The organism is Streptomyces sp. NPDC048172, from assembly GCF_043202595.1.
Classification (GTDB): domain Bacteria; phylum Actinomycetota; class Actinomycetes; order Streptomycetales; family Streptomycetaceae; genus Streptomyces.
In genome coordinates, this window is sequence record NZ_JBIDAT010000009.1 from 340,683 (window position 1) to 395,461 (window position 54,779).

The 54,779-nt window shown below is 73.1% G+C and carries 56 protein-coding genes; 34 read left to right on the top strand and 22 right to left on the bottom strand.

The genetic code is table 11. The features are described from left to right. The first annotated feature begins 253 nt into the window (after nt 1-253). Genes ACGF3A_RS35510 through mmsB form a run of 4 tightly spaced genes read left to right on the top strand, consistent with a single transcriptional unit; the run spans nt 254 to nt 5,139 of the window. Nucleotides 254-1,231: a hypothetical protein gene (locus tag ACGF3A_RS35510; protein ID WP_393734585.1), complete on the top strand. Its 978-nt coding sequence runs from the start codon at nt 254-256 to the stop codon at nt 1,229-1,231. Next, nucleotides 1,228-2,343, top strand: coding sequence for a multiple monosaccharide ABC transporter substrate-binding protein (gene chvE / locus ACGF3A_RS35515; protein WP_393734586.1), 1,116 nt, complete (start codon nt 1,228-1,230; stop codon nt 2,341-2,343). Before ACGF3A_RS35510 ends, chvE begins: the two co-directional genes overlap by 4 nt. 17 nt (nt 2,344-2,360) lie before the next feature. Continuing rightward, nucleotides 2,361-3,896: a multiple monosaccharide ABC transporter ATP-binding protein gene (mmsA, locus tag ACGF3A_RS35520; protein ID WP_393734675.1), complete on the top strand. Its 1,536-nt coding sequence runs from the start codon at nt 2,361-2,363 to the stop codon at nt 3,894-3,896. Nucleotides 3,897-3,903: 7 nt separating this feature from the next. Continuing rightward, nucleotides 3,904-5,139 carry a multiple monosaccharide ABC transporter permease gene (gene mmsB / locus ACGF3A_RS35525; RefSeq protein WP_393734587.1) on the top strand — a complete coding sequence of 412 codons (1,236 nt, stop codon included), beginning with the start codon at nt 3,904-3,906 and terminating at the stop codon, nt 5,137-5,139. A 49-nt stretch (nt 5,140-5,188) separates the two neighbouring features. Here the strand turns inward: mmsB and ACGF3A_RS35530 are convergent, their stop codons facing one another. Genes ACGF3A_RS35530 through ACGF3A_RS35540 form a run of 3 tightly spaced genes read right to left on the bottom strand, consistent with a single transcriptional unit; the run spans nt 5,189 to nt 7,298 of the window. Then, on the bottom strand, nt 5,189-5,992 hold the full coding sequence (locus tag ACGF3A_RS35530) for a hypothetical protein (protein ID WP_393734588.1): 804 nt from the start codon (nt 5,990-5,992) through the stop codon (nt 5,189-5,191). Continuing rightward, on the bottom strand, nt 5,989-6,906 hold the full coding sequence (locus ACGF3A_RS35535) for an ABC transporter ATP-binding protein (RefSeq protein WP_393734589.1): 918 nt from the start codon (nt 6,904-6,906) through the stop codon (nt 5,989-5,991). The genes ACGF3A_RS35530 and ACGF3A_RS35535 overlap by 4 nt, the downstream gene beginning before the upstream one ends. Next, on the bottom strand, nt 6,903-7,298 hold the full coding sequence (locus tag ACGF3A_RS35540; RefSeq protein ID WP_393734590.1) for a GntR family transcriptional regulator: 396 nt from the start codon (nt 7,296-7,298) through the stop codon (nt 6,903-6,905). Before ACGF3A_RS35540 ends, ACGF3A_RS35535 begins: the two co-directional genes overlap by 4 nt. Nucleotides 7,299-7,589: 291 nt before the next feature. Here ACGF3A_RS35540 and ACGF3A_RS35545 point away from each other — a divergent pair, with 291 nt between their 5' ends. Further along, nucleotides 7,590-8,492: a glycoside hydrolase family 19 protein gene (locus tag ACGF3A_RS35545; RefSeq protein ID WP_393734676.1), complete on the top strand. Its 903-nt coding sequence runs from the start codon at nt 7,590-7,592 to the stop codon at nt 8,490-8,492. A 31-nt stretch (nt 8,493-8,523) separates the two neighbouring features. Here the strand turns inward: ACGF3A_RS35545 and ACGF3A_RS35550 are convergent, their stop codons facing one another. Together ACGF3A_RS35550 and ACGF3A_RS35555 are read right to left on the bottom strand one after the other, a co-directional pair. Next, nucleotides 8,524-8,979 carry a hypothetical protein gene (locus ACGF3A_RS35550; RefSeq protein WP_393734591.1) on the bottom strand — a complete coding sequence of 152 codons (456 nt, stop codon included), beginning with the start codon at nt 8,977-8,979 and terminating at the stop codon, nt 8,524-8,526. Continuing rightward, nucleotides 8,976-9,491, bottom strand: coding sequence for a hypothetical protein (locus tag ACGF3A_RS35555; protein WP_393734592.1), 516 nt, complete (start codon nt 9,489-9,491; stop codon nt 8,976-8,978). The genes ACGF3A_RS35550 and ACGF3A_RS35555 overlap by 4 nt, the downstream gene beginning before the upstream one ends. 163 nt (nt 9,492-9,654) lie before the next feature. Here ACGF3A_RS35555 and tdh point away from each other — a divergent pair, with 163 nt between their 5' ends. The 9 genes from tdh to ACGF3A_RS35600 all read left to right on the top strand — a co-directional run bounded on the left by tdh (nt 9,655) and on the right by ACGF3A_RS35600 (nt 20,206). Then, nucleotides 9,655-10,698 (top strand): L-threonine 3-dehydrogenase, encoded by a 1,044-nt coding sequence (gene tdh / locus ACGF3A_RS35560; protein WP_393734593.1) that lies wholly within the window; start codon nt 9,655-9,657, stop codon nt 10,696-10,698. A gap of 48 nt (nt 10,699-10,746) precedes the next feature. Continuing rightward, nucleotides 10,747-11,952 carry a glycine C-acetyltransferase gene (locus ACGF3A_RS35565; RefSeq protein WP_393734594.1) on the top strand — a complete coding sequence of 402 codons (1,206 nt, stop codon included), beginning with the start codon at nt 10,747-10,749 and terminating at the stop codon, nt 11,950-11,952. A gap of 43 nt (nt 11,953-11,995) precedes the next feature. After that, nucleotides 11,996-12,919: a LysR family transcriptional regulator gene (locus ACGF3A_RS35570; protein WP_393734595.1), complete on the top strand. Its 924-nt coding sequence runs from the start codon at nt 11,996-11,998 to the stop codon at nt 12,917-12,919. Between the two features lie 237 nt (nt 12,920-13,156). Next, on the top strand, nt 13,157-13,963 hold the full coding sequence (locus tag ACGF3A_RS35575; protein WP_393734596.1) for an endo alpha-1,4 polygalactosaminidase: 807 nt from the start codon (nt 13,157-13,159) through the stop codon (nt 13,961-13,963). 722 nt (nt 13,964-14,685) lie between these two features. Then, nucleotides 14,686-16,017 carry an ABC transporter substrate-binding protein gene (locus tag ACGF3A_RS35580; protein WP_393734597.1) on the top strand — a complete coding sequence of 444 codons (1,332 nt, stop codon included), beginning with the start codon at nt 14,686-14,688 and terminating at the stop codon, nt 16,015-16,017. A gap of 9 nt (nt 16,018-16,026) precedes the next feature. Then, nucleotides 16,027-16,998, top strand: coding sequence for a carbohydrate ABC transporter permease (locus tag ACGF3A_RS35585; protein ID WP_393734598.1), 972 nt, complete (start codon nt 16,027-16,029; stop codon nt 16,996-16,998). Continuing rightward, nucleotides 16,995-17,888 carry a carbohydrate ABC transporter permease gene (locus ACGF3A_RS35590; RefSeq protein WP_393734599.1) on the top strand — a complete coding sequence of 298 codons (894 nt, stop codon included), beginning with the start codon at nt 16,995-16,997 and terminating at the stop codon, nt 17,886-17,888. The genes ACGF3A_RS35585 and ACGF3A_RS35590 overlap by 4 nt, the downstream gene beginning before the upstream one ends. 3 nt (nt 17,889-17,891) lie before the next feature. Beyond that, nucleotides 17,892-18,869, top strand: coding sequence for a carbohydrate kinase family protein (locus ACGF3A_RS35595; RefSeq protein ID WP_393734600.1), 978 nt, complete (start codon nt 17,892-17,894; stop codon nt 18,867-18,869). Next, nucleotides 18,869-20,206, top strand: coding sequence for an alpha-glucosidase/alpha-galactosidase (locus ACGF3A_RS35600; RefSeq protein WP_393734601.1), 1,338 nt, complete (start codon nt 18,869-18,871; stop codon nt 20,204-20,206). The genes ACGF3A_RS35595 and ACGF3A_RS35600 overlap by 1 nt, the downstream gene beginning before the upstream one ends. A 244-nt stretch (nt 20,207-20,450) precedes the next feature. Here the strand turns inward: ACGF3A_RS35600 and ACGF3A_RS35605 are convergent, their stop codons facing one another. After that, nucleotides 20,451-21,038 carry a TetR family transcriptional regulator gene (locus ACGF3A_RS35605; protein WP_393734677.1) on the bottom strand — a complete coding sequence of 196 codons (588 nt, stop codon included), beginning with the start codon at nt 21,036-21,038 and terminating at the stop codon, nt 20,451-20,453. A 120-nt stretch (nt 21,039-21,158) separates the two neighbouring features. Between ACGF3A_RS35605 and ACGF3A_RS35610 the strand changes: the two genes are divergently transcribed. After that, nucleotides 21,159-22,109, top strand: a complete 951-nt coding sequence (locus ACGF3A_RS35610; protein WP_393734602.1) for an oxidoreductase — start codon at nt 21,159-21,161, stop codon at nt 22,107-22,109. Nucleotides 22,110-22,183: 74 nt separating this feature from the next. Continuing rightward, a complete protein-coding gene (locus ACGF3A_RS35615; RefSeq protein ID WP_393734603.1) occupies nt 22,184-23,218 on the top strand; it encodes a zinc-binding dehydrogenase in 1,035 nt (344 codons plus the stop codon). Here ACGF3A_RS35615 and ACGF3A_RS35620 read toward each other — a convergent pair. From ACGF3A_RS35620 to ACGF3A_RS35655, 8 genes are all read right to left on the bottom strand, one after another. Next, nucleotides 23,196-23,906: a bifunctional 4-hydroxy-2-oxoglutarate aldolase/2-dehydro-3-deoxy-phosphogluconate aldolase gene (locus tag ACGF3A_RS35620; protein ID WP_393734604.1), complete on the bottom strand. Its 711-nt coding sequence runs from the start codon at nt 23,904-23,906 to the stop codon at nt 23,196-23,198. The genes ACGF3A_RS35615 and ACGF3A_RS35620 overlap by 23 nt on opposite strands. Next, a complete protein-coding gene (locus tag ACGF3A_RS35625) occupies nt 23,903-24,184 on the bottom strand; it encodes an HPr family phosphocarrier protein (protein WP_393734605.1) in 282 nt (93 codons plus the stop codon). The genes ACGF3A_RS35620 and ACGF3A_RS35625 overlap by 4 nt, the downstream gene beginning before the upstream one ends. Then, nucleotides 24,181-25,374, bottom strand: coding sequence for a DgaE family pyridoxal phosphate-dependent ammonia lyase (locus tag ACGF3A_RS35630; RefSeq protein ID WP_393734606.1), 1,194 nt, complete (start codon nt 25,372-25,374; stop codon nt 24,181-24,183). The genes ACGF3A_RS35625 and ACGF3A_RS35630 overlap by 4 nt, the downstream gene beginning before the upstream one ends. 67 nt (nt 25,375-25,441) lie before the next feature. After that, the gene (locus ACGF3A_RS35635) at nt 25,442-26,167 is read right to left on the bottom strand and encodes a DUF4310 family protein (protein ID WP_393734607.1); all 726 of its coding nucleotides are present in this window, start codon (nt 26,165-26,167) and stop codon (nt 25,442-25,444) included. A 15-nt stretch (nt 26,168-26,182) separates the two neighbouring features. Continuing rightward, nucleotides 26,183-26,974 carry a DUF4311 domain-containing protein gene (locus tag ACGF3A_RS35640; protein ID WP_393734608.1) on the bottom strand — a complete coding sequence of 264 codons (792 nt, stop codon included), beginning with the start codon at nt 26,972-26,974 and terminating at the stop codon, nt 26,183-26,185. Nucleotides 26,975-26,981: 7 nt separating this feature from the next. Next, nucleotides 26,982-27,317 (bottom strand): DUF4312 family protein, encoded by a 336-nt coding sequence (locus ACGF3A_RS35645; RefSeq protein WP_393734609.1) that lies wholly within the window; start codon nt 27,315-27,317, stop codon nt 26,982-26,984. Next, nucleotides 27,314-28,156, bottom strand: a complete 843-nt coding sequence (locus ACGF3A_RS35650) for an SFCGS family glycine-rich protein (protein ID WP_393734610.1) — start codon at nt 28,154-28,156, stop codon at nt 27,314-27,316. The genes ACGF3A_RS35645 and ACGF3A_RS35650 overlap by 4 nt, the downstream gene beginning before the upstream one ends. A gap of 10 nt (nt 28,157-28,166) precedes the next feature. Then, complete coding sequence (locus ACGF3A_RS35655; protein WP_393734611.1) at nt 28,167-29,411, bottom strand: amidohydrolase/deacetylase family metallohydrolase; 1,245 nt, start codon at nt 29,409-29,411, stop codon at nt 28,167-28,169. Between the two features lie 143 nt (nt 29,412-29,554). Between ACGF3A_RS35655 and ACGF3A_RS35660 the strand changes: the two genes are divergently transcribed. Continuing rightward, the gene (locus ACGF3A_RS35660) at nt 29,555-30,301 is read left to right on the top strand and encodes an IclR family transcriptional regulator (protein ID WP_393734612.1); all 747 of its coding nucleotides are present in this window, start codon (nt 29,555-29,557) and stop codon (nt 30,299-30,301) included. 36 nt (nt 30,302-30,337) lie between these two features. On the opposite strand, the gene ACGF3A_RS35665 is transcribed toward ACGF3A_RS35660, so the two are convergent. Then, nucleotides 30,338-30,979 (bottom strand): hypothetical protein, encoded by a 642-nt coding sequence (locus tag ACGF3A_RS35665; protein WP_393734613.1) that lies wholly within the window; start codon nt 30,977-30,979, stop codon nt 30,338-30,340. A 101-nt stretch (nt 30,980-31,080) separates the two neighbouring features. On the opposite strand from ACGF3A_RS35665, the gene ACGF3A_RS35670 reads away from it, so the two are divergent. The 5 genes from ACGF3A_RS35670 to ACGF3A_RS35690 all read left to right on the top strand — a co-directional run bounded on the left by ACGF3A_RS35670 (nt 31,081) and on the right by ACGF3A_RS35690 (nt 35,401). Further along, nucleotides 31,081-31,515, top strand: coding sequence for a hypothetical protein (locus tag ACGF3A_RS35670; protein ID WP_393734614.1), 435 nt, complete (start codon nt 31,081-31,083; stop codon nt 31,513-31,515). A gap of 228 nt (nt 31,516-31,743) precedes the next feature. Next, entirely contained in the window at nt 31,744-32,064 is a 321-nt protein-coding gene (locus ACGF3A_RS35675) for a hypothetical protein (protein ID WP_393734615.1), read from the top strand. An 11-nt stretch (nt 32,065-32,075) separates the two neighbouring features. After that, nucleotides 32,076-33,458 (top strand): DUF2716 domain-containing protein, encoded by a 1,383-nt coding sequence (locus tag ACGF3A_RS35680; protein WP_393734616.1) that lies wholly within the window; start codon nt 32,076-32,078, stop codon nt 33,456-33,458. Between the two features lie 240 nt (nt 33,459-33,698). Next, nucleotides 33,699-34,628 (top strand): ABC transporter ATP-binding protein, encoded by a 930-nt coding sequence (locus ACGF3A_RS35685; RefSeq protein ID WP_393734617.1) that lies wholly within the window; start codon nt 33,699-33,701, stop codon nt 34,626-34,628. Further along, nucleotides 34,625-35,401 carry an ABC transporter permease subunit gene (locus ACGF3A_RS35690; protein WP_393734618.1) on the top strand — a complete coding sequence of 259 codons (777 nt, stop codon included), beginning with the start codon at nt 34,625-34,627 and terminating at the stop codon, nt 35,399-35,401. Before ACGF3A_RS35685 ends, ACGF3A_RS35690 begins: the two co-directional genes overlap by 4 nt. Here the strand turns inward: ACGF3A_RS35690 and ACGF3A_RS35695 are convergent. Further along, nucleotides 35,389-36,342, bottom strand: coding sequence for a hypothetical protein (locus ACGF3A_RS35695; RefSeq protein ID WP_393734619.1), 954 nt, complete (start codon nt 36,340-36,342; stop codon nt 35,389-35,391). The two genes, ACGF3A_RS35690 and ACGF3A_RS35695, sit on opposite strands and share 13 nt — an antisense overlap. A gap of 130 nt (nt 36,343-36,472) precedes the next feature. Beyond that, nucleotides 36,473-37,582, bottom strand: coding sequence for a LacI family DNA-binding transcriptional regulator (locus ACGF3A_RS35700; RefSeq protein WP_393734620.1), 1,110 nt, complete (start codon nt 37,580-37,582; stop codon nt 36,473-36,475). A 420-nt stretch (nt 37,583-38,002) separates the two neighbouring features. Here ACGF3A_RS35700 and ACGF3A_RS35705 point away from each other — a divergent pair, with 420 nt between their 5' ends. From ACGF3A_RS35705 to ACGF3A_RS35745, 9 genes are all read left to right on the top strand, one after another. After that, a complete protein-coding gene (locus tag ACGF3A_RS35705; protein WP_393734621.1) occupies nt 38,003-38,977 on the top strand; it encodes an ABC transporter substrate-binding protein in 975 nt (324 codons plus the stop codon). Further along, on the top strand, nt 38,974-39,864 hold the full coding sequence (locus ACGF3A_RS35710) for an ABC transporter permease (RefSeq protein ID WP_393734622.1): 891 nt from the start codon (nt 38,974-38,976) through the stop codon (nt 39,862-39,864). The genes ACGF3A_RS35705 and ACGF3A_RS35710 overlap by 4 nt, the downstream gene beginning before the upstream one ends. Beyond that, entirely contained in the window at nt 39,861-40,664 is an 804-nt protein-coding gene (locus ACGF3A_RS35715; RefSeq protein WP_393734623.1) for an ABC transporter ATP-binding protein, read from the top strand. The genes ACGF3A_RS35710 and ACGF3A_RS35715 overlap by 4 nt, the downstream gene beginning before the upstream one ends. Further along, nucleotides 40,661-41,464, top strand: coding sequence for an ABC transporter permease (locus ACGF3A_RS35720; protein ID WP_393734624.1), 804 nt, complete (start codon nt 40,661-40,663; stop codon nt 41,462-41,464). Before ACGF3A_RS35715 ends, ACGF3A_RS35720 begins: the two co-directional genes overlap by 4 nt. Then, complete coding sequence (locus tag ACGF3A_RS35725; RefSeq protein ID WP_393734625.1) at nt 41,461-42,531, top strand: amidohydrolase family protein; 1,071 nt, start codon at nt 41,461-41,463, stop codon at nt 42,529-42,531. Before ACGF3A_RS35720 ends, ACGF3A_RS35725 begins: the two co-directional genes overlap by 4 nt. 145 nt (nt 42,532-42,676) lie before the next feature. After that, nucleotides 42,677-43,642, top strand: coding sequence for a TIGR03557 family F420-dependent LLM class oxidoreductase (locus ACGF3A_RS35730; RefSeq protein WP_393734626.1), 966 nt, complete (start codon nt 42,677-42,679; stop codon nt 43,640-43,642). 27 nt (nt 43,643-43,669) lie between these two features. Next, a complete protein-coding gene (locus ACGF3A_RS35735) occupies nt 43,670-45,397 on the top strand; it encodes a sugar-binding protein (protein WP_393734627.1) in 1,728 nt (575 codons plus the stop codon). Between the two features lie 88 nt (nt 45,398-45,485). Beyond that, nucleotides 45,486-46,430 (top strand): alpha/beta hydrolase family protein, encoded by a 945-nt coding sequence (locus ACGF3A_RS35740; RefSeq protein WP_393734628.1) that lies wholly within the window; start codon nt 45,486-45,488, stop codon nt 46,428-46,430. 23 nt (nt 46,431-46,453) lie between these two features. Then, entirely contained in the window at nt 46,454-47,350 is an 897-nt protein-coding gene (locus tag ACGF3A_RS35745; RefSeq protein WP_393734629.1) for an LLM class flavin-dependent oxidoreductase, read from the top strand. Here the strand turns inward: ACGF3A_RS35745 and ACGF3A_RS35750 are convergent. From ACGF3A_RS35750 to ACGF3A_RS35765, 4 genes are all read right to left on the bottom strand, one after another. After that, complete coding sequence (locus ACGF3A_RS35750) at nt 47,316-47,660, bottom strand: hypothetical protein (RefSeq protein ID WP_393734630.1); 345 nt, start codon at nt 47,658-47,660, stop codon at nt 47,316-47,318. The genes ACGF3A_RS35745 and ACGF3A_RS35750 overlap by 35 nt on opposite strands. Continuing rightward, on the bottom strand, nt 47,657-48,859 hold the full coding sequence (locus ACGF3A_RS35755) for an LLM class flavin-dependent oxidoreductase (RefSeq protein ID WP_393734631.1): 1,203 nt from the start codon (nt 48,857-48,859) through the stop codon (nt 47,657-47,659). The genes ACGF3A_RS35750 and ACGF3A_RS35755 overlap by 4 nt, the downstream gene beginning before the upstream one ends. Before the next feature lie 61 nt (nt 48,860-48,920). Continuing rightward, entirely contained in the window at nt 48,921-49,478 is a 558-nt protein-coding gene (gene ssuE / locus ACGF3A_RS35760) for an NADPH-dependent FMN reductase (RefSeq protein WP_393734632.1), read from the bottom strand. 252 nt (nt 49,479-49,730) lie between these two features. Beyond that, entirely contained in the window at nt 49,731-49,808 is a 78-nt protein-coding gene (locus ACGF3A_RS35765) for a putative leader peptide (RefSeq protein ID WP_393734678.1), read from the bottom strand. 188 nt (nt 49,809-49,996) lie between these two features. Between ACGF3A_RS35765 and ACGF3A_RS35770 the strand changes: the two genes are divergently transcribed. Further along, a complete protein-coding gene (locus ACGF3A_RS35770) occupies nt 49,997-51,292 on the top strand; it encodes an SLC13 family permease (protein ID WP_393734633.1) in 1,296 nt (431 codons plus the stop codon). A 21-nt stretch (nt 51,293-51,313) separates the two neighbouring features. Here the strand turns inward: ACGF3A_RS35770 and ACGF3A_RS35775 are convergent, their stop codons facing one another. Further along, nucleotides 51,314-52,711, bottom strand: coding sequence for an FAD-binding oxidoreductase (locus tag ACGF3A_RS35775; RefSeq protein WP_393734634.1), 1,398 nt, complete (start codon nt 52,709-52,711; stop codon nt 51,314-51,316). A gap of 176 nt (nt 52,712-52,887) precedes the next feature. Between ACGF3A_RS35775 and ACGF3A_RS35780 the strand changes: the two genes are divergently transcribed. Together ACGF3A_RS35780 and add are read left to right on the top strand one after the other, a co-directional pair. Beyond that, nucleotides 52,888-53,535, top strand: a complete 648-nt coding sequence (locus ACGF3A_RS35780) for a TetR/AcrR family transcriptional regulator (protein ID WP_393734635.1) — start codon at nt 52,888-52,890, stop codon at nt 53,533-53,535. A gap of 105 nt (nt 53,536-53,640) precedes the next feature. Next, the gene (add, locus tag ACGF3A_RS35785) at nt 53,641-54,612 is read left to right on the top strand and encodes an adenosine deaminase (RefSeq protein ID WP_393734636.1); all 972 of its coding nucleotides are present in this window, start codon (nt 53,641-53,643) and stop codon (nt 54,610-54,612) included. Nucleotides 54,613-54,779 lie beyond the last annotated feature (167 nt).

Below are 54,779 nucleotides of genomic sequence, written 5' to 3' on the forward strand. Positions count from 1 at the left end.
CGCGCCCCGGGGGCCCCCCCCCCCCCCCCCCCCCCCCCCCCCCCCGGGGGGCCCCGCGGGGGGGGGGGGGGGGCGCCCGCCCCCCCCCCCCCCCCGCCCCCCCCCCGGGGGGGGGGGGGGGGGCGCGCCCCGCCCCCCCCCCCCCGGGCCCCGGGGGGGGGGGGGCACCGCCGCGACAAGCCACGACGCAGTCGCGGTCTGCGACACACCAGCCGGGGCAGCCCGTGCCCAGAACCACAGACGAAGGAGTCACATGACCGCACCCCCCACCGCCCCCCGTCGCCCCGGAGGCGACGCGCTCGACAGGATCGGGCATCCGGCCCCGCCCCTCGCAGAGGCGGACGCGTCGCCGCACACCTTCCCCGACGGCGGCACATGGCGCACGGAGATCCCCTCCGTCGAAGGGCCGGAGGCCCTCGGCGTCGTGCTGAAGGAGAGCGCGAGGCTCGGTCTCCCCGTGCACCGCATCAGTCAGGGCAGCGGCGTCTGGATGCTCACCGACGCCGAGATCACCGAGATGGTGGAGTCCTGCGCCGAACGCGACGTGGAGCTCTGCCTGTTCACCGGGCCGCGCGGCACCTGGGACATCGGCGGCTCGACCCGTACCGACTCCGGCGGCGCGGGGCTGCGTGCCCGGGGGCACGACGGGCTCGCCGGGTGCGTCGAGGACGCGCTGCGCGCGACCGCGCTCGGGGTGCGCTGCCTGCTCGTCGCCGACGAGGGCGTGCTGTGGACCCTGCACAGGCTCCGGGAAGCCGGAGAGCTGCCCGCCGGGACCACGCTGAAGCTCTCCGCGCTGACGGGGCCCGTCAACCCGGCCTCGTACGCCGTGTACGAACGGCTCGGCGCCGACTCGCTCAACGTGCCCTCGGACCTGACCCCGGCGCACCTCACCGAGATCCGCCGGGTCAGCAGCGCGCCGATGGACCTCTACGTCGAGGCGCCGGACGACCTCGGCGGCTACGTCCGGATGTACGAGACGGCCGAGCTGATCCGGCGCGGCGCGCCGCTGTATCTGAAGTTCGGCCTGAGCAAGTCCCCCGGCATCTACCCGTACGGCGCCCATCTGCGCGACCACACGCTCGCCACCGCGCGCGAGCGGGTGCGGCGCGGACGGCTCGTGCTCGATCTGCTCGCACGGCACGGCGCGGACGGCGGGATGTCGCCGCTGGGCTCGCGGCTGCCGGGCGCCCTCAGCCGTTTCCCCGTCCCGGAAGGGGACCCCGCATGATCACTGGGATACGTACGAAGCGCGCCGCGGCGGCGGTGGCGCTGGCCGCGCTGCTCACCGCTTCGGTCGCCGCCTGCGGGCAGGAGGCCAAGGGCGGCAGCCGCTACAAGCCCGACAAGGGCAAGGGCGGCACCGTGGGGCTCGCGATGCCGACCAAGTCCTCGGAACGGTGGATCGCCGACGGCAAGAACATGGCGAAGCAGTTCCAGAAGGCGGGCTACGAGACCGACCTCCAGTACGGCGACGACAAGGTGGAGAACCAGGTCGCCCAGTTGGAGAACATGATCGCGAAGGGCCACCGGCTGCTGGTCGTCGCCGCGATCGACGGCTCGGCGCTCACCGACGTGCTCCAGCGCGCCAAGGACGCGGGGATCCGCGTGATCTCGTACGACCGCCTCATCCTCGGCACGAAGAACGTCGACTACTACGCCTCGTTCGACAACGAGCGCGTCGGCGAGCTGCAGGGCCAGTACCTGATCGACAAGCTGAAGCTGGACGAGAACAAGGACGAGAAGTTCAACGTCGAGCTCTTCGCGGGCTCGCCGGACGACAACAACACCCAGTACTTCTGGAACGGCGCGATGAAGAAGCTGCGCCCGTACCTGAAGAAGGGGCAGCTCACCGTCCGCTCCAAGCAGACGAAGATGAGCCAGGCGACCACGCTGCGCTGGGACGGCGGCACCGCGCAGAAGCGGATGGACGACCTGATCAGCAAGAACTACGGCTCCGAGGACGTGGACGCCGTGCTCTCGCCGTACGACGGGATCTCCATCGGCATCCTCTCCGCGCTCAAGAGCGCCGGGTACGGCACCAAGTCCAAGCCGTACCCGATCGTGACGGGGCAGGACGCGGAGCTGGCCTCGGTCAAGTCGATCCTCGCGGGCAACCAGACGATGACCGTCTACAAGGACACCCGGAAGCTGGCCCGGCAGGCCGTGCAGATGGGCGACGCGGTGCTCACCGGCAAGAAGCCGGAGGTCAACGACACCAAGTCGTACGACAACAAGAAGAAGATCGTGCCCGCCTTCCTCCTCAAGCCGGTCAGCATCGACAAGTCCAACACGAAGCGGCTGATCGACGACGGCTACTACACGGAGGGGCAGCTCAAGTGACGGGCCCCATCCTGGAGATGCGCGCCATCACCAAGACCTTCCCCGGGGTCACGGCGCTCTCCGACGTCAACCTGACCGTGCGGGCCGGGGAGATCCACGCGATCTGCGGCGAGAACGGCGCGGGCAAGTCCACGCTGATGAAGGTGCTCAGCGGCGTCCACCCGCACGGCAGCTACGAGGGCGAGGTCCTCTTCCAGGACGAGCCCGTGGCGTTCAAGGACATCCGCGCGAGCGAGCGGCGCGGCATCGTGATCATCCATCAGGAGCTGGCGCTCGTCCCGTACCTCTCGCTCGCGGAGAACATCTTCCTCGGCAACGAGGTCGCCTCGCGCGGCGTGATCAGCTGGAACGAGACGCTGCGCCAGGCCGACCGGCTGCTCAAGCGGGTCGGGCTGCCCGACAAGCCGCAGACGCGGGTCGCGGACATCGGCGTGGGCAGGCAGCAGCTCGTGGAGATCGCCAAGGCGCTCTCCAAGGAGGTGAAGCTGCTCATCCTCGACGAGCCGACGGCGGCGCTCAACGACGAGGACAGCGAGAAGCTCCTCGACCTCATCCTGGAGCTGCGCGAGCAGGGCATCGCCTGCATCGTCATCTCGCACAAGCTGAACGAGATCCGCCGGGTCGCCGACGCGGTCACCATCCTGCGCGACGGGAGGACCATCGAGACCCTCACGGTCCGGGAGAACCCGCAGGACGAGGCGGACGTCTCCGAGGACCGCATCATCCGCGGCATGGTCGGCCGCGACCTCGACCACCGCTTCCCCGACCGCACCCGCTACGAGGGCGAGGACGCGGGCAGTCCCGCGCTCGCCGTCGCCAACTGGACGGTGCGGCACCCGATCGACCACGAGCGCAAGGTCGTGGACGACGTCTCGCTGGAGGTGCGGCGCGGCGAGATCGTCGGCATCGCGGGGCTGATGGGCGCGGGGCGCACGGAGCTGGCCATGAGCGTCTTCGGCCGCTCCTACGGGCAGTACGACGGCGGCACCGTACGGGTCGACGACCGGGAGGTGCGCACCAAGACGGTGTCCGAGGCGGTGAAGCACGGCATCGCGTACGTCACCGAGGACCGCAAGACGTACGGGCTGAACCTCATCGACTCCATCAACCGCAACATCTCCCTGGCCTCCCTGCCGGGGCTGGCCCCGCACGGGGTGGTGGACGAGCACGAGGAGCGGCGGGTCTCCGAGGGCTACCGCAAGTCGATGAACATCAAGGCGCCCACGGTCGCCGAGGTGGTCCAGCGGCTCTCCGGCGGCAACCAGCAGAAGGTCGTGCTCAGCAAGTGGATCCACGCCGACCCCGAGGTGCTGATCCTGGACGAGCCCACGCGCGGCATCGACATCGGCGCGAAGTTCGAGATCTACACGGTCATCGACAAGCTCGCCGCGCAGGGCAAGGCGGTCGTCTTCATCTCCTCCGAGCTGCCCGAACTGCTCGGCATGTGCGACCGGATCTACACCATGGCGGCGGGCCGGCTGACCGGCGAGGTGTCCCGCGAGGAAGCCACCCAGGAAGTGCTCATGCGCCACATGACCAAGGACAGAGGCTGAGGCCCCCATGACCACCACCACGACCACTCCACCCACCAGCACCCCCTCCGGTGACGGGACCGAGGACCGGTCAGCGGGCGCGGTCCTGCTGCGCAGCCTGCGGAACAACATGCGGCAGTACGGCATGCTCGTCGCGCTGGCCTTCATCGTCGTGCTGTTCCAGATATGGACCGACGGCACGCTGCTGCTGCCGAACAACGTCTCCAACCTGATCCAGCAGAACGGCTACATCCTGATCCTGGCCATGGGGATGATGCTCGTCATCATCGCGGGCCACATCGATCTCTCCGTCGGCTCACTGGTCGCCTTCGTCGGCGCGATGTCGGCCGTCATGATCGTCAAACACGACATGCCCTGGGTCCTGGCGCTCATCATCTCGCTGCTCATCGGGGCCGCCGCGGGAGCCTGGCAGGGCTTCTGGATCGCGTACATCGGCATCCCCTCGTTCATCGTGACGCTCGCGGGGATGCTGCTCTTCCGGGGCGCGACGCAGATCGTGCTGGAGGGCCAGTCCATCGCGCCCTTCCCCAAGGGCTTCCAGAACATCGCGCAGGGCTTCATCCCGGAGATGGGCCCGTACACCCAGTACCACAACCCGACGCTGCTGCTGGGCGTGCTCGTCGTCGTCTTCCTGCTGCTCCAGGAGTGGCGCGACCGGCGCCGTCAGCTCGCCTACGAGCTCGACGTGCTGCCGTTCAACATCTGGGTCCTCAAGTGCGTGGCGATCGTGGCCGCCGTGGTGGCGTTCACGCTGACCCTCGCGAGCTTCCGGGGCGTGCCGGTGGTGCTGCTCATCATGTGCGCGCTGCTGATCGCGCTGGGCTTCGTGATGCGGAACGCGGTCGTCGGACGGCACATCTACGCGCTGGGCGGCAACAAGGCGGCGGCGAAGCTGTCCGGCGTCAAGGACCAGCGGGTGACGTTCCTGGTCTTCGTCAACATGGGCATGCTCGCCGCGCTGGCGGGCGTGGTCTACGCGGCCCGGCTCAACGCGGCCACGCCGAACGCGGGCACCATGTTCGAGCTGGAGGCCATCGCCGCGTGCTTCATCGGCGGCGCCTCCATGAGCGGCGGCGTGGGCACGGTGCTGGGCGCCGTCATCGGCGGCCTGGTCCTGGGCGTGCTCAACAACGGCATGTCCCTGGTCGGCATCGGCACCGACTACCAGCAGGTGATCAAGGGCCTGGTGCTGCTGGCGGCGGTCGCCTTCGACGTCTGGAACAAACGCAAGGTGGGTTCCTGACCCGTGCGCGGTGCGGGGTACGCGGCGGCGCGTACCCCGCACACGTGTGTCAGGCCAGCGCGCCGGTGCCGTGCCGGATCAGCCGGAACCCGGCGCAGGCCAGGGCGGCGGCGACGGCGAGGAGGAGAGCGGCCGTCATGAGCTGGACCGGCCAGAAGTGCGAGACGGGCAGGACCGACACGGCCTGGTCGGCGACGAGCCATACGAGCGCCGCGGCGGCCGGAGCGGTGACGAGCGCGGGGAGGGTACGGCGCCAGGCGAGCCCGGCGAGGGCCCCGGCCACCAGACCGGCGAGGCACAGGGCGACGAAGGCCGGGCCGTTGGCGTAGAAGGTCGCGGTGTCGTCCCAGGGCTTGGCGTTGTCGATCCTGCCCCTCCCGGACGACCAGGCCGCCGTGTGCAGGGCCGCCAGCAGCCCCGCGCCCGCGGCGACGGCCACCGCGGGGAGCGCCAGCTTCGCCGCGAACCAGCGCTCCGGGGACAGGCCTTGCGTCCAGACGAGCTGGGCGGTGCCGTTCTCGATCTCGCGGCCGGTCAGCGAGGCGCCCGCCCAGGCCGCGACGAGGAACGGCACGGCGAGGGTGACCGAGGTGACGTAGGCGTACACGTCCCGGTGGAGGAGTATCGCCTCCTGCCCGTAGGAGCAGCGCTTCCCGGGGACGCAGGCGTGGTACTCGCGCCACCCCAGGGCCGCGTCGTCCGCGAGCGGCCCGCCCACGAACAGCAGCACAGCCGACAGGGCGAGCAGGAGCAGGACCCAGAGGAACAGCGCGGGCCGGTGCAGCCGCAGCAGCAGCCGGGCGAGGGCGCGCGGGCCGGGCGACAGGGTGGCGGGGGCGGCGAGGGCGGTCATGCGGCTGCCTCCCCGGAACGGACCGCGTCGGTCGCGGCGTCGGTCGCGGGGTCGGCGGCGAGCGGCGCGCGCAGGTGCGCGAGGACCAGCTCCTCCAGGGAGGGCCGGTCGGCCTCCAGCCCTTCGGGCAGCGGGCGGTCGTCCGTACGGACGAGCGCGGTGAGCATGCGCCCGGTCGTACGGGACTCGACGACGTTCTCCTGCTCCAGCCGACCGGCGGCCTCCGCGGGGCCCGTCGCGACGGAGTGGGCGTCCAGCAGGCCGTCGATCTCGCCGTACAGCCGGACGCGGCCGTCCCGGAGCAGCACGAGGTGGTCGCAGACCCCCTCCAGCTCGGCGACCACGTGCGAGGACATCACGAGCGTGGTGCCGTGCTCGGCGACCTGGGCCATCAGCGTGCCCATCAGCTCGTGGCGGGCGAGCGCGTCGAGCTCGGCCATCGGCTCGTCCACCAGGAGGAGTTCGGGCCGCCTGGCGAGGGCGAGCGCGAGGGCGACACGGGTGCGCTGGCCCTCGGAGAGGGCACGGACGCGGATCTTGGGGTCGAGGTCGCCGCCCGCGAGGATCCGCTCGGCGAGCGGCCCGTCCCAGCACCCCGGGTTGAGGTCGGCGCCCGTGCGCAGCGTCTCGCCCACGGTGAGCTGCTGGTGGAGCGGCCTGCCCTGGCCCACGAAGCCGGTACGGGCGCGCACCGCCGCCGGACGTTCGCCGCCGAGCAGCGTGACCGTTCCCTCGGTCGGCACGTCGAGCCCGGCCGCGAGGTCGAGCAGCGTGGACTTGCCCGCGCCGTTCGGCCCGACGAGGGCGCAGACGCTCCCCGCGGGCAGCTCGAACGTGCAGTCCCGCAGCCCCCAGGGGCCGCTGCGGCCGAACCTCTTGCCGAGCCCGGCCGCCTCCATGGCGGTGTCGGTCATCCCTCTTGCCTTTCGGAGTTCTTGAAGTGCTCGTCCAGTACGGCGGAGAAGAGCGCCGCCACGTCGTCCCGTTCCATCCCGGCGGCGCGGGCCCGCGCCGCCCACTCCGCGAGCTCCGCGCGCAGCGGCGAGTCCGCGGGGGCCGCGCCGAGGGCCTTGCGGACGAACGTGCCGAGGCCCCGCCGGGCCTCGACCAGCCCCTCGCGCTCCAGTTCGCGGTACGCCTTCAGGACCGTGTTCGGATTCACGGCCGTCGCCTCGACGACCTCGCGCGCCGTCGGCAACTTGTCGCCGGGCCGCAGCAGTCCGAGCCGGAGGGCCTGCTTGGTCTGCTGCACGATCTGCACATAGGTGGCGACGCCGCTGCGCCTGTCGATGCGGTACTCGACCACGCGGACAACCACCCTTTCACTAATTGAGTAGTGAAAGGGTGGTGGAGCGGGACCGGGGATGTCAACGCGAGCGGCGCGGAAGATTGGTCTACACCCTTGACTGGTATAGACCAAGTCGGTTGACTGCCCACAGCCAGAACGTCCCTGACTCGCGGCACGCCGCCGCGCCAAGGAGTGAACAGAGTGAACGAGCGCCCATACGCCCGTCCGTCGCACTCCCCACGCCGACGACCATGGAAGCGCGCCGCCGCGCGGCTCCGCCCGGCCCTCGCCCTCGCGGCGCTCTCGGGCCTGCTGGCCTCGCTGGTGGTCCTCCTCCCGACGACCGCGACCGCCTCGACCGCGGCGGGCGCGGCGGGCGCCAAGAAGGCATCCGCCAAGGCGCCCGCCTGTGCGGCAGCATGGGCCGCCGACGGCGTCTACACGAACGGCTCGACCGTCTCGCACGGCGGCCACAACTGGCAGGCCAAGTGGTGGACGAGGGGCGAGACCCCCGGCGCCACCGGGCAGTGGGGAGTATGGGTGGACAAGGGTGAGTGCGGCACCGGGGGCGGCAACCCCGACCCGGATCCCGCGGACTTCGTGGTGAGCGAGGCCCAGTTCGAGCAGATGTTCCCGAACAGGCAGCCGTTCTACACGTACAAGGGCCTCATCGACGCGCTGAGCGCCTACCCCGACTTCACCCACACCGGCGACGAGACCACCCGCAAGCGGGAGGCCGCCGCGTTCCTCGCCAACGTCAGCCACGAGACCGGCGGTCTCGTCCACGTCGTGGAGCAGAACGAGGCCAACTACCCGCACTACTGCGACAAGGAGCAGCCCTACGGCTGCCCCGCGGGCAACGACGCCTACTACGGCCGCGGCCCCATCCAGCTGAGCTGGAACTTCAACTACAAGGCCGCCGGGGAGGCCCTCGGCATCGACCTGCTCAACAACCCCTGGCTGGTCGAGCGTGACCCGGCCGTCGCCTGGCAGACCGGCCTCTGGTACTGGAACACCCAGAAGGGCCCCGGCACCGTGACGGGCCATCAGGCCATGACCGAGGGCCACGGCTTCGGCGAGTCCATCCGCAGCATCAACGGCACGCTGGAGTGCGACGGCGGCAACCCGACGCAGGTCAAGAGCCGCGTCGACCGCTACAAGCAGTTCACCCAGCTCCTGGGCACCACCCCGGGCGACAACCTGAGCTGCTGACGGGCACGGTTCTCCCGGTCCCGCCCCTGCGTCACGCCGGGGCGGGACCGGTGACGTCGAGGGTCAGGACGTTCCGCCAGTCGTTGGTGAAGACGGCGGTCGTCCCCTCGCAGCGCACCCCGACGAACGGGTTGGAGAGGAACATCGTCGCGACCCACACCAGGGAGCCGTCCGCGCGGAGCCGCGCGAGCCAGCCGATGTTGCCCATCCCCCCGCCCCCGCCGGTCAGCAGGCCCGAGCCGTCGGGCAGCGGGCTCTCGAAGTACACGTCCACCTCGAAGGCGCCGTACTCCTCGACGGCCGCCGCCACCCCGAAGGGTTCCCCGAGCCGGAACGGGATCGGCTGCCCGGCGTCCCGGTGGTAGGCGCCGGGCCCCTCGACGTGCACGTCCCGCGCGGTGTCGTCCGGCCGGTAGAGCCCGTCACGGGACGGCGCCTCACCGGCCGCCCACAGCCTCTCGACGACCGTTCCCGCGGTCCCGCTCATCGCGTGCTCCGTACGGCCGCCACGACCTCCGGCCAGCTTCCCGTCACCGTGGCCCAGGACGGGACGGCGCCGGGGTCCGGGGGCGTGAGGTCGCCGAGGCCGCCGGTGAAGAGGAGGCGGTGGGCGACCGTCGTCAGATGGGCCAGGACGTCGAGGCGGTCGTCGACGAAGTGCGTGACGCCGAGGCGTGCGCAGACCGGGGCCTTGTCGGCGCGTTCGCGCACGAAGTGCAGGTGCCCGTCGGGGATGCCCGTACGGGCGAAGAAGTCGTGGTGGCCGAGCCACTCCCGGGTGCGGTCCGCGACCCTCGGGCCCGCCTTGGAGATCACGTGCACCCGTCCGGCGAACGGCTCGGCCGTCAGCGCGGCGAGGGCCTCCATCACGCCGTCCACGGCCGGTGTCAGCAGCGGCTGCGGGCCGAAGAACGAGGTGTCGGAGCCCTCGGCCACCCGGCCGATGATCACTCCGCCGACGTCCACCCCGAGCACCGGGAGTCTCCGCTGTCGTTCCATGGCGGGCATGGTGCCACGGGCGATCGTTCAGTTCTTCTGCGGCGGCGTTTAAGAAACACTCGATGGACCTGGAGCCGGGGGCCCGGCACAGTGAGGCTGGCCACTGCCACTGCGGTCACGGTGGTCGTCCCCTATCGCGCCGTCACCACCAGGAGACCCCGCCGTGAAGGCACTTGTGAAGGCAAAGGCAGAACCCGGACTGTGGCTGATGGACGTGCCGGAGCCCGAGATCGGCCCCGGCGAGGTCCTGATCAAGGTGCTCCGCACCGGCATCTGCGGCACCGACCTGCACATACGGGAGTACGACGGCTGGGCCCAGCAGGCCGTGCGGACCCCGCTCGTGCTGGGCCACGAGTTCGTCGGCGAGGTCGTCGAGGTCGCGCCCGACGTGGCCGCCGCGGGCACCGTGGCCACCGGCGACCTGGTGAGCGGCGAGGGCCACCTGGTCTGCGGGACGTGCCGCAACTGCCGGGCGGGGCGGCGCCATCTGTGCCGCAGCACGGTCGGCCTCGGCGTGGTGCGGGACGGCGCGTTCGCGGAGTACGTGTCGCTGCCCGCCTCCAACGTGTGGGTGCACAAGACGAAGCTCGACCTCGACGTCGCCGCGATCTTCGACCCGTTCGGCAACGCGGTGCACACGGCGCTCTCCTTCCCGCTGGTCAACGAGGACGTGCTGATCACCGGCGCGGGCCCGATCGGCATCATGGCCGCGGCCGTCGCCCGCCACGCGGGCGCCCGTAACGTGGTGATCACCGACGTCAGCCCGTACCGCCTGGAGCTGGCCGAGAAGGTCGGCGTCAGCCTCGCGCTGGACGTGCGCGGCTCGGAGACCGCGATCGAGGACGGGCAGGCGAAGCTCGGGATGCGCGAGGGCTTCGACGTCGGCCTGGAGATGTCCGGCCGCCCCGAGGCGCTGCGCGGCATGCTCGCGAACATGACGCACGGCGGCAGCATCGCGATGCTCGGCCTGCCGTCCGAGGAGTTCTCGATCGACTTCGCCCGCCTCGTGACCTCCATGATCACGCTGAAGGGCATCTACGGCCGCGAGATGTTCGAGACCTGGTACGCGATGTCCGTGCTCCTGGAGGGCGGGCTCGACCTCTCCCCCGTGATCACCGGGCGGTACTCGTACCGTGACTTCGACACCGCGTTCGACGACGCCGCCGGCGGACGCTGCGGCAAGGTCATTCTCGACTGGACGGCCTGAGAGCCCCGCCCCCGAACCCGTCCCGAAAACCCTCTAAGGAGCCCTTCGATGCTGGAGTCCGTCCGCACGGACCTGCGCGCCACCCTCGACGAGATCGGCGCCGCCGGTCTGCTCAAGCCCGAGCGCGTGATCGGCACCCCGCAGAGCGCCTCGGTCACCGTCACGGCGGGCGGCCTCCCCGGCGAGACGCTGAACTTCTGCGCCAACAACTACCTGGGCCTCGCCGACAACCCCGAGGTGATCGCCGCGGGCAAGGAGGCGCTGGACCGCTGGGGCTACGGCATGGCCTCGGTCCGCTTCATCTGCGGCACGCAGGAGGTCCACAAGGAGCTGGAGGCCCGGCTCTCCGCGTTCCTCGGCGCCGAGGACACGATCCTCTACAGCTCGTGCTTCGACGCGAACGGCGGCGTCTTCGAGACCCTCCTCGGCGAGGAGGACGCGGTGATCTCCGACGCCCTCAACCACGCGAGCATCATCGACGGCATCCGCCTCTCCAAGGCCCGCCGCTTCCGCTACGCGAACCGGGACATGGCCGACCTGGAGCAGAAGCTCAAGGAGGCGGGCGACGCGCGCCGCAAGCTCGTCGTCACCGACGGCGTCTTCTCCATGGACGGCTACGTCGCCCCGCTCGACGAGATCTGCGACCTGGCCGAGCGGTACGGCGCGCTGGTCATGGTCGACGACTCGCACGCGGTGGGCTTCGTCGGCGAGCGCGGCCGGGGCACCCACGAGCTGCACGGCGTCATGGACCGCGTCGACATCCTCACCGGCACCCTCGGCAAGGCGCTCGGCGGCGCCTCGGGCGGCTATGTCGCGGCCCGCCGGGAGATCGTGGAGCTGCTGCGCCAGCGCTCGCGCCCGTACCTCTTCTCCAACTCCCTCGCCCCGGTGATCGCCGCCGCCTCGCTCAAGGTCCTGGACCTGCTGGAGGCCGAGGGCGGGAACGGCGCCGAGCTGCGCGCCCGGCTCTACGCGAACACGGCGCTCTTCCGCGCGCGGATGACCGAGGAGGGCTTCGAGCTACTGCCGGGCGACCACCCCATCGCCCCGGTGATGATCGGCGACGCCGAGCGCGCGGCCCGCATCGCGGACCTGCTGCTGGAGCACGGGGTGTACGCGGTCGGCTTCTCCTACCCCGTGGTCCCGCACGGAAAGGCGCGGATCCGCGTGCAGCTCTCCGCCCGGCACTCGGCGGAGGACGTCGAGCGGGCCGTCACCGCATTCGTCGCCGCGCGGGACGCCCTGGCAGAGTGAGGGCAGGACACGGCACGGGCGAGGCAGGGCGGCACAAGGGCAGATGATCGACGCGAGGAAGCTGCGCACGCTGCGCGCCGTGGCCGACCACCGTACGGTGACGGCCGCGGCGGCCGTGCTGCACCTGACCCCGTCGGCCGTCTCCCAGCAGCTCGCCGCGCTGGACAACGAGGTGGGGCACCACCTGCTCGTCCGGGACGGCCGCGGGGTCCGGCTGACGGCGGCGGGCGAGATCCTGCTGGCCCACGGCAACACGGTCCTCGCCCAGCTCGAACGGGCGGAGGCCGAGCTGGCGGCCTACGCCGAGGGCGAGAAGGGCGAGGTCACCGTGATGTCCTTCGCCACGGGCATCACCACGGTCGTCGGCCCCGCCATGACCGCGCTGCGCGCGGCGGCGCCCGGCATCCGGATGCGGGTCCTCGACGCGGAGGGCGACGCGAGCCTGACCCGGGTCCTCGACGGGCACGCGGACCTCGCGGTGGCCGTCGAGTACCGGGGCGTGCCGCGCGAGGACGGGCGGCGGCTGATCCGCGTCCCGCTCTACGCGGAGCCGTTCGACGCGGTGCTCCCCTGGGACCACCGGCTCGCGGGCAAGGAGCGGGTGAACGTCTCCGACCTCGCGGACGAGCAGTGGGTCGGCCCCTACGAGGGCAATCCGTGCCACGACGTGGTGATGCTGGCCTGCGAGTTCGCCGGGTTCCAGCCCCGGGTGACGCACTACTCGGACGACTTCAGGGCCGTCGCCGCGCTGGCGGGCGCCGGGGAGGGCGTGGCGCTCGTGCCGCGCTCGGCGCTGCGCGGCGTCGGGCTCCAGGACGTCGTGGTCCTGCCCGTGAGCGGCGTCCCGGTGACGCGCCGGGTCTTCGCGGCCGTACGACGCGGCACGGAGGACCATCCGCTGATCCGCCGGGTCCTGGAGGCCCTGCGCGGCGCGGCGGAGGACGCCCGCCCGGAGAGCGTCGGATGAACACGCCGTGACCCGCTTTCTGCGCGAAGTTGCGCGAACCCAGGCGGTTTCGCGCAGGACCGCACTCTTGACACGGAATGAAGCCGGTGGGTTTACTCCGTGACACGTCGAAGACGAGCACTCGGCGTCAGAGGTACGCCCAGCCGGTATGCGGCACCGCCGCGAGCCCGGACTGAGTCGCCAGGACCGCCCGCGGGTCCGAGGCGGGGACGTGCCCTCCATCTCTGGAGCTCGACGATGAAACATGACCGTCGGCGTCCGTACCGGACCATCGGGGCCGCCGTCGCGGCGATCGCGCTGCTCGTCCTGGCCGCCCAGGCGCACGGCGCCCCCGAAATGAAGCCCCCGCCGAAGCACGCCGGGTTCGACTACCAGATCGGCGGGCCGTACAAGCCGCCCTCCGACGTGAAGGTCGTCAGCCGCGACCACACGGCGAAGCCCGCCGACGGGCTCTACAACATCTGCTACGTCAACGCGTTCCAGGCCCAGCCCGGCGCCGAGGACGAGTGGGGCGACCTGCTGCTGCGCGACGCGGACGGCGAGGTCGTCTACGACAAGGAGTGGGACGAGGCCTTCCTCGACCTGCGCACCGCCGACAAGCGCGAGCGGATCGCGAAGAAGGTCGGCCGCTGGATCGGCTCCTGCGCCGAGAAGGGCTTCCAGGCCGTCGAGCCGGACAACTACGACAGCTACACCCGCGCCCCCGGCAAGCTGCTGACGGCCGGGCAGGCCCAGGCGTTCATCAAGCTGCTGTCGGCGCGCGCCCACGAACAGGGCCTGGCCATCGGCCAGAAGAACACCCCGGACCTCGCCGCCGCGCGCGAGGCGAACGGGCTGGACTTCGCCGTCGCCGAGGAGTGCGGCGAGTACGACGAGTGCGGGCGCTACGCCAAGGCGTTCGACGACCGCGTCGTCGTGATCGAGTACACCCGCGCCGGGCTGAAGAAGGCGTGCGAGGCCTGGGCCGACCGCCTCAGCGTCGTACGCCGCGACGTGGCCGTCACCAAGCCGGGCGAAGACGGGTACGTACGCCAGACCTGCTGACGCCCGCTGCCGAACGGCGATGGCCGACCGGCAGCGGCCGGAGGGCCTGTAGCTGGCGGAGGGTCGGTAGCCGCCGAACAGCGAGGCCCGAGCGGCGACGGCCCGACGGCGACCGCTGGACGGCGGCGGCTCGATGGCAACGACCGGACGACAACCGCCGAGCAACGGTCACCGGACGCCGACGGCTCGAAGGCTCGACGGCGACCGCCGGACGACGGCTCGACGGCTCGACGGCTCGACGGCTCGACGGCTCGACAGCGGCGACCGGACAGCGACTGCCGGACAGCAACAGACCGGCGGCCCGACGGTTCGACGGACGGCAACGGCCCGGCGGTTCGACGACCGGACCGCGACGGCTCGACGGCAGCCGCCGGACAGCGACGACCGGAGGGCGACGGCCGAACGGCGACGACCCGACGGCGACCGCCGGACGGCCACGGCCCAACGGCGATCGCCGGACGGCCACGGCCCAACGGCGACCGCCGGACGGCCACCGCCGGGCGACGGTCACCGGCGACGGCGACCGGCAGCGTGCCGATGGCGACAATCTCGCCACGCGGGCCCACCGTGTCCGGCCGCCGCGGCCAGCCCTCGCGGCAGCGACCAGTCGGGCGCCCGTACCCGGCATACGGGCCGGTACGGCCCGGACGCGGCACCCGCATCGCGACACCGGCCCCCCTTCCTGCTACTCCCCCTTCTTCTCTTCTCCCCCGGAGGTGCACATGGCCGTACCCCGAAACGCCGTTCCACGGCTCTCGCGGCGGCGGGTGCTGCGTGGGGCCGGGGCGCTCGCGCTGGGCGCCGCGGTCGGGCCGGCCGTGTCCGGCTGCGGTGCGGGCGCGGACGACGGCGTCGGCGCCGACGGCCGGGTCACGATCGAGCTGTGGCACGGCCAGGCCGACACCGCGAAGGCCGCGCTCAAGCGGCTCGTGGCCGACTTCGAGCGCGCCCATCCCCGTATCCGCGTCGACATGGGCGGCGGTGTGCTCGCCGACGCCATGCTGCAGAAGATCACGGCGGCGCTCGCCTCCGGCGCGTACCCGGACATCGCCTACGTCTTCGGCTCCGACCTGGCCAACGTCGCCCGCAGCCCGCAGACCGTGGACCTGACCGACTCCGTCGGCTCGGCCCGTACGCCGTGGAAGAACTACTGGCCCTCGGCGCGCGAGGCCGTCACCCTCAACGGCCGGGTGCGGGCCTCGCCCGCCGTGCTGGACGCGCTCGCCGTCGTCTGCAACAGGAAACTGTTCCGGCAGGCCGGGATCCCGCTGCCCGAGGCGGGCTGGAGCTGGGACGACTTCACCGAGACCGCGAGGAAGCTCACCGACAGGGGCGCCGGACGGTTCGGCACCGGCTGGCCCGGCACCGGCGACGAGGACACGGTCTGGCGGATCTGGCCCCTGCTGTGGGACCTGGGCGGCGACTTCATGGGCGAGGACGGGCGCAGCGTCGGCTTCGCCGGCCAGGGCGCCCGCGCGCTGGGAGTCGTCCGTGACCTCGCCCGCGACAAGAGCGTCTACATCGACCCCAAGCCCGGCAGCGAGCAGATGTACCAGGTCTTCCAGTCCGGACGGATGGGCATGGTCGTCACCGGCCCCTGGCAGCTCCCCGACATCCGACAGGCCAAGGTCGATTACGCCGTGGTCCCGCTGCCCAGCTTCTCCGGCAAGCCGGTCACCATCTCCGGGCCCGACACCTGGACGGTCTTCGACAACGGGGAGGCCCGCGCCGAGGCCGCCCGTACGTTCGTGAACTGGCTCGCCCGCCCCGAGCAGGACGTGCGCTGGGACGCCGAGGCGGGCAGCCTGCCGCTGAGCCGCGCCGCCGAGGCGAAGCCCGCGTGGCGCGAGCACAGCGCGGACGTCGAGGGGCTCGCGGTCTTCACCAAGGCCCTGGAGACCGCGCGGGTCCGTCCGGCGCACCCCGCCTACCCCCAGGTCTCCCAGGCCCTGGGGCAGGCCATCACCTCCGTACTGCTGGGCCGGAGCACGCCCGCCGCCGCCATGCGCTCCTGCGCGGAGGAGGCCGACGCCGCCCTTCTCATCCCTCGCTGAGGAGCCCCGATGCCCCCTACTCCGACACCGCTCACGGTGTCACGCGCCCCCGAACACCACTCCCTGCGCCGGGCACGCCGCCGTGAGTCGATGACCGCCTGGGCGTGGATATCCCCCGCCGTGCTGATCGTCCTCGGCCTCAGCGTCGTCCCCGTGGTCTGGTCGCTGCTGCTCTCCTTCCAGGCCAACGACCTCGTCACGCCCAGCCGTTGGGTGGGCCTGGACAACTACCGGGCGCTCGCCGCCGACCCGCACTTCTCGCAGGCCGTGCGCAACACGCTGCTCTACACGGTGCTGTACGTGCCGCTCAGCCTCGCCGGGGGCCTCGCGCTGGCGCTCGCGCTCAACCGGCGGATCCGGCTGGTCGGCCTCTACCGCACGCTGGTCTTCGTGCCGTTCGTCGTCTCGGCCACGGCGCAGGGCGTGCTTTTCTCCTTCATCCTCGACCCCGAGTTCGGCGCCGCCAACTCGCTGCTGAGCAGGCTCGGCCTCTCCACGCAGGGCTTCCTCACCGACCCCGGACAGGCGCTGCTGGTCCTGGTCGCGATCACCCTGTGGAGCGGTACGGGCTTCTGCGTCGTCGTCTATCTCGCCGCGCTCCAGGACGTACCGGAGTCGCTGATCGAGGCGGCGCGGCTGGACGGCGCGGGGCGGCGGCATCTGCTGCGGCACGTGACGCTGCCGACGCTCACCCCGGTCACCGTGTTCCTCGTCCTGTGGCAGACGATCCAGTCGCTCCAGGTCTTCGACCTCGTCTACGTCACGACGAAGGGCGGGCCCCTCGGCTCGACCACGGTGATCGTCTACTTCATCTGGGAGCAGGCGTTCAAGAGCTTCACCGCCGGGTACGGGGCCGCGGCCGCGTACGTCCTGGCCGTGGCGCTGGGCCTGATCGGTGTGGTGATGCGGGTCGTACGCGCCCGCGCCGACCGTCGCGACAGCCGCCGCGCCGCGCTCCGTACGGAAGGAGCCGCACGATGACCACCCTGACCCCGACGCCGGCGCGGACCCCGGAGCGGACCGTACGGCCTCAGCCGACGGGCCGACGGCGCGGCGTACGGCTGCCGTTCAGCGGCTGGCATCTGCTGCTGGCGCCCCTGGCCCTGCTGTTCGCGCTGCCGCTGGTGTGGCTGCTGCTCAGCTCGGTGATGACCAACGCCGAGATCAACCGCTTCCCGCCCGCGCTCTGGCCCTCGGGCATCGACCTGGGCGGCTACCGGTACGTGCTGGGGAACGCGATGTTCCCGCGCTGGTTCGCCAACTCGCTGATCGTCTCGGCCGTCGCGGTCGCCTCGAACCTGCTCTTCGGCGCGCTGGGCGGCTACGCGTTCGCCCGGATGCGGTTCCGGGGCTCGCGGGCGCTGCTCGTACTGATGCTGGCGACGATGGCGGTGCCGTTCCAGCTCACGATGATCCCGACGTTCCTCGTGATGAAGCGGCTCGGGCTGATCGACACGCTGGGCGCGCTGATCGTGCCCTCGCTGGTCACGCCGTTCGCGGTCTTCCTGCTGCGGCAGTTCTTCCTCTCGCTGCCGCGCGAGCTGGAGGAGGCCGCCTGGATCGACGGCTGTTCGCGGCTGCGGGTGCTCCTCACGATCGTGCTGCCGCTGTCGCGCCCGGCGTTGAGCACGGTGGCCGTACTGACGTTCCTCACCACCTGGAACGACCTGACCTGGCCGCTGATCGCCATCAACCACGACACCCAGTACACGCTCCAGCTCGGCCTCACCACCTTCCAGGGCCAGCACCACACCCGCTGGTCCGCCGTGATGGCGGGGAACGTGATCACGGTGCTGCCGGTGCTGCTGGCGTTCCTCGGCGCCCAGAAGTCGTTCATCCGCTCCATCACCTCGACAGGCCTGAAGGGCTGACCCATGACGTACGACCTCGACCTGCTCGTCCTGGGCGACGCGAACCCCGACGTCGTCGTCGGGCCGCTGGACGGTCCGCTCGCCTTCGGACAGCGCGAACAGCTCGTCGGCTCCGGCGCGCTGACCCTCGGCGGCTCCGGCGCGATCATGGCGTGCGGCGCGGCACGGCTCGGGCTGCGCGTCGCGCTCGCCGCGCGCGTCGGCGACGACGAGGCGGGCCGCTTCGTCCGCGACGCGCTCGACGCGCGGGGCGTGGACACCTCGGCGCTGCGCGTCGATCCGGGGCTCGCGACGCCGCTGACGGTGATCGTCACGCGGCCGGGGAACGGTGACCGGGCGATCCTGACCAGCCCCGGCACCCTCGCCGCGACGAGCGGCGACGACGTGCCGCCCCGGCTGCTGACGGCGGCCCGGCACGTGCACGCGGCCTCGTACTTCCTGCTGCCGCTGCTCGCCCGTGCCCTGCCCGCGCTGTTCCGTACGGCCCGCGCGCACGGCGCCACGACCTCGCTCGACACGAACGACGACCCCGAGGGCCGCTGGGACCCCGAGGGGATCGCGGCGGTGCTCCCCGGCACGGACTTCCTGCTGCCGAACGCGGCCGAGGCGATGGCCCTGGCGGGCTCCCGTACGCCCGCCGATGCCGCGGCGGCGCTCGCGGGGCGCGGCCCCGTGACGGTCGTCAAGAACGGCGGAGACGGAGCCCTCGCCCACGACGGCCACGGCCTCCGGACCGTACGGGGCCCGTCCGTCACCCCCCGCGACACCGTCGGCGCGGGCGACAGCTTCGACGCCGGGTTCGTCGCCGCGACCCTCGCCGGACTCCCGCTCGCCGAGGCGCTCGAACTCGCCGCCGTCTGCGGCGCGCTGTCCACCCGCGCGCCCGGCGGCACCCCGGCCCAGCCCACCTGGGAGGAGGCCGTCGATCACACGGCCTCCCCCGCCACCACCACAGCCACCACCGAAGGAAAGAACGCGTGATGACCACGAACGACACCCCCAGGGCCGCCAAGCCCCCCAAGGTCACCTTCATCGGCGCGGGGAGCGTCGTCTTCACCCAGGGCCTGCTCGCCGACCTGTTCGCCTTCCCCGAGCTGCGGGACGCGCACATCGCGTTGCACGACATCGACCCCGAACGCCTGTCGACCGCCGAGGCCGCCGCCCGGCACATCGCGGACGTACGCGGCGCCACGCCCCGCGTCACCGCCCACGCCGACCGGCGTACGGCCCTGGACGGCGCCGACTTCGTCATCAACATCGTCCAGGTCGGCATGCGCGAGGCCACCCGCACCGACTTCGAGGTGCCCGCCCGCTTCGGGATACGCCAGACCATCGGCGACACCCTGGGCATCGGCGGCATCTTCCGCGCGCTGCGCACGTTCCCGCTGCTGCGAGCGCTGGGCGAGGACATGGCAGAGCTGTGCCCCGACGCGTGGCTGCTCAACTACACCAACCCGATGGCGATGAACGTCCAGTACCTCGCGCAGGCCACGGGCCTGCGCCGCGTCGTGGGCCTGTGCCACTCGGTGCACTGGACGATGAACGGCCTCGCGGAACTCGTCGGCGTCCCCTTCGAAGAGGTCACGTACCGCGCGGCGGGCGTCAACCACCAGGCGTGGGTCCTGGAGTTCGCACACGGCGGCACGAACCTCTACCCCGCGCTGGACGCGCTCATCGAGAAGGACGAGCAGCTGCGGCGCAGGACCCGCGTGGACATGTACCGCCGCCTCGGCTACTACCCGACGGAGACGAGCGAGCACTCCTCCGAGTACGTGCCGTGGTACCTGCACCACGACAGCGAGATCGAGCGTCTGCGCCTGCCGGTCGGCGCGTACCTGAACATCGTGGACGAGAACGTCGCCGAGTACGAGAGCACCCGCGACGCCCTCGCCGCCGGGCGGCCCCTTCAGGTCGAGGGGACGATGGAGTACGCGCCGCAGATCATCCACAGCGTCGTCACGGGCACCCCCCGCACGGTCTACGGCAACGTGCCGAACCATGGCCTGATCGACAATCTGCCGTCGGGCGGCACGGTCGAGGTCCCCTGCCTAGTCGACGCCTCCGGCATCCAGCCGACCCGTATCGGCGCCCTCCCGCCCCAACTGGCCGCCCTCAACCGTACGTACCTCAGCACGGTCGACCTGACGGTACGCGCGGCCGTCGAGGACGACCCTTTGCGGGTGCGCCAGGCCGCCATGACGGACCCGGCGACGGCCGCCGCCTTGCCGGTGGACCGCATCTGGTCCCTCTGCGACGCGATGGCATCCGCCCACGCCGACCGCCTCCAGCCGTCACTGAGGGAGCGCTTGGGCGCATAGAGCCAAGCCCTGCTCCTCCCTCCGCCCGGCGAAGCTTGGGAAGTCTGCGCAAGGCGCAGGGTTGGCAAGCGCAGCCCCCCACGCCGGGTGCCCCGCGCACAAGAGCCGCGCCCGGGGAGCCCCGGGCTGTACTTCGCGGGCCGCGCCCGCGTCGTGGCTGGGCGCGCAGTTCCCCGCGCCCCTGAGGGAAACGGGGCAAGCCCCGACGTGTCGTGACCACGCGGCGGAGACAGGGGCACGCCCCTCAATGCGTAACCGCGTCCAGGGACGGAGCGAGCAGGGCGAAGGACTGGTCCAGCAGAGCGGCGGGGGACTCTTCCCCGCCGCTCGCGCTCCAGCGGTGCAGCACCGTGTCGAAGGTGCTCAGCGCCATCCCGGCGGCCAGCCGGGGGTACAGGTCCTTCGAGGGGCTCAGCCCGAGGCGGGTCGCGAGCTCCGCCGTGAGGCCGTCGCTCCACTCCGCCTGCCGCTCCAGGAAGCGGGCCCGCAGCGCGGGCGTGCGGAGGATGAGCTGGACGACTCCCAGCGCCCGGTCGGAGTGGTCGGCGCAGGCGTCGAGGGGGACGCGGACGGCGTGGCGGAGGGCCGCCGACGGGCTCTCCTCCGCCGGGCGGTCCGCCAGCGCGGCACGGATGCCGTCGCCCATGTCGGCCAGGAACTGGACGACGACGTCCTCCTTGGACGCGAAGTAGCGGAAGAAGGTCCGCCGGGACACCCCGGCGGTGGCCACGATCTCGTCGATCGTGACCGCGTCGAACCCCTTCTCCGCCAGCAACCGCAGCGCCGCCTCGGTCAGTTCACCGGCGACGAGCTGCCGTTTGCGCTGGGCCATGGTCACTTCGGGACGGGGCGCTTCTGGGCGGGTGCTCACCCCACGATCGTACCCTCCATGCCCTACGTGGCACTCAGGATCGCATTGACACTGAGTGTCAATGGCGGCAAGGTGTGCCCCATGACGCGACAGCAGCGCTGGACGACGGCGCAGATTCCCGACCTGACCGAGCGGGTCTTCCTCGTGACCGGGGCGAGCAGCGGCCTCGGGCTCGCGACCGCGCGGGAGGTGGCGGCCCGGGGCGGCCATGTGATCCTCGCCGTGCGCGACGAGGCGAAGGGGCGCCGTGCGGCGGACGGGATCGCCGCCGCGCATCCGGGCGCGAGCCTGGAGGTGCGCCGTGTCGACCTCGCCGACCTCGACTCGGTCCGGGACCTCGCCGAGCGGGTGCGCGCCGCGCACCCCCGGCTCGACGTCCTGGTCAACAACGCCGGGATCATGGCGCCGCCCCGCACGCTCAGCCCGCAGGGCCACGAGCTGCAGTTCGCGGCGAACCATCTGGGCCACTTCGCGCTCACCGGGCTGCTGCTCGGCCCGCTGACCGCCGGGCGCGATCCCCGGGTGATCACGGTGACCTCGTTCAACCACCGCAAGGCCCGTATCGACTTCGACGACCTCGCCGCCGAGCGCGACTACCGGCCCATGCCGCGCTACGACCAGTCCAAGCTGGCGAACGCCGTCTTCGGGTACGCACTCCAGCGGCGGCTCACCGAGGCGGCCAGCCCCGTGCGCAGCCTGCTCGCGCACCCCGGCTACGCCACCACGGGACTCCAGACGGACGGCCCCGTCGGCCTGGTCTCGCTCCTCTTCGGCCGCCTGCTGAAGCCGTTCGCGCAGTCCGCCGAGGGCGGCGCGCTGCCCCAGCTGCACGCCGCGACGGCGGCAGGCGTCGAGGGCGGCGCCTGCTACGGGCCCGACGGAAAGGGCGAGATGCGCGGCGCCCCGAAGCGGGTGGAGCTGGGCGCCACCGCGACCGACCCGGAGACGGGACGCCGCCTGTGGGAGGTCTCCGAGCGGCTCACGGACGTACGGTTCGCGTTCCCGACGACGCACGGGACGGCCTCGCCGTGACCGTCCCGCCTTGATCCCTTCGGGGGACGGCGGGACCCTGGAACCCCGTCCCCCTCACGAACCCGGGAAGCACCATGCGAGCCACCCTGATCTACGGCGCGGGCGACATCCGCGTCGAGGACGTCCCCGACCCGAAGCCGCAGGCGCCCACCGACGCCGTCGTCCGCGTCGTCGCCGCGTGCGTCTGCGGCAGCGACCTGTGGCCGTACGCCAAGCGGCCCGCGACCGAGGAGGGCGGGCGCATCGGCCATGAGTTCCTCGGCGTCGTGGAGGAGACGGGGTCCGAGGTGCGCGGGGTGCGGGCCGGAGAGCTGGTGGTCGCCCCGTTCGTGTACGCCGACAACACCTGCGAGTTCTGCGCCGAAGGCCTGCACACCTCCTGCCTCAACGGCGGCGGCTGGGGCCACGGCGGCGTGGACGCCGGGCAGGGCGAGGCCGTGCGCGTCCCGTACGCGGACGGCACCCTGGTGAAGCTGCCCGTCGCCGAGGACTCGGCGCTGCTGCCGTCGCTGCTCACGCTCTCCGACGTGTTCCCCACCGGCCACCACTGCGCCGTCCGCGCCGGGGTCTCCGCGCGTACGGCCGTCACGGTGATCGGTGACGGCGCGGTCGGCCTCTGCGCGGTGCTGGCGGCGCGGCGGCTCGGCGCCGAGCAGATCGTGCTGATGGGACGGCACGCCGAACGCACCGCGCTGGGCCGCGACTTCGGCGCCACCGACGTCGTGCCCGAGCGCGGCGAGGAGGGCGTCGCACGGGTGCGCGAACTGACCGGCGGCTTCGGCACCCACGCGGTGCTGGAGTGCGTGGGCACCCTCCCCGCGCTGGAGACGGCGTTCGGTGTCGTACGGGACGGCGGCGCCGTCAGCCGCGTCGGCCTGCCGCAGTACGCGCAGGGGCCCGTCGGCCGCGACGTCTTCAGCCGCAACATCACCCTCACCGGCGGCGTCGCCCCGGCCCGCGCGTACATCGAGGAGCTGATGCCGGACATCCTCGACGGCACGGTCGAGCCGGGCCGCGTCTTCGACCGTACGGTCGGCCTGGAGGAGATCCCCGACGCCTACCGCGCCATGGCCGCGCGCGAGGCGCTCAAGGTGCTGGTACGGCCCTGAGCCGTGCCGTCTTGAGGCGCTCGACCGCGGCCGGGACGTCGCCGCCCGCGGTCAGGTCGCTGCCGACGCTCACCGCGAACGCCCCGGCCGCCAGCCAGTCCCCCGCGTTGGCCAGGGTCACCCCGCCGGTCGCCATGATCCGGGCGCCGGGGAGCACCGAGCGGAGGGTCCTGAGATAGGTGAGCCCGCCGACGTGGGCCGGGAACAGCTTGGCCACGCCGCGCTCGGCCGCCGCCCGTACCTCCGTCGGGCTGTGCGCGCCCTCGACGAACAGCCGCCCGGCGGCGTCCGCGACGGGCCGCACCTCCGGCACCTGGAAGGGGCTCACCAGGAAACGGGCGCCCGCGTCGAGCGCGGCCTCCGCGATCTCGGGCGAGGTCACGGTGCCGAGCCCGACGGCCGCGCCGGGCACCTCCGCCGTCCAGCGCGCGACGAGCTCCCGCCAGCCGGGAGTGGTGGCCGTGAACTCGAAGGTGGTCACCCCCGCGTCGTACAGCACCCGCGCGACCACGTCCGCCGCCTCCGCGTCCCCGGCCCGCACGGTGGGCACGATCCGCGCCTCGGCCAACGCGTCGAGCGCGACCTGAACGCCGAACGCGACACCAGCGCCGGGGCCGGGGGCGTTCCCAGGGTCGGGGGCGTCCCCAGGGCCGGGGGCGTCCTCAGCGGTCGGGTCGGGCGGGGTCATGCCGGGGACGCAATCTTCGTGAGGGCGTCCAGGACGTGGTCGGCGTCCGTGCCGGTCGCGCGGAGGACTATCTCGTCGCCGCGCCGTATGTTGAGGCCCATCACGGACAGCACGCTGCGCGCGGGCACCGGCTCCGCCTCGGTCCCCGCGTCGGCGCGGGCCACGGTCACCCGGGCCTCGGCGCCCGCCGCGGTCTGGGCGAAGGCCGCCGCGGGCCGGGCGTGGAGCCCGGCCTCCTCTGTCACCACGAGGCGTCGTTCCACCGTGCCAGTGCTCACTCGCTGTTCCTTCCGTTCGTCGTGTCGTCGTCACCGGCGGCCGCGCCGCCGAGCAGCTCCGTGAGCCGGTGCGCGAGGTGTTCCTCCTCCTCCGCGCTCAGCGCGCGCGGGTCCACGGCCAGCCGCCCCGCGGCGGCGTGGTGGTCGCGGAGGAAGACCGGCCGCGTGCCCGCGGCGAGTTCGACCGCCAGCCCCGCCGCGTCCCGTCCCGCGCGCTCCGGGTCCACGGTCAGCTCGGCGCGGAAGATCTCCCGCCCGGCCTCGTCCCGCACCACCCGCGCGCTCAGCCCGCGGAGCGCGCCGAGGCGCCCGGCGAGGCGTTCCATCCGCGCCCGCGCGCCGCCATCCGCGCCCGCGCCCGCATCCTCGTCCTCGTCCCCGGACGCCGCCGCCCCGGCACCGTACTCGCGTACGGCCTGCGCCAGTCCCAGCAGGGTCTCCTTGCCGACCTTCATCGGCCGCCCGATGCCCGTGTACTGGGCGCGGACCGCCGCGATCAGCGGCGCGGGGCCGCAGACGAAGCCGGAGGTGGGGCCGCCGATCGCCTTGCCGCCGCTGTAGACGACGAGGTCGGCGCCGGTGGCGGGCCACTTGCGCAGGTCCTCCTCCGCCGCCGCGTCGACGATCACGGGGACGCCGTGCGCCCGCCCGACCGCGACGGTCTCGGCGAGGGAGACCGCGCCCTTCTGCACCGCGTGGTGCGACTGGACGTACAGGAGCGCGGCCGTACGGGCGCCGATCGCGCCCTCCAGATGCGCGGCCCGCACCTTGTTGACGGCGCCCGCCTCGACCGGCGTACCGCCGCCGAGGGCGATCATCTGGGCCACGGGGGCACCGAAGTTGACGGCGTGGCCCTTGGGCAGGACCACCTCGCAGGGGCGGTCGCCGGGGTCGGGCAGCCGTTCGATCCGGGCCGGGTCCGCGCCCGCGACGAGCGCGGCGACCGCGAGCGCGACGCCGGACGCGGCGCCGGTGGTGGGGCAGGCGTCCTCCGTGCCCGCGGCGGCGGCGAGTTCGTGGCCGACGGCGGTCATCAGCTCGTCCATCACCACGTGGTCGCGGGCGGCCGCGCCCATCGCCGCGATGGTGGCCGCGCTGAGCCTGCTGCCGCCGAGGGCGGTCATCTTGCCGTTGGCGTTGACGGCGGGGTGGACGCCGAGGGCGTGGTAGTCGAGGGGGCGGTCGCTCATACGTTCCTTAGCGTCGTGGACTTCACTGTCGTGGACCTCGCTGTCGTGGACCTCGCTGTCGTGGGCCTCACTTGTGTGGGATCGGGAAGAAGAGGCCGAAGAGCATGGCGCCGAGGATCGCGCCGCCCGTCAGCGGCTTCTGCCACTTGTAGAAGAGCGCCGCGCCGAGCGTGGAGCCGAGCCCGACGGGGAGCGAGGCGGTGGCGGCGGCGATGATGACGAGGGGCCCGAGGTAGCGGCCCGCCGAGTTGCCCGCGCCCATCATCACGTCGGCGCCGAACGTGGAGGTGTTGCCCGCCGAGTTCACGGTGGCCCGGCGGATGGCGAGGATGAGGCAGCCGATCAGCGCTCCGAGGACCGCGCCCGTGGGCACCGCGAGCCAGAAGTGCTCCAGCGGCGCGGTGATACCGGCGGCCAGCAGCATCGCGGGGACGCCGATGCCGACGCCCGTCTGGAGCGAGCCGCCGATGTCGAGGATGCCGACCATCGGCCCCTCGATGACGCGGGCGAAGAGGAAGCCCGCGCCGAAGGCCGCGGCGGCGCCGTAACTCCCGCTGTCCATCCCGGCCTTGAGCATCGCCGTCACGGCCACGTCGCTGAACGTGCCCGTGCGGTAGACGTAGTAGAGGTGCGTACCGGCGAAGATCCCCGCGGCGAGCGAGGCGACGAAGAGGGGGAACGCCCATTCGGAGAGCCAGAAGCTGCCCTCCCCCGGCACCTTGGAGTGCGAGTCCGAGCCCGAGTCCGGGTCCGAGCCCGAGTCCGAACCAGTGTCCGCTGTCGCGTGCGTCATGGAACCGTCCCGTCCTCAGTCCGTGGGTTTCGTGCCGGTGGAGTCGTGCACCTGCTGCAGCCAGTCGGGCACCTGGACCTTCATCTGCTGGAGCAGCGTGAGGTCGACGCCGCGCAGGAAGGCGCTGGCGGTGAAGAGCGTGATCACCGCTCCGGCCAGCACCCGCGTCATCCGCGTCCAGCCCAGGTCGTCCACGGCCTTGCCGACGACGATGCCGAGCACGATGCCGGGCACGGCGTTGCCCATCACCACGTGCGCGAGGCCGCCGAGCACCGTGCCCCAGCCACCCGTACGGCGCCCGGCATCGACGGCGGCCATCCAGAAGACGATCGGCATCACCGGGTTGATCAGCCACTCCGACGCGGGCCCGAGGACCTTGGCCGCGACCTCCTGGAGCGAGGACGGGATGGACGCCGCCGTGGTGTTGAGCACGGAGACCAGCACGACGCCGACCCCGGCGCCGAAGAAGGCCATCCGGCGCGGGTTGTGCAGCGTCTCGGCGAGGTTCCGGTTCTTCGCCATGGAGAGCGCGGCGGCCCAGTGCGGGACGATGCGGTGGTCCACGTCGGAGGTCAGCGCGCCGGTTCCGACGGCGCTGGCCCAGGCGTTGAAGAAGAAGCCGAGGCCGAAGGAGAAGTGCGCGACGGGGTCGTTCTCGCAGGCGTTCAGCTCGCCGAGCGTACGGAAGGCGCCCATGCCCTGCACCTTGGGCGCGTGGAACATCCGGGCCACGCCCGCCGAGGCGCCGAAGCCGATCAGCGCGCCGATGACGATGGACTCCAGGAGGATGGTGAGGGTCTCGTTCATCGGCGTCTCACCTCATGTGCAGCGCGTGCTGCAGCGGTGTCAGCCGCTCCTCGCGCACGGTGAAGTCGACGGCCGCCAGATCGATCGAGGCGACCTCCACCTCGATCCGCAGGGTCAGCTCGAACCGCCTGCGTTCGCGCGGGAAGAGCAGCCCGAGGAACCGTTCCGTCCAGCGGTGCTCGACGGCCGACTCGACGGCGAGGTCGACGGGTTCGACGCGGTAGCAGGTCCCGTCGGCCTGCTTGCCGACCCGCTGCTGGACCTGGCGCATCGCGGTGGCGAACGCCTTCTCGCGGGTGGGGCCCGAGCCGGTGATCCGCAGGGTGAGCCGCTCGTGCTTCATGACGACTCGCCTCCCCGCCCCTGCCCTTCCAGCTTCTTCAGCAGGGCCTCGGCCACCTTGAAGCCCAGCTCCTCGCTGTCGAGGAAGCCGAAACCGAGGACGGTGCGGCCCTGTTCCACGGCGGTCACCCCGGCCTGCGCCGAGCGCATGCCGAACTCGATCTCGTGCCCGTACTTCGCCTTCGCCGTCACCGCGCCCGCGCCGCCGCTCCCGCAGAACGAGATGCCCAGCGCCGCGCCCTCGGCGGCCATCACGTCGCCGACCTTCATGTCGGCCCCGGGGCCGGGGATCAGCACGGGCTCGGCGCCCGCCGCGCGTATGCCGTCGGCGACCGCCTGGCCCTTGCCGAGACGGTGCCCGATCACGATCTTCACTGCCATGGTCTCGCTCTCCTCTTCCTCGTGCTCGTCCTCGTGCTCGTGCTCGTCCTCATGGGGTGGTCTCTCCTGCCGGGCCGTCTCGAAGTGCAGGGCGAGCAGCAGGACTTCCGTGCCGGGCGCGGTCCAGCCACGCGGTGCGGTGTAGCGCTCGATCAGGTCCCGTACGCGCGCGAACCGCTCCGGCGGCACCTCCGCGTACAGCTCGGGGGCCAGCTCGTCGAGCCGCTCGCCCTCGCGCACCCGCCGTACGAAGGCGAGGGCGTGGACGGCGACGGCCAGCCGGCGGGTGTCGTCGAGGGCCAGGCCCTCGTCTGCGGCGTACCGCTCGGTCAGCGCGAGCAGTTCGGCCAGGTCGTCCCGGTCCTCACCGCTCAACGGCCCGGCGGCGTCGGCCAGCCGTGCGATCAGGGGTGTATCGGTAGGGCTGTCGGTGGGGGTATCGGTGGGGGTGTCGCTCATGCGCGGCCTTTCACGCGGAACGGTTCTGGTCGGGGAGGCGCAGGGGCGGCGTGCCCGCGCGGACGACGGCGCGCGGGACGAGCGCCCGCCCCGCCGTGCGCCGTTCGCCCTCGGCATCGGTGAGTTCGACGGGCTCCTCGCGCAGCTCCAGCAGGCTCAGGTCGGCGGGCGCGCCGACGCGCAGCGTGCCCAGCCCCAGCTCGCCCCGGAGCCCGAGCACGTCGGCCGCCCTGTCCGTGGCGCAGGCCAGCACCTCGCTCAGCGGCATGCCGAGGGCGAGCAGCTTGGTGAGGGTGGTGGCGAGCGAGTGCACGGGCCCGTCGGCGTTCCGCTGGTGCAGATCGGTGCTCGCGGTGTACGGGCGTACGCCCGCGTCGAGCGCGCGTTCGGCCGTACGGAAGGAGAAGCTGGCGCTGCCGTGGCCGACGTCGAGCCGTACGCCCCGGTCGAGCGCGTCCCGCGCCCGCGCGATCGGTCGGGTCCCTCCGGCGAACAGCCCGCCGGGCTTGCCGTGGAAGGCGTGGGTCACCACGTCGCCCTCGCCGAGGAGTTCGAGCACGTCGCCGAAGGGCGGCGGCTCGTTGCCGACGTGCACCATGACGGGCACGCGACGCCCCAGCTCATCGCCGAGCCGCGCGGTCAGCTCCTTGGCGGCGCGCAGCGGCGCCAGCCCGCTCCCGCCGAGGACCGAGCCGCTCATCCGGACCTTGACGCCGCGCACGGTGTCGCGGTGCCGGGAGAGGACGCGCGCGGTGGCGTCGGGGTCGAGTGCGGCGGGCCCGTCCGCGAGTTCGCGGGTGCCCTGGACGAGGCCGTGGCGGGAGATGTTGAGCCAGTTCAGCACCCGCGTACGGGCGTGGGGCGTGACGTGCGCGGCGAAGTGCGCCCAGTCGTCGCTGCCGCAGCTCCCCGCGTCCACGACGGTCGGCACGCCCTGCCGGATCCCGGCGTCGTCGGCCGCGAGGCCCAGTCCGGTGCGCCCGTCGTAGACGTGGGTGTGCAGGTCGATGAGGCCCGGCGCGACGAGGAGTCCCGTCGCGTCGAACGACCGTACGCCGCCCGCCCCTTGGGAGCCCTCGGCTTCCGCGAGACCGCCGGGCCCGGTGACGCGGGCGATGCGTCCGTCCCGTACGCCGAGGTCGCCCGGGGCGGGTTCGCCGCGCTCCGGGGCGGCCGGATCGGTCAGCAGGCCGCCGGAGATCACCAGATCAAGCCGTTCCGGGGACGGATTCGCCTCGGGGTCGCGCACAGCCATGGACGGTCGCCTTTCGGGGGCGTGAGATGAGCCTGAGATGAGAGCGCACCACCGCCCGTACGACGCCGACCGTTCCGTAGAGTAGATTGGCGTTCCGTAGAGCGGATTGGTGGCAAGCTAACCCCGTGCCGTACGGAGGGTCAATGGATCGCGAGAAGTCGGTGAACTCTGCAGCTAAAACGCTCCGCGTGCTGCACGCCGTCGCCCGGCAGGAGTCCCCGCGCCGCCTCGGAGAGGTCGCCGAACAGGCGGGTGTGCCCAAGGCCAGCACCCACCGGATCCTCAGCACACTGATCGCGGAGGGGTACGCGATCGCCGACGGGGAGGGGCGCTACGGCATCGGACCCCAGCTGCGCACCCTCGCCGCGCAGGTGCTCGCCGACGACGCGGTCGGCATCGACGCCGTGCTGCGCGCCCTTCAGCAGCGCCTCGGCCAGACCGTTCACCTGGCCGTCCTCAGCGGCGACTACGCGACCTACACCCACAAGGTCGACCCCGGTCACGCGTACCGCATCGCCACCGAGGTCGGCATGCCCCTCCCCCTCCACGCGAGCGCGGCGGGCAAGGTCCTCCTCGCCCACCTCCCGGAGAAGGAGTGCGCCGCGCTCCTCGACAGCGCCGGGCTCCCGGCCCGTACGCCGCGCACGGTCACGGACCGCCGCAGACTGCGCGGCGAGCTGAACACGGTCCGCAAGGAGGGCTACGCGACGGAGTACGAGGAGGCCGACGAGGCCGTCTGCTCCCTCGCCGCGCCGGTCCTCGACGGCGACGGCTACCCCATGGGCGCGGTCTCCGTCTCCTCCCTCACCTTCCTCGTCACCGAGGACCAGCTCCACGAGTTCGCCCCGGCGGTCCGCCAGGCGGCGGAGGAGGTCTCACGACGGCTGTGACCTGGGCCGGGCCAGGGCCCGGACCCTGCGGGCCGGTCAGTCGATGAAATAGCCCCAGAAGACGCCGACCTCGGCCGGGGAGGCGACGATCACGCCGAGGTCCATGACGTACTCGTGGGCCTCCGGAAGCGCGAAGCCGGAGACGGCCAGACCGCCGCCGAGATCGCCGGGACCGGGTTCCGGTTCGCCGGGCTCGCTCAGGTCCATCGCGTTGGTGGCGTACTCCGCTTCGGGTCCGAAGCGGGCCAGCACGGTACGCGCCGCCGCGACGACCGCTGCCGCACGGCCCGGCGTCCCGTACTCCGTCCCGTACCCCGGCGCATACCCCGGCGCCTCCCAGGGACGGTGCGCGAGCTCGACGGCCTGCCGGACCAGGAGCCGGGTCGCGCCCTCGTACGTGACCAGCTCCAGGTCCCGGTCGAGGTCCGCCACGGTCAGGGGCCGGAGCGGGAAGGACCGGTGCTTCGGCGTACGGTCCACGGCGTGGACATCCACCGTCCGCCAGCCGCGCGGCTCGGACGTCCGGCGCTCCAGGACGGGGAGGACGTCTGCCGTCCAGTCCTCGTGCCGCCGGGGCCCTACGGCCGCGAGGAACGGGCTCAGTACGTCCAGCGCCCCGGCCCACGCGAGGGCCCCGGGCGCGCTCCGGGAGCCCCTCCGGGGGTCTGGCCTGGGCATACGGCACCCTAACCCCGTCGGGGGCGACCTCTTAAGGTGGACGGTGCAGACGTACAGACGTACGGACGGTGCGCCCCGCGCCGCCCGGGGAAAGGACCACCTTGAACACGCCTCCGCACGGGCCCTACGCCCCCGATCCGCACTCGCCCTACGGTCAGGAGCTCCGGCAGCGCCTGCGCGCGCAGGGCGAGGAGGGCGACGAGGCCGGGGAGAGGGCCGCCGGTCCGGAGAACGGGAACAGGGTCACGCGCGCCGCCGAGTCCGTCTTCGCGGAACTGGAGAACGCGGCGGACGCCTTCACCGGCAAGACGCAGCCCCCTCCGCACGGCCAGGCACCAGCCCAGGCACCCGGACAGGCCCCAGGACAGGCACCGGGACCGCATCCCCCACATCCCCCGCACACCCGGCTCGCCTCCACGAGCGAGGACTTCTTCGAGCGCCTGGACAGGGGCGTACGGGAGATCGCCGCGAGCACCGAACGCGCCACCGAGGGCCGCCGCGGCTTCACCCTGCGCCGCCGCGACCGCCGGAGCTGATCGGAAACCCCTTGCGCGTACCGGGCGCCCACCCATATCCTGCAACGTTTTGCACCGCGTGGGCCGCCCCGCACGGGGGGTGTGGAGCGTCCCCGCGGTGCAGAACACAGAACCGAGGCAGTCGAGGCGGCTGAGTCCGAGCGGAAGGAGGTGGGCCATGCGGATCTGGATCTAGCCGCCCGCCCGGAGAGTCCGGGATCACGGGCGGCGGGTTCCGGAAGGAACGAGATGTCCCGCACGGACAACACGAAGCCTCTGTGGGTCCGCTCCCGCGACCACGACCCCCGGCCCGTCCACGACCACCGCTTCGGCCCCTGTGATCTGCCCCCGCGCCCGACGCGCGAGGCCACGGGGACGCGCTGCCAGTGGGACGACCCGTCGTGGATGCTGTTCAGCCGCATCTGCTGCTCGGGCTGCAACAAACGCTCCTGCGTCAAGGAGTGGCAGGACATGGTCAGGACCGAGAAGCGCAGGGACCGCCACGAGGCCCGCCGCGCGGCCCACGAGGCCGCACGCCGCTTCGCCAGGGGCCTGGAGGACGAGGACTGACAGAGGGCCCCATGGCAGACGCCGCCCTGCTGGCCGCGTACGACGCGCAGGTGCGGGGCCATGTGCCGCGACGACCGCCCGTGGGCGCCGTCATCGAGCGCGACGGCCCGCTCGTACGCACGCACTACTGCACCCACGCGACCGTGAGCCGTCTCCCGCAGCCGTCCGACGACGAGAACGCGCTCGTCGGCCGTCTGCAGGAGGCGTGCGCCGGGCGGCGCGAGCCCGTCACCTGGCGGGTGTACGGGCACGATCCGGCGCCGTGGGAACGGGCGTTGCGCGACGCCGGGTTCACGGCCGCCGGACCGGAGCGCACACTGCTGGTCGCCCGCCTCGACGACGTCGCCACCGCAACGGGTTCCGGGCGCGCCGTACCCGCGAAGGGCCTGCGGGTACGGCGCCTCGGCCACAGCGACCACCGGCGCCGGGAGTTGGAGCGGCTGACGGAGGGGTCGGGTTCCGACGCGTACGCGCGCGGGCTGGGCGCCCTCCTCGCGGACCACGGCGACATGGTGAGCTGGGGCCTGAACGTCCAGCTCCTGGAATCGGAGACGCGGCTCGTGGGCGCGGGCTGGGCGGAGCCCGTGGGACACACGGAGTTCGTGGCCGTACGCGGAATGACCGGCCCGCACCCGGAGTTCCTGCCGCCCTGGCTGCGCTGGGCCCGGACGCGGTGGGCGCTCGGGACAGGACCCGGCCCGGCGCCCGAGCGACGCTACGTCACCGCCGAGGCACCGCCTGGGCCAGTCCTCGACGCACTGCTGGGCTGCGGGTTCCACGCGGTGTCCACGGTGCGCGATCACGAGTGGCGGCCCCCGGGCCCGCCGCCGCACGCGACGCGGCCGGTGACGATGCTGCTCTCGGACCCCGAACACGACGGGCTGTGCGAGGAGTTCGAGAACCGCTTCGCGTTCCGGCCCGGGCGCGACTCCTGCCCCGCCGTCGAGGAGCCACCGCACTCGGTCACCTGGCACGTCGGCACGCCCGACCGGAGCGAACAGTCCGAGCGCGTACGACGAACCGTCCAGGAGATCGTCGAGCGCGCCGCACGCGCCGTGACGCCTCCCGGCGAACAGCTCTACGCGCTCTCCTGGTGGCACCAGGGCTACCGCTTCGACCCGGCGCGTGTGGGCGGAACGGGACGTCCCGGGTGGCCGCGGTCCTTCTGCGGCGACGACGACTATCTTCTGCTGCTCACCTCCGATCTGCGGATGGGCACGTTCTGGCACCCCTGGGAGGAATCGCTCTGCGTCTTCGGCCCCGCGCTCCTGGCAGGAACGGAGACCGCGCTCACCGAAGCACTCGGCACGGTGATGCGCCGCGGCGGGCGCAACGTAGGGAATGTGTGGACGTACGAGTCGCGGGCGTATGAGTCACATGCGTACAGGCCATGAGCGTGTGGGTGCTGGGCGTGTGGGTGGCGTGTGGGCCATGAGCGTGTGGGTCATGGACGTGAGCGGCACACGCAAGTGACCGTATCCCGGGGTGCGGGGGCCGGACATCGTCCGCGGGGCTGTCATCCCAGGGGCTGAGGCGGGGGCCGTTCGCGCGGTCCCCTCCCCCTGCGGGCCGAGGCGGAGGGCTCTGACTCTGGGGCGATGTGCGGGACCCCTGTGGCGCGGGAGAGTCGCGGTGTGATCGAAGTCTGCGAACTGACCAAGCGCTTCGGGTCGGCCACGGCCGTCGACGCGCTCTCCTTCCACGTGCGGCCCGGACGCGTGACCGGCTTCCTGGGGCCGAACGGGGCGGGCAAGTCCACCACGATGCGCATGATGCTGGACCTGGACCGGCCGTCGGGCGGCCACGTCCGCGTCTGCGGCAAGCCCTACCGACGGCTGCGCGACCCGCTGCGCACCGTGGGCGCCCTGCTGGACGCCGGTGCGGTGCACGGCGGCCGGACGGCCCGCGCCCATCTGCGCTGGCTGGCCCGGAGCAACCGGATAGCGGAGCGCAGGGTGGACGAGGTCGTGGAGCGGACCGGTCTGACGTCCGTGGCGGACCGGCGGGCGGGAACGTTCTCGCTGGGCATGTCCCAGCGGCTGGGGATCGCCGCCGCGCTGCTCGGCGACCCCGCCGTGCTCCTGCTCGACGAGCCGGTCAACGGGCTGGATCCGGAGGGCATCCTGTGGATCCGCCGACTGATGCGGGAGCTGGCGGCCGAGGGGCGGACGGTCCTGGTCTCCAGCCATCTGATGAGCGAGGCGGCGCAGACCGTGGACCACCTGGTCGTCATCGGGCGGGGCCGGCTGCTCGCGGACTCCGGCACGGCCGAGTTCCTCGACCGCCACGCACGCCCGCGCGTCCATGTGCGTACGCCGGAGCCGGAGCGGCTGCGCGCCGTGCTCGCCGGAGCGGGGATACGGACGGGAGTGGGGGACGACGGGACGCTGGAGGCGGCGGACACCGGCCCGGAGCGGATCGGTGAACTCGTCGCGGCGCACGGCCTGACCGTGCACGAGGTGACGCGGCGCACGGGCTCGCTGGAGGAGGCGTTCATGCGGCTCACCGGGGAGGCCGTGGAGTTCCGGAGCGGCGGGGACAGCATGCGGAGAGGAGGACGATGAGCGGGGTGGGCTTCGCGCGGGCCGTCGTGGGTGCCGAGTGGCTCAAGATCAGGAGCGTGCGGTCGAGTCTCTGGTCGCTCGGCCTGGCCTTCGCCCTGAGCTCCGGTCTCGGCACACTGATCGCGCTCAACTTCCGTTCCCACATCGACCGCGTGCAGAACTTCGACCCGGTGTTCGCCGGGCTGATCAGCCTGATGCTGGGGCAGCTCGCCCTGGTGGCGTTCGGGGTGCTCCTGATCGGCTCCGAGTACGGGTCGGGGACGATACGGGCTTCGCTGGCGGCCGTTCCCCGGCGTGGGGCCTTCTTCGGCGGCAAGGTGCTGGTCTGCGTGCTGACGGCTTTCCCGGTCGCGGTCGTCACGGTGGCGGTCACGTTCGCAGCGACGCAGAAGGCACTCGGGCCGTACGGGACGACGGCGGGCGCGGACGGGGTGCTGCCCGGACTCGTGGGCGCGTGTGTCTACTTGACGCTGATATGCGTGTTCGCCCTGGGTGTCGCGACCGCGCTGCGCAGCTCCGCGCTCGCACTGGGCATCCTGCTCCCCCTGCTGTTCCTCGGCTCGCAGGGCCTGGGCAATGTGCCGAAGCTCAAGACGGTCCTCCAATTCCTTCCGGACCAGGCCGGGATGGAGCTGATACGCCTGACCGGTCCGGGCGACGACCCGCAGTTCGCCCATGCCTACGGCCCCTGGGGCGCGCTGGCGATCCTGCTGGCGTGGACGGGCGCGGCCCTCGTCGGCGGGTACCTGAGACTGACCCGTCAGGACGCCTGACCACTCAGGCCGCACACTCCGCGCGCGGCCAGCCAGCGCGTCAGCTCCTCGGCGCGCGGCAGCGGGTACTGGCCGCCCCACGCGGCCCGGTCCAGGCCGCTACCGAAGTGCAGGGTGAGCACGTCGAGGACCCGTTCCGAGGCACCGCGCAGGACGAAGCGAAGGTCACCCCAGCACATGCAGAGGAAGGCGGGCGCGTCGAGATCGACCTCCAACAGCACGGCCAGTTCCCCAAGTTCGGCGGACTCGCGGATGACGGTGACAGGGGTGCCGTCACCGCCCGCCGACGGAACGGGCCCCACCACGACGGACCGCACGTCGCCCCAGCCAACAGGATCGGGACCCTGCGGAGCCCCCAAGGACTCCGGATCACCCGGCGCCTCCGGCAACGCCGAGGGCTCCGCCGGCTGCAGCATGTCCGAGAACTCCGGGTCTTCCAGCGCCTCTGGGGCCTCAGGGACTCCTAGAACCTCTGGGGCCTCTGGGGCCTTTGGGGCCTTTGGGGCCTTTGGCAGCTTCAGGGCCACCGAGCTCTCCGAGCCCTTCCGGGGCTCGGACGTCTGCGCCATGCCGGGCGACTCCGGGGCCACCGGGGCCACCGGGGCCACCGGGGCCACCGGCAGCGTCGCGACCACCGCGCCCTCCGAGTCCTCCCAGGGCTCCGACAGCTGCGCCGTACCGGGCGACTCCAAGTCCCCCGGAGCCACCGGCACCTTCGCGACCACCGAACCCACCGAGTCCTCCCAGACCTCCGACAACTGCGCCGTGCCAGGCGACTCCGGATCATCCGGCACCACTGGCGACTCGGGGGCCGCCGGACCCTCCGGGGTCACCGGTAGCTTCGCGGCCACCGCGCCCACCGAGCCCTCCCAGGCCTCCGACAGCTGCGCCGTACCGGGCGACTCCAGGTCCCCCGGAGCCACCGGCAGCTTCGCAGCCACCGAACTCTCCGACAGTTCGGACGACTTCAGCACCCCCGGCCACCCCGTCCACCCCGGCGCACCGGGACGGAGCCCTGGCGCGCCCCCGGGCTCGGGCGTCCCCGACGCCCCCGGCCCCGTGGCGGCCACGTCAGGCTCCTGCCCCGGTGCGGCGGGCCGTTGTCTCCCTGACGGTGAGGCGGTGGCTGAGAACCGTCGTCGCGGTGCGCTCGCTCCCGGCATCAGCGTCGGCGTCGGGGCTGTCGGAGCCGTCCGGACCGCCAGCGCCCGTGGCGGCGGTGGCGGCGGCACGAGGTGCTGGGCGCGACGACGCGTCGATGATGTGGCGGGCGGCGAGGGAGCCCATCTCGTAGAGCGGGAGGCTCACCGTCGTCAGGCCGACGAACTCGGCGAGTCGCAGGTCGTCCATGCCGGCGACGGAGACCTCGCCCGGCACGTCGACGCGGGCCTGGCGCAGGGCGCTGAGGGCGCCGACGGCGACCTCGTCGTTGGCGCCGATGAGGGCGTCGGGGAGCGGGGGGCGGGCGAGGAGACGGAGGGTGGCGGCGCGCCCGGCCTCGTAGTCGAAGCCGCCGGGGAGGCACTGCGCGGAGTCCTCCAGCCCGGCCTCGCGCATCCGGGCGAGGAAGCCCTCGCGGCGGTGGCGGGTGACGGTCATCCCCGTCGGGCCCTCGATAAAAGCGATGCGGCGGTGGCCGAGGGAGACGAGGTGGTCGGCGATCTGGTGGGCGACGGCCCGGTTGTCGACCACGACGGAGGGGCAGCCGAGGTCGCGGACGGCGAGCGAGACGGCGTGGACGCCCTGTTCGCGGGCGCGGCGGACCGCGTCGACCAGGTCGGGCGTGCGCGAGTCGTCGACGTAGCCGCTGCCCGCGAAGACGACACCGGCGGCGCGGTAGTCGCGCATCGCCTGGAGGCGCTCTATCTCGGTGCCGGTGCGGCGGTCGACGTTGGAGAGCATGGTGACGTAACCGGCGCGTGAGGCCACGTCGTCCACGCCACGGGCGATCACGGAGAAGTACGGGTTGTCGATGTCGCTGACCAGGACGCCGACGAGGCGGCTGTGGGGCGAGACCATGGCACGGGCCACGGCGCTCGGCGAATAGTCCAGCTTCTCGGCGGCCGCGATCACCCTGGCGCGGGTCCGCGCCGAGATCGGGTGGTCGGATCCGCTGAGCACACGGGACGCGGTGGACACGGCCACCCCGGCCGCGCGGGCGACTTCCACCAGTGAACTCACGGTCACCCTCCACGACATGAGACCGAAGACCAGACCAGATCGGTCCAGACCAGATCGACCCGGACCCGACCCGACCCGACCCGACGGAAAACGTTTGCCTTTCGCGTCGCCCAAGATGGCACATACGCAGGGACTTTCGCAATCCGTGCACCCAACACACCCCGCCCCTACCTGCATTGAGCACTTGACGGTTCCGCCTTCGGGATGGCTAGCATCCCGGGAAGGCATACGTTTGCCTAACCGGTGACCTCGGGAAACCGGAGCAGCGTGAAGGGGGAAGCCATGCACACCCGGACCAGGGCCAGGCCCAGTCCCAGTTCCAGTCCCAGTTCCAGTCCCAATTCCGGTCACAGCCCCGGGAACGCCCGCACGGCGTGGGCTCGTACGAAACGGATCGTGGTCGCGGCAGCGTTATGCGCCGTGACCGCCGCGGCCGCCGCCTGCGGGGGCGGCGCGGGCACCGAGAAGCGGGCGGACGGGAAGCTCGCGTTCACGGTGGCGGTCATCGAGCCGGACCTCACGACCGTGCCGGTCCTCGCCGCCGCCGACGCGCTCCGCCGCCGGGGCCACGACGTGAAGATCGTGGAGCTGGCCGAGCCGGAGCTCGCCATCGAGGGCCTGGCCCAGGGGGACTACGCGATCTCGGCCGAGGCCACGGGCCCGGCGCTCAGCGCCGTCGAGCAGGGCGCGCCCATCAAGATCATCGCCGATGTCGTCGGTAACCAGTGGGCCCTCTACGGCAGGAAGGGCGTCTCGTCCTGCGACGAGCTGGGCGGACGCCCGTTCGGCATCTTCAGCGAGGGCGCGGTCGCCACGGCCATCGCCAAGGACTGGGTGCGCGCCTCCTGCGACGGGGGCGAGCATCCCGACTACCTGACGATCGGCGGCTCCGACGTCCGCGCCCAGGCCCTCGTCTCGGGCGAGATCGACGCGACGCCGCTGGAGGTCTCCGACGCGGTCGCCCTGGAGTCGTCCCGGGCGCCCGGCGCCGCGCGCCTCACCAAGGTCGCCGACTTCGCGAAGACGCTGCCGGACCTGCACCCGCAGACCGTGTACGCGAACGCGGACTTCCTCGGCGACCACCGGGGCGTGGCACAGGAGTTCGTGACCGCGCTCGTCCGCGAGCACGCCAGGATCAACGCCCGCCCGCAGCGGCTGGTCGAACTGGCGCGCACGCACCTCCCGGAGGAGGACGAGGGCGACGTGGCGCGCGTGGCCGAGCGGTACCGCGACGCGCGTCTCTTCGACGCCGCCGCGCTCACCCCGCGCAACGTCCAGGGAACCATCGATTTCTTCGCCCGCGCCGGGGTGATCGGCCAGGGCGTACGCGCGAAGGACGCGGCCGATCTCAGCTTCATCCGCGCGGCGTCCAACGCGGCCAAGGGGGCGTCATGACCTCGGTGTCCACGTCCCCCGGAACCCGTTCGCCACGTACGCGCCCGCTCCGCCGCCCGCTCCGCCGCCGGCTGCGCCGCCCGCTGCGCGACGCGAGCTTCCCGTACCAGCTGCTCACCTTCGCGCTCTTCGCCGCCGCGTGGGAGCTCTACGCCCGCGCGCGGGGCGGTCTGCTGCTGCCCGGCTTCGGCGAGACCGTACGGGCCACGGTCGTCCTGCTCGGCGACGGGGAGCTGTGGCGGGCCCTGTTCGTGAGCAACCAGGCTCTCGTCCTGGGCTTCGGCATCGCGCTCGGCGTCGGCATCCCGGCGGGGATCCTGCTGGGCCGGTTCCGGACGCTGGAGCGGTACACGGACGTCCACCTCAACATCCTGCTGGTCACGCCGATGGCCGCGATCATTCCGCTGCTGGTGATGTGGGCGGGGGTCGGTCTGGCCTCGCGGGTGGCGCTCGTGGCGCTCTTCTCCGTGATGATGGTGATCGTGAACAGCCGTGCGGGCGTGCGGCAGGTGGATCCGTCGCTGATCGAGATGGCACGGTCGTTCGGCGCCTCCGAGCGGCGCGTCTGGACGCGGATCCTGCTGCCCGGCGCCCTGCCCGCGGTCATGACGGGTGTACGGCTCGGCCTCGGCCGCGCGGTCACCGGCATGGTCCTCGTCGAGCTGCTCATGGTCTCCGACGGGCTGGGCGGCCTCATCCTCACCTACCGCGGACTGCTCAAGGCGCCGCCACTCTACGGCACGATCGCGATCGTGCTGGCGGAGGCGCTGCTGCTGATCTCCCTGGCGCGGCTGGCCGAGAACCGGCTGACGCGCTGGGCCCGTACGACGGACCAAGCCCGTACGACGGACCAAGCCCGTACGCACACGGCGAGGAGCCCCAAGTGATCACCCTGCGCGGAGTGAGCAAGAGCTTCACCGGACAGGACGGTTCGACCGTCGAGGCGCTGCGGGACGTGGGGCTGGAGGTGGGGGAGAACGAGTTCCTGACGGTGCTCGGGCCCAGCGGCTGCGGCAAGACGACCCTCCTGAAGTCCGTCGCCGGGCTGGTGCCCTGGGACGAGGGCGAGATCCTCGTGGACGGCGCCCCGGTGCGCGGCCCCGGCCCCGAACGCAGCGTGGTCTTCCAGAACTTCGCGCTGCTGCCGTGGGCGACCGTGCTGGACAACGTCGCGTTCGGCCTGCGGATGCGCGGCGTCGGCCGCGCCGAGCGCGAGGAGAGGGCCCGGGCGCTGATCGCCACGGTGGGCCTGGCGGGCTTCGAGGGGAAGCTGCCGGGCGAGCTCTCCGGCGGCATGCAGCAGCGCGTGGGCCTGGCGCGCGCGCTGGCCGTACGGCCGCGGGTGCTGCTGATGGACGAGCCGTTCGGCGCGGTGGACGAGCAGACGCGGCGGCTCCTCCAGGAAGAGCTGCTGGCCCTGTGGGAGGAGCACCGGCTGACCGTCGTGTTCATCACGCACAGCATGGAGGAGGCGGTGCTGCTCGGGGACCGGGTGGTGCTGATGAGCGCCCGCCCGGGACGGGTCGCCGAGATCGTGCCGGTGAACCTGCCGCGCCCGCGCTCCCGGGACGTGGGCGGCCTCGGCCGCTCGGGCGAGTACGCGGAGATCACCGCGTATCTGTGGGACCGGCTCCGCGCCATGCACACGGAGCACCGCCCGGCGGACGGCGCGGAGGTGTCCGTATGAGTACGGCGCACGGCACCCTCTCCTTGCGCCCCGTCCTCCGCCGCGTCCCCGCCACGCCCGTGAGCCTCGCGCTGGCCGCCGCCGGGTGGGAGGTGGTCGGGCGGACGGCGGACGTGGCGTTCTTCCCGCCGCTGAGCACGGTGTTGGACCGGCTCGTCACCATGACGAGGGAGGGGCTGATCTTCGGCAGTCTCCGCGACAGCCTGGTCAATCTGCTGCTGGGCCTGGTCATCTCGCTCGTCGCCGGGCTCGCCGTCGGCACCGCCATGGGCCGCTGGCGCAAGGTCGAGGCGGCGCTCGGGGTCTACGTCTCGGCGCTGCTGACCGCCCCGTCACTGGTGTTCGCGCCGGTGTTCTTCTCGCTGTTCGGCGCGGGGCGGGCCGCGATCGTGGCGGTGATCGTGATGTACGCGGTGTTCGTGGTCGTCATCAACACGGCCTCCGCGATCCGTTCCGTACCGCCGCACCTGGTGGAGATGGCGCGTTCGTACGGGGCGGGCGAACGGCAGGTGCTGCTGCGGGTGGTGCTGCCCGCGGCAGCCCCACTGATCATGGCCGGGGTCCGGCTCGGCGTCGGCCGCGCGGTCACCGGAATGATCAACGGCGAGATGTTCATCGCCGTGGTCGGCCTGGGCCATCTCGTCACCGAGGCGGGCGGACGGTTCGACGGGGCGAGCGTGCTGGCCGTGCTGCTCGTCGTGATCGCCGTCGCGCTCGCCGCGCTCGCGCTCGTCCAGGCAGTCGACCGCAGGATCACCCGCTGGGTTCCGAAGACATCGAGGGGGAACGGAGACCGATGAACACCACGAACGGAACCGCCACCGGCACGACGGACGGGCTGAAGGTCGACGCGTACAGCCACATCCTGCCCGCGCGCTACTTCGCACGGATGCGCGAGCTGGTCGTCGACGCGGGCGCGCTCAAGCGCTGGCTGGAGCTGGACGCGCTGCACGACCTGGACGCGCGGCTGCGGATGATGGACGACTTCGGCGACGGCTATCAGCAGGTGCTCACGCTCTCCTCCCCTCCCCCGGAACTCCTCGCGGGGCCCGCCGACTCACCGGCGCTGGCGCGGCTGGCCAACGAGTCGATGCGCGAGCTGTGCGACCGGCACCCGGACAGGTTCCCGGCGTTCGTCGCGTCCCTGCCGATGAACAACCCGGACGCGGCCCTCGCCGAACTCGCCTTCGCCGTCGACGACCTCGGCGCGCGCGGCGTGCAGGTCTTCACGAACGTGGGCGGGAAGCCGCTGGACGACCCGGCGTTCGAGGGCGTGTTCGCGGAGATGTGGCGCCGGGACCTGCCCGTCTGGATGCACCCGGCGCGCGGCGCCTCCTTCGCCGACTACGCGACGGAGGACCGCTCGCGCTACGAGATCTGGTGGGCGCTGGGCTGGCCGTACGAGACGAGCGTCGCGATGGCCCGGCTGGTCTTCTCCGGGCTGCTCGAACGGTATCCCGGCATCAAGATCATCACCCATCACATGGGCGCCATGATCCCGTACCTGGAGGGCCGGATCGGGCTGGGCTGGGGGCCGCAGCTCGGCAGCCGTACCTCGGGCGAGGACTACGAGCGGCTGCGCGACGCGCCGCTCCCGCATCCGCCGCTGGAGTACTTCCGCCGCTTCCACGCCGACACCGCGCTCTCGGGCTCGTCCCTCGGCACCCGCTGCGGCCTGGACTTCTTCGGCGCCGAGCGCGTGCTGTTCGGCACGGACTGCCCGTTCGACCCGGAGGGCGGCCCGGCGTACGTCCGCGAGACGATCCGCGTCCTCGACGGCCTCGGCCTCACGGACGCCGACCGCGCGCGGATCTACCACGGCAACATCCACCGCCTGATGCGCCTGCCCGACCCGTCCCCCGCGTAGCCGCTGACCCGGCCCTTCCGTCACCCGTCCAGGCGGTGGCGGAGGGGCGGGCGGCCTGTCTGCCCGGTGGCGGGGCACCCGGCTGCCAGGGTGCCCCGCGGGGCGGACGGGACACCGGTGCGCGACGGACGCAGGAGGAGAGCACGTGCAGATCGGCTACAAGCTGGCCACCGAGCAGTACGGACCGAACGAGCTGATCCGGCAGGCGCGGAAGGCGGAGGCGGCCGGGTTCGACTTCGTGGAGATGAGCGACCACTTCCACCCCTGGCTCGACAAGCAGGGGCACTCGCCGTTCACCTGGACGCTGTTCGGGGCCATCGCCGCCAGGACAGACCGGATCGGGTTGGTGACGGGCGTGACCTGCCCGACCGTCCGCTACCACCCGGCGGTCATCGCGCAGGCCGCGGCGACCCTCGCGCTGGTCTCGGACGGCCGCTTCGTGCTGGGCGTCGGCTCGGGCGAGCGCCTCAACGAGCATGTGGTCGGGCGCGGTTTCCCGGCCGTCCACGAGCGGCACGCGATGCTGCGGGAGGCGCTGGAGATCATCCGGCTGCTGTGGCGCGGCGGCTACCGCTCGTACGACGGCAGGTATCTGCGGCTGGAGGACGCCCGCGTCTTCGACCTGCCCGACGAGGCGCCGCTGATCTCCGTCGCGGCGAGCGGCGGGCCCTCGGCGCGGATCGCCGCCGAGCTGGGCGACTCGCTCTTCACAACGGAGGACGAGCCGGAGATCGTCCGCCACTACCGCGAGGCGGGCGGCGCGGGGCCACGGTACGCGGAGGTCCCGGTGGCGTGGGCGCCGGACGAGGAGACGGCGGCGCGTACGGCGCTGGAGTACTTCCCGTGGGCCCTGACCGGCTGGAAGGTCATGAGCGAGCTGCCCAACCCGGTCAACTTCGCCGCCGCGACGGCGACGGTGCGCGAGGAGGACATCCGCGCGCGGTTCGCCTGCGGCCCGGACCCCGAGGCGTACGTCGCGCACGCGCGCGGCTTCGCGGAGGCGGGGTACGACCGTCTCGTCCTGATGAACGCGGGCCCCGACCCGGACGGCTTCCTCGACTTCTACGCGGGCGAACTCGACGGCCCGATGCGCGAGTTGACCGCGCTCTGAGCTCTGAGCCGGAACTGACGACGCCCCGTGCCCCGACTTCGCCGCCGCCTCCGCCCCTTCTCCGCCGTCGCGCTGGCGTGCGCCGCCGTGCTGTCCGCCGGGGTCGCCGACACCGTTGCTGACGTCGACGCCGACACCGCAGCCGACACCGCCGCCGACGCCGACACCGACGTGCTGTTCCTCGGCGCTCATCCCGACGACGAGTACCAGTCGCTGGCGACGTTCGGGCAGTGGCGGCAGCGCGACGGGCTGCGGACCGCCGTCGCGACGGTCACGCGCGGCGAGGGCGGGGGCAACGCCGTGGGCCCCCAGGAGGGCCGGGCGCTGGGGCTCGTCCGGGAGCGCGAGGAGCGCGCGGCGGTCGCGCGCGCCGGGATCGGGCGCGTCCACTACTTCGGCAAGCCCGACTCCTGGTACACGCTCTCCGCGCCGCTGGTGGCCCGGCTGTGGAACCACGACGACGCCCTCTCCCGCGCCGTCCGCCTCGTCCGGGCCACGCGGCCCGAGACGGTGGTGACGATGGAACCGCGCCCGTTCGACAACCACGGGGCGCACCAGGAGGCGGCGCGGCTGGCCGTCGAAGCGTTCCGGCTGGCGGGCGATCCGCGCGCGTTCCCCGAGCAGCTCACGGCGGAGGGCGGCCTCGACCCCTGGCGCCCGCGCACACTCCTCGCCCAGCACTGGCTGTACGAGGGGCCTGTGGGCCCCCGGTGCGCGGATCCCGGCGTGCGGGGCGAGCGGGGCGAACGGCGGGACCCGCGCAGCGGACTGCCGGTGACCGGCGTGTGGACGGGCACGTGGGCACGCCGGAGCCCGGACGGCGGGCGTACGACCTGGGCGCAGGTCGAGCGCGACGCGGCCCGCGCGTACCGCACCCAGGGCTTCGGCGCACTCGATCCCGTGGTGCGGACGCCGCGCGAGCGGCTGCCGTGCGAGTGGTTCACGGTGCTGGCGCGGGACGGCGCGCCGGTACGCGCAACCGTGCGCCCGCAGCGCGGACTACGCCCTCTCTACCGGGAGTTCCGGGACTGGGCGGCACGCCAGGGCATGCCCTGGCTGGCGAACGGAGCCCAGCCGCGCTATCCCGCGCCGCCCTCGGCCGTACTCCCCCGGGCCGCGCGCGAGCCGGGGACGGACGGCCGCGCGGGCGAGGGCGAGTACGCGGGGGCGCCGCGCATTCGGCTGGGCCACTGGCAGGGCAGCGGCCGCTGCCGCGCGGCGCGGGACTGCGCGGGCACGGTGCGCGCGGTGCGGTACGCAGGTGCGCTGCACGTGCTCTTCGACGTCACCGACGACAAACGCGGTGCGGCGCTGGCCCGTTCGGACTGCGCGCGGCACTGGCGGACCGACGCGGTGGAGATCGCGCTCGACCCGCGCGGCACGGCCGACGACACCGCGACGACGCTGAAGCTGGCCGTGCTGCCCTTCACCTCGGACAGCCCCCACGGTTCCGGACCGCCGTGCGCCGCGCGCGACGCCGACCACCGGCAGGGCCCGGCCCGTACGACGGCGCCCGGCGTACGGGTGGCCTCCCGCGTGAGCGCCCCGTACCGGGGCTACACGGTCGAGGTACGGATCCCGCTCCGGGTGCTCCCGGCCCCCGTCGACCCGGACCGCGTACGGGCCAACTTCCTGCTGTACGACTCCGACACCCGGGACCGGACGGGGCAGGTACGGCTCGCCTGGTCGGCGTTCGGCAGCGCGCAGGCCGACCCGTACGCGTGGGGCCGCGTACGGCTCGCGGACGCCTTGTAAAGCGGAACAGCGTTCCGTATATTTCTGAGCGTAAGCGGAACAACGTTCCGGCTACCGTACCGTCCGTCGTGCCCGTCGAGGAGACCCCATGCCCGATTCCACTCCCGCCCCCGCCCCCACTCCTACCCCCAATCCCGCCCCCGTCATATCCGTACGCCCCGTGGTGCTGCCCGCGCCCGGCCGCGGCGAGGATCTGCGGGTCCGCGTCTCGGCGCCGGTGACCGGCGACGCGCTGCCCGCCGTCGTCTTCTCCCACGGCTTCGGCGAGTCGATGGACGGCTACGCCCCGCTGGTCGACTTCTGGACCGTGCACGGCTTCGCGGTCGTCCAGCCGACCCACCTCGACTCCCGGACACTGGCCGTCTCCCCGGAGGACGCCCGCTACCCCGCGATCTGGCGCATCAGGGCCGAGGACCTGACGCGGGTGCTCGACCACCTGGACGACCTGGAGGCGGCCGTTCCCGGCCTCGCCGGGCGGCTCGACCACGGCCGCGTCGCGGCGGCGGGGCACTCCTGGGGCGCCCAGACGGTCAGCATGCTGCTGGGCGCGCGGGTCCTCGACGCCGACGGCGCCCCGGGCGAGGACAGGTCCGATCCGCGGATCAAGGCCGGTGTGCTCCTCGCCGCACCCGGTACGGGCGGCGCCGACCTGACGCCGTTCGCCGCCGAGAACCTCCCCTTCATGCACCCGGACTTCACGGGCATGACCACGCCGTCGCTGGTGGTCGCCGGGGACAAGGACGACTCCCCGCTGACGCACCGGGGCCCCGAGTGGTTCACGGACGCCTACACCCTCGCGCCCGGCGCCAAGAGCCTGCTCACCCTGTTCGGCGCCGAGCACTCGCTCGGCGGGATCCCTGGATACACGGTCACCGAGACGACGGACGAGAGCCCGGAACGCGTCGCCCTGGTACGGCGGCTGACCTGGGCGTTCCTCCGCAGCGCGCTGTACCCCGCGGACACCTCGTGGTCCGAGGCCGAGGACGGACTCGCCCGGGCCGCCGCCCCCTTGGGCCGTACCGCGTCCAAGTGACCGTCGGGAAGGAGAGAACGACCATGCCGAGCTTCGGCATCATGACCCCGCCCATGCAGGTCGGCTACCGCGACATCCTGCGGGTCTGGCGGGAGGCGGACACCGTCCCCGAGATCGAGCACGCATGGCTGTTCGACCACCTCATGCCGATCGGCGGCGACCCGGACGGACCGGCGCACGAGGGCTGGACGCTGCTCGCGGCGCTCGCGGCGCAGACCAGGCGGCTCCGCCTCGGCCTGCTCGTGACGAGCAACCGTTTCCGGCCGCCCGCGGTGCTGGCCAGGATCGCCGCGACCGTCGACGTCGTCGCCGACGGGCGGCTCGACTTCGGCATCGGCGCGGGCTCACGCCCCGACCACCCGCTGGCCCGGCGCGAGTACGAGGCGCACGGCCTGCCGTACCACGGCTTCGCGCGGTCGGTGAGCGACCTCGCGGAGTCGTGCGCGGTGATCCGGCGGCTGTGGACGGAGGAAGAGCCGTTCGACTTCGAGGGCGAGCGCGTGCGGCTCACCGGCGCGTTCTGCAACCCCAAGCCGGTCCAGCGCCCCGGCCCGCCGGTCCTGATCGGCGGACGTTCCTCGGCGGTGCTGCGCGTCGTCGCGGAGCACGCGGACATCTGGAACATCCCCGGCGGGGACCTCGCGGACGCGATCGCCAGGAGCGCCCTGCTGGACCGGTACTGCGCGGAGACCGGCCGCGATCCGGCCTCGATCACCCGCTCGATCCATCTGCCCGTCTCCTACGAGCGCCCCGAGGACACCCGGGAGGCGATCGGCGAAGCGGTTGCCGCCGGTTTCGGGCACGTCGTCCTGGGGCTGCCCGCGCCGTACCCGGAGGGCGTCGCACGGTGGGTCGCCGACGAACTGGTCAGCCGCGCTGAACCGGTCAGCCGCGCTCGACGGCCTTCCGCGATCTCCTGATGCTGAGGCGGTGCCAGGCGATCTTCACGAGCGAGGAGACCGCGCTGAGGAGCGCCGCGAAAAGAGTGAAGGGCAGCAGCTTCCCGCTGCCGCCTCCGGTGCCGCCACTGGCGTCGTCGTTGCTGCTCACAGCGTTGACTGTACATGCCATCGACCAGGTCGACGAAGTCGGCAAACGTTCCCGGCGTGGTGGCGGGTGGCGGGTGGCATGGGCGAGGTGGAAGCCGTCGATGTCGGCCTCCTCCATCCAGCGCTCCAGCTCGTCGGCGACCGCGAGGGCCTCGGCGCCGTCGGCGACCACATGGGTCATCGCGCGCTCCCCGCCCCCGCGGCGGCGAAGGGCACCTGGGCGGCCTGGGTGGCCTGCGCGGCCTGGGCAAACGTGTGCCCGCCGGTGGCCTCGTCACGGAACGGGTGGCGCCACAGGCCGCGCGCCTGGAGTCTCGGCAGCACGCCCTCGCCGAACCAGTACGCCTCCTCCAGGTGCGGGTAGCCGGAGAGCACGAACTCGTCGATGCCCAGCGCGTGGTACTCCGCGATCCGGTCCGCGACCTCGTCGTGGCTGCCGACCAGGGCCGTCCCGGCGCCGCCGCGCACCAGCCCGATCCCGGCCCACAGGTTGGGGTGGATCTCCAGGCCGTCGCGGTCGCCGCCGTGCAGGGCCAGCATCCGCTTCTGGCCCTCGGACTCGCTGCGGGCCAGGCCGTTCTGGACGGCGCGCACGGTCTCGGGGTCGAAGCCGTCCAGCAGCCGCCGTGCCTCGGCCCACGCCTGCTCGGCGGTGTCGCGGGTGATGACGTGCAAACGTATGCCGAAGCGGACCCGGCGCCCCTCCTGCTCCTCGGCCAGCGTCCGGATCCAGGCGATCTTCTCGGCGACGGCGGCGGGCGGTTCGCCCCAGGTGAGGTAGACGTCCGAGTGGCGCGCGGCGACGCCGCCCGCCGCGGGCGAGGAGCCCCCGAAGTAGATCTCGGGGCGCGGCTCCGGCACCCGTGCGAGCTGCGCCTCCTCGACCCGTACGTGCTTCCCGTCCAGGCTCACGCTCTCGCCGTCCCACAGCCGCCGTACGACGCCCAGGAACTCGTCCGTACGGGCGTAGCGCGCGTCCTTGTCGAGGAAGTCGCCGTATGCGCGCTGCTCGTGGCTCTCGCCGCCAGTGACGACGTTGATCAGCAGGCGTCCGCCGGTCCGGTTCTGGAAGGTGGCGGCCATCTGCGCGGCGAGGGTGGGCGAGACGGAGCCGGGGCGGAAGGCGACGAGGAACTTCAGCCGTTCGGTGCGCTGGCTGACCATGGCCGTGGTCAGCCAGGCGTCCTCGCACCAGGCGCCGGTCGGCGTGAGGGCGCCGGTGAAGCCGAGGTCCTCGGCCGCGGCGGCGATCTGCGAGAGGTAGGCGACGCTCGGCGGCCGGTGCAGGGCCGAGGCGGTGGCCGGGGTGCCGTGGCCGCCGCCGACGACGTGGCGGCTGTCGCCGTTGGTGGGCAGGAACCAGTGGAAGGTGAGGCTCACGGGCGTATGCCTTTCGTGCGGGAAACGTGGGACCGGGAGGTCGGGGACGGTGCGGCGTCGCTCATCCGGTGGCCGCCAGCACCGTCGTACGGCCGCCGAGCGCGGTGGAGAACTGGTCGGTGACCTGCGTCAGCGCCTCGGCGGCGCCCGGCGCGACACTCAGCCCGCCGTCCTCGCCCACGGTGAGGTCGGTGTCGAGCGTGAACCAGCCCTGGACGATGTGCCCGGCGCCCATCGAGCTGAGGACGGGGCGCAGTGCGTAGTCGATGGCGAGGACGTGCGCCGTGGTGCCGCCGGTGGCCAGCGGGAGGACGGTCTTGCCGGTCAGCGCGTACTGCGGGAGCAGGTCCAGCAGCGACTTGAGCAGCCCGGAGTAGGCCGCCTTGTAGACGGGCGTGCCGATCACCACGCCGTCGGCGCGCGCGAAGAGCTCGGTGGCCTCGGCGATCGCCGGGTGCCGGACGTCGGCGCCGAGCAGGGCCTCGGCGGGCAGCGTACGGACGTCCAGCGGCACGACCTCGTGCCCCTGGGACGCGAAACGTTTGTCGAGGTGCCGCAGCAGCCGCGCGGTACGGGAGGTCGCGGAGGGACTTCCGGAGACGGACAGGACGAGGGCCATGCGGGGACCTTTCGTACGGCGGGGGGGGGACGGGCTTGCGAGGCGGCGAGGCCGTGCATGTGGGCACGCCGCGTCAGGGCCGGGCGGCGTACGCACGGAGGGGATCCCGGAATTCACAGCCAATGGCCGGAACACGGAACACGGAATGCGGCGGAGAGAGGCGAGCGGCGAGCGGCTTGGTCACCGGGCGTCAACGCGGCGCGGTGCGCGGGGCGTTGAGGAGAAAGTGAGGCCGGCGTCGGCTGCGGGGCGTCAGCGGCAGCGACAACAGGTGCTGGAGACACGCGCGAGGTCGACGTGGCGTCGCCGCGTGAGGTCCAGTCGCTTCATGCCGCCGATCCAACCAGTGGCCTGTACAGCCGGTCAAGAACGCCTGAGGTGATTCCACATCCCGGACGCGGGCACCCGGCGCGGAACTCAACGCCGCCCCTCTCTCCTCCATCCCCCCCCCCGTCCCGCCGCCCCGGGGCCGCGGGGCCGCGCGTGCAGGAGCCGTGTCGGCCTGGATGATCGGAGGCATGATCGCCGAGTCCCTGTCCGTCGTCGCGCTCGTCGCGGTGCTGGTGTGCGCCGTCGTCCGGCCGTTCCGCCTGCCGGAGGCCGTGGTCGCCGTGCCCGCCGCCGGGGTGGTGGTCGCGGCGGGGGCGATCCCGTGGGCGCACGTGCGGGAGGAGGCGGAGCGGCTCGGTCCGGTGATCGGGTTCCTGGCGGCGGTGCTCGTCCTGGCGCGGCTCTGCGCGGACGAGGGGCTCTTCCGGGCCTGCGGCGCGTGGACGGCGCGCTGGGCGGCGGGCCGGCCGCGCAGGCTGCTGGGGGCCGTGTTCGCGCTGGCCTCGCTGATCACGGCCGCGCTGAGCCTGGACGCGACCGTGGTGCTGCTGACGCCGGTGGTGTTCGCGACGGCGGCCCGTATGGGCGTACGACCGAGGCCGCACGTCTACGCCAGCGCGCACCTGTCCAACACGGCCTCGCTGCTGCTGCCCGTCTCGAACCTGACGAATCTGCTGGCCTTCACCGCGACCGGGCTGACCTTCACCCGCTTCGCGCTGCTGATGACGCTGCCGTGGGCCGCCGCGATCGCCGTCGAGTACGTGGTCTTCCGCCGCTTCTTCGCCGCCGACCTGGACGCCCCGGCGTCGGCGGAGGGCGGCTCCGCGGTCGAGGGGCCGGTGCGGCTGCCGCGCTTCGCGGTGGTAACGGTTGCGGCGACGCTCGCCGGTTTCGCGGTGGCCTCGGCGTGCGGCGTCGATCCGGCGTGGGCCGCGGCGGCGGGCGCGCTCGTGATGGCCGTACGGGCGCTGCTGACCGGCCGCACCTCGGCGGTCACGCTCGTACGGGCGGCGCAGCCGTCGTTCCTGGCGTTCGTGCTCGCGCTGGGCGTCCTGGTGCGGGCCGTGCTCGACAACGGCCTCGGGGACGTACTGGGCCGGGTCCTGCCCGATGGGGTGGCCGGGGCCGACGGGGCCGACGGGGTCTCGCTGGCCGCGCTGCTCGGCACGGCGGCGGTGGCCGCGGTCCTCGCCAACCTCATCAACAACCTTCCGGCGGCGCTCGCCCTCGTCCCCCTCGCCGCGCCCGCGGGCCCCGGCGCGGTCCTCGCCGTCCTCATCGGCGTGAACATCGGGCCGAACCTCACCTACACCGGCTCCCTCGCGACCCTGCTGTGGCGCCGTATCGCGCACCAACACGAGCACGCGGTGGGCCTGCGCGAGTTCACCCTCCTCGGTCTCCTGACGACCCCGGCGGCCCTCCTCCTCGCCACGACCACCCTCTGGCTCTCCCTCCAGCTGCTCGGGACCGGGACCGGGGCCTGAGACCGGAGCCTGAGACCGGGATCAGGCGCCCGGCGGGATGTTCTGGTTGACGCGGAAAACGTTTGCCGGGTCGTAGGCCGCCTTGGCCCGGCGGAGCCGTGCGAAGCCCGCCTCCCCGTACGCGGCACGCAGCTCGTCGGCGGTGGCGTCGCGCGGCAGGTAATTCGCGTACGCGCCGCCCGCGCCGAACGGGCGGAGTACGGCGAGGAGTTCACGGACCCACGCCTGGTTCGCGCCGTCCTCCCCGGGCGCGTCCCAGGTCGCCTCGATCAGGACGTTGAACGGCGCGTGACGGAAGCCGACCGCCGTCTCCTCCGCCGGGCGGCGCGAGACGGCGCCGTGCAGATGCTCGACGGTGATCCCGTTGCGCGGCGAGGGCGCCCGGGCGGTGAACTCCATGAGGACGGCGACCACCTCCTCCGGGAGCCCGCGGAGCGTCGTCGTGCCCCAGTGGTGCCGCGCGCCCCACCCCACCAGCGGGTCCATGAAGCGCTGCCCCTCCACGTAGCTCCGCGCCGTGACCGAGTCCTCGGCCGGGGCGAGCGCGCGCAGCGCGGGGATCAGCGGGTCCTCGCCGGGCCCGTCGATCACGCGCGGCGTGACGAGGACCGTCGGCTCCCCCGTCGGCGCGTGCGTGAAGATGAACTCCGCGACGGAGCGGTCGGGCAGCTCGCCGGACGCGGCCATCTTCCGGAAGACGGCCGCCAGGCCGGGCGCGGACGGGAGCGGCCAGCCGAGGAACCCGGTGGTCATCCCGGAGACGGGGTGGACCGCGTAGTGGAACCCGGTCACCACGCCGAAGTTGCCCCCGCCGCCGCGCAGCGCCCAGTACAGCTCGGGCTCGCGCTCCGCGTCCGCCCGTACGCGCGAGCCGTCGGCCAGCACCACGTCGGCGGCGACCAGGTTGTCGACGGCCAGCCCGTACAGCCCCCGCAGCGCGCCGATCCCGCCGCCGAGCGTGAGCCCGGCGACGCCCGTGCTCGACACGACCCCGCCGGTGCTCGCGAGCCCGTGCTCCTGGGTGGCGCGGTCGTACTCGCCCCAGGTGGCGCCGGGCTGGGCGACGGCAAACGTCTGCCCGCCCGCGCGGGCCGCGGGTTCGACGCGTACGCCGCGCAGTCCGCCCATGTCGAGCATCAGCCCGCCGGACGCGACGGAGAGCCCCGCGCCGCTGTGCCCGCCGCCGCGCACGGAGAGCGGGATCCCGGCGGCGGCCGCCGTGGTGACGGCGAGCGACACGTCCGCGGCGGACGCGGCGCGCAGTACGGCGTCGGGGCGGCCGGGCAGCGAGGCGGTGTAGACGCGCAGCGCGCCCTCGTAGTCGGCCTCGTCCCCGTGGCGCCCCGCCGTGAACAGCGGTCCTTCGGCGCGGCGTTCGAGCTCGCGCGCCCACGCGGGGGCGCTCAGATGTTCCGGCATGACACACGTCTCCTCATCCGAAGATTCCGTAAGCGGAGCATTCTCCGTTTAACGTAACCGGAGAATGCTCCGCTTATCAACCGCGACTAGACTCCGGCCGTCGGGAGAAGCGGTACGGACGAGTGGCACGAACGAGTGGTACGGACTAGCCGTACGGACAGCTGCGGGAGTCGGGAATGGCGCGGGCCAGCGGGAGCAAACGGGAGCGGGAGGAACCGGTCCGGCTCCCCGTCGTGGGCGCCGAGCCGCCCGAACGGGCCGACGCCGCACGCAACCGGCAGAAGATCGTCGCCGCCGCCCGGTCGCTGACCGAGGAACGCAGCCTGGAGAAGATCTCCCTCGACGAGGTCGCCGAGGCCGCGGGTGTCGGCGTCGGCACGGTCTACCGGCGCTTCGGCGACCGTTCGGGCCTCGCCTACGCGCTGCTGGACGACAGCGAGCGCGCCCTGCAGAGCGCGTTCCTCCAGGGCCCTCCCCCGCTCGGGCCCGGCGCGTCGCCGTCGGCACGCGTACGCGCGTTCCTGCACGCCTACCTCGACCGGCTGCTCCGCGAGACGGACCTGCTGCTCGCCGCCGAGACCAGCGCGCCCACCGGCCGCTACACCGGCGCGTACGCCGCGCACCGCGCGCACCTGGCGGCCCTCGTCGCCGAGGCCCGCCCCGACGCGGACGCCGCGTACCTCGCCGATGCCCTCCTCGCCCCGCTCGCCGCGCCCCTGATCGTCCATCAGACCGTGGACCTCGGCATGGACGCCGACCGCGTGAAGGCCGGGCTCGACGCGCTGACGGAGGCGCTGCTGGGCGCGGGGCCGGGACGCCCGTAGCAGCGGGACGCCCGTAGCAGCGGGATGCCCATAGCGGTGCGGGACGCCCGTGGAGCGGGACGCCCGTAGAGCCGCATGCTCGTGACGCTGTGGAATCCTCAGGCCATGACGACCCCGAAGATCGAGCTGCATGTGCACCTGGAAGGCACGGTCCGGCCCGCCACGCTGCTGGAGATCGCGCGGCGCAACGGGGAGACGCTGCCCGCCGACACCGTCGAGGAGCTCGCGGAGCTGTACCGGTTCACGGACTTCGGGCACTTCCTCGACGTCTGGGGCATGACGACCAACTGCCTGCGCACCGCCGACGACTTCCGGCGGATCGTGGTCGACTACGCGCGCGAGGCCGCCGGGCACGGCGCGGTCTACGTCGAGGCAATCTTTTCGCCCGCCGAACGCGTGGAGGCCCAGGGGCTCGCCTGGGACGAGATCTTCACCGGGTACTGCGAGGGCGCCGTCGAGGCGCGCGAACGGTTCGGCCTCACCGTACGGTTCGCGCCCGATCTCTACCGCGGCTGCCCCGCCGACCTCGCCGAGGAGTGCGCGCGGGTGGCCGCGCGCTACCGGGACCGCGGAGTCGTCGGCCTCGGCATCGGCGGGAACGAGCGGCGCGGGCCCCTGGAGCCGTACCGCCGCGCGGTGGAGATCGCGCGCGACGGCGGGCTCCCCTTCGTCCCGCACGCGGGGGAGGCCGCCGGGGCCGACTCCGTACGCGAGGCCCTCGTACTCGGCGCGGTGCGCGTCCGGCACGGCATCAGGGCCGCCGAGGATCCGACGCTGCTCACCGAGATCGCCGGGCGGGGTGTGGTCCTCGACGTGTGCCCGACGTCGAACCTGCGCACCGGCGTCGTCCCCACCCCCGACGCGCACCCGCTGCCCCGGCTGCGCGCGGCGGGCGCGCTGTGCTCGGTCAGCACGGACGACCCCGCGATGTTCGGCACGGACCTCGGCCGGGAGTACGCGCTCGCGGCACGGCTCGGGCACACCGCCGGGGACGCGTACGCGGCGGGGCTCGCGGGCGCGCTGTGCGAGGAGCCGGTCCGCGCGTTCCTCGCCGAGGGCGCGCCGACGTCGGGCTGACCGCGCGCTGATCGGCGGGCTGACAGCGGGCTGACAGCGGGCTGACGGCGGGCTGACGTGGCTGGGCATGGCGGTCCGTGGCCCGGCGCGAAACGTGTGCCGACCGCTCATGGACGGCGGCGGGCGGTGTGGTCGACCATGACGGCAGGCACCGCTGATCGCACATC

Coding starts and splice junctions, on each gene's coding strand:
- ACGF3A_RS35665 (WP_393734613.1), bottom strand. CDS start 30,979: ATGCCCAGGCCAGACCCCCGGAGGGGCTCCCGGAGCGCGCCCGGGGCC.
- ACGF3A_RS35680 (WP_393734616.1), top strand. CDS start 32,076: ATGGCAGACGCCGCCCTGCTGGCCGCGTACGACGCGCAGGTGCGGGGC.
- ACGF3A_RS35535 (WP_393734589.1), bottom strand. CDS start 6,906: ATGACCGACACCGCCATGGAGGCGGCCGGGCTCGGCAAGAGGTTCGGC.
- ACGF3A_RS35725 (WP_393734625.1), top strand. CDS start 41,461: ATGAACACCACGAACGGAACCGCCACCGGCACGACGGACGGGCTGAAG.
- ACGF3A_RS35745 (WP_393734629.1), top strand. CDS start 46,454: ATGCCGAGCTTCGGCATCATGACCCCGCCCATGCAGGTCGGCTACCGC.
- ACGF3A_RS35575 (WP_393734596.1), top strand. CDS start 13,157: ATGAAACATGACCGTCGGCGTCCGTACCGGACCATCGGGGCCGCCGTC.
- ACGF3A_RS35635 (WP_393734607.1), bottom strand. CDS start 26,167: ATGACGCACGCGACAGCGGACACTGGTTCGGACTCGGGCTCGGACCCG.
- ACGF3A_RS35750 (WP_393734630.1), bottom strand. CDS start 47,660: ATGACCCATGTGGTCGCCGACGGCGCCGAGGCCCTCGCGGTCGCCGAC.
- ACGF3A_RS35530 (WP_393734588.1), bottom strand. CDS start 5,992: ATGACCGCCCTCGCCGCCCCCGCCACCCTGTCGCCCGGCCCGCGCGCC.
- ACGF3A_RS35770 (WP_393734633.1), top strand. CDS start 49,997: ATGATCGCCGAGTCCCTGTCCGTCGTCGCGCTCGTCGCGGTGCTGGTG.
- ACGF3A_RS35615 (WP_393734603.1), top strand. CDS start 22,184: ATGCGAGCCACCCTGATCTACGGCGCGGGCGACATCCGCGTCGAGGAC.
- ACGF3A_RS35675 (WP_393734615.1), top strand. CDS start 31,744: ATGTCCCGCACGGACAACACGAAGCCTCTGTGGGTCCGCTCCCGCGAC.
- add (WP_393734636.1), top strand. CDS start 53,641: ATGACGACCCCGAAGATCGAGCTGCATGTGCACCTGGAAGGCACGGTC.
- ACGF3A_RS35710 (WP_393734622.1), top strand. CDS start 38,974: ATGACCTCGGTGTCCACGTCCCCCGGAACCCGTTCGCCACGTACGCGC.
- ACGF3A_RS35660 (WP_393734612.1), top strand. CDS start 29,555: ATGGATCGCGAGAAGTCGGTGAACTCTGCAGCTAAAACGCTCCGCGTG.
- ACGF3A_RS35585 (WP_393734598.1), top strand. CDS start 16,027: ATGCCCCCTACTCCGACACCGCTCACGGTGTCACGCGCCCCCGAACAC.
- mmsA (WP_393734675.1), top strand. CDS start 2,361: ATGCGCGCCATCACCAAGACCTTCCCCGGGGTCACGGCGCTCTCCGAC.
- ACGF3A_RS35630 (WP_393734606.1), bottom strand. CDS start 25,374: ATGAGCGACCGCCCCCTCGACTACCACGCCCTCGGCGTCCACCCCGCC.
- ACGF3A_RS35740 (WP_393734628.1), top strand. CDS start 45,486: ATGCCCGATTCCACTCCCGCCCCCGCCCCCACTCCTACCCCCAATCCC.
- ACGF3A_RS35550 (WP_393734591.1), bottom strand. CDS start 8,979: ATGAGCGGGACCGCGGGAACGGTCGTCGAGAGGCTGTGGGCGGCCGGT.
- ACGF3A_RS35620 (WP_393734604.1), bottom strand. CDS start 23,906: ATGACCCCGCCCGACCCGACCGCTGAGGACGCCCCCGGCCCTGGGGAC.
- ACGF3A_RS35690 (WP_393734618.1), top strand. CDS start 34,625: ATGAGCGGGGTGGGCTTCGCGCGGGCCGTCGTGGGTGCCGAGTGGCTC.
- ACGF3A_RS35765 (WP_393734678.1), bottom strand. CDS start 49,808: ATGAAGCGACTGGACCTCACGCGGCGACGCCACGTCGACCTCGCGCGT.
- ACGF3A_RS35640 (WP_393734608.1), bottom strand. CDS start 26,974: ATGAACGAGACCCTCACCATCCTCCTGGAGTCCATCGTCATCGGCGCG.
- ssuE (WP_393734632.1), bottom strand. CDS start 49,478: ATGGCCCTCGTCCTGTCCGTCTCCGGAAGTCCCTCCGCGACCTCCCGT.
- ACGF3A_RS35645 (WP_393734609.1), bottom strand. CDS start 27,317: ATGAAGCACGAGCGGCTCACCCTGCGGATCACCGGCTCGGGCCCCACC.
- ACGF3A_RS35780 (WP_393734635.1), top strand. CDS start 52,888: ATGGCGCGGGCCAGCGGGAGCAAACGGGAGCGGGAGGAACCGGTCCGG.
- ACGF3A_RS35655 (WP_393734611.1), bottom strand. CDS start 29,411: ATGGCTGTGCGCGACCCCGAGGCGAATCCGTCCCCGGAACGGCTTGAT.
- ACGF3A_RS35595 (WP_393734600.1), top strand. CDS start 17,892: ATGACGTACGACCTCGACCTGCTCGTCCTGGGCGACGCGAACCCCGAC.
- ACGF3A_RS35555 (WP_393734592.1), bottom strand. CDS start 9,491: ATGGAACGACAGCGGAGACTCCCGGTGCTCGGGGTGGACGTCGGCGGA.
- ACGF3A_RS35590 (WP_393734599.1), top strand. CDS start 16,995: ATGACCACCCTGACCCCGACGCCGGCGCGGACCCCGGAGCGGACCGTA.
- mmsB (WP_393734587.1), top strand. CDS start 3,904: ATGACCACCACCACGACCACTCCACCCACCAGCACCCCCTCCGGTGAC.
- ACGF3A_RS35580 (WP_393734597.1), top strand. CDS start 14,686: ATGGCCGTACCCCGAAACGCCGTTCCACGGCTCTCGCGGCGGCGGGTG.
- ACGF3A_RS35570 (WP_393734595.1), top strand. CDS start 11,996: ATGATCGACGCGAGGAAGCTGCGCACGCTGCGCGCCGTGGCCGACCAC.
- ACGF3A_RS35510 (WP_393734585.1), top strand. CDS start 254: ATGACCGCACCCCCCACCGCCCCCCGTCGCCCCGGAGGCGACGCGCTC.
- ACGF3A_RS35720 (WP_393734624.1), top strand. CDS start 40,661: ATGAGTACGGCGCACGGCACCCTCTCCTTGCGCCCCGTCCTCCGCCGC.
- ACGF3A_RS35605 (WP_393734677.1), bottom strand. CDS start 21,038: ATGGCCCAGCGCAAACGGCAGCTCGTCGCCGGTGAACTGACCGAGGCG.
- ACGF3A_RS35775 (WP_393734634.1), bottom strand. CDS start 52,711: ATGCCGGAACATCTGAGCGCCCCCGCGTGGGCGCGCGAGCTCGAACGC.
- chvE (WP_393734586.1), top strand. CDS start 1,228: ATGATCACTGGGATACGTACGAAGCGCGCCGCGGCGGCGGTGGCGCTG.
- ACGF3A_RS35565 (WP_393734594.1), top strand. CDS start 10,747: ATGCTGGAGTCCGTCCGCACGGACCTGCGCGCCACCCTCGACGAGATC.
- ACGF3A_RS35600 (WP_393734601.1), top strand. CDS start 18,869: ATGACCACGAACGACACCCCCAGGGCCGCCAAGCCCCCCAAGGTCACC.
- ACGF3A_RS35650 (WP_393734610.1), bottom strand. CDS start 28,156: ATGAGCGACACCCCCACCGATACCCCCACCGACAGCCCTACCGATACA.
- ACGF3A_RS35610 (WP_393734602.1), top strand. CDS start 21,159: ATGACGCGACAGCAGCGCTGGACGACGGCGCAGATTCCCGACCTGACC.